This window comes from Cupriavidus necator, assembly GCF_013141915.1.
In the GTDB taxonomy this organism is placed as follows: Bacteria; Pseudomonadota; Gammaproteobacteria; order Burkholderiales; family Burkholderiaceae; genus Cupriavidus; species Cupriavidus necator_B.
The window spans coordinates 77839-135509 of the sequence record NZ_SROX01000016.1; the positions used below are offsets into that span (position 1 = coordinate 77839).

Genomic DNA, 57671 nt, shown 5'->3' on the forward strand with positions numbered 1-57671 from the left:
GTCCATGCCCTGCATCGAGTCCATGCCTTGCATCTGGCTGTGGTCCATGCCCTGCATCGAGTCCATGCCTTGCATCTGGCTGTGGTCCATGCCCTGCATCGAGTCCATGCCTTGCATCTGGCCGTCGGTGGCAGCGGTGCCGCCAACCTTGCCCGAAGACTTTGCTTTCGGAATGGACTTCGCCTTTTCCGCGACGGCGGGCGACGAAGTTTGCGTTGGAACCGCTTCGGTGTGGGCGTGCTGGGCCCAAGCTGCGCTCATGCCAGCGGAAGCAAGCACGGCGGCAAGTACTGTTCTTGTTGGTTTTTCCATGTGCATATCGGTTAGGGTCAGGCCACCACCACTTCGCGGAACATCCCGGCGTCCATGTGCAACATCAGGTGGCAATGCCAGGCCCACCGGCCCAAGGCGTCGGCGGTGACGAGGAAGCTGATGCGTTGCGCCGGTTGCACCGCGATCGTGTGTCGACGCGCGAGGAAGGCGCCATCCGGCGATTCGAGTTCGCTCCACATGCCATGCATGTGCATTGGGTGCGTCATCATGGTGTCGTTGTGCAAAATGACGCGCAGCCGCTCGCCATACTTAAAGTGCACCGGCGTCGAATTTCCGAACTCCACCCCGTCGATGGACCACGAGTAACGCTCCATATTACCGGTCAAGTGCAGTTCCACTTCGCGCCCGGGACCGCGTTTGTCCAACGGACCGCCAATGGTGTGCTGATCGGCCAGTGTCAGGACGCGGCGCCCGGTGTCGCGCAAACCGATGCCCGGGTCGTCCAAGTTGGTGCGCGCCATGTCAACGCGCATATCGGTGGTGGCGCCATACTCGGTCTTGGCGTGGCGCGCCTTGGTGCTGGGCACCTTCAGCGACGCATCGGTCGCCATGCCCCCCGACATGCTACCCATGGCATGCTGGCTGTGATCCATGGCCATAGCGCCATGGTTCATGCCTTGCATGCCCATCGAGCCGTGGTCCATGCCTTGCATGGCCATGCCGCCATGGCTCATTCCGCCCATGGCGCTGTGATCCATGCCGCCCATGCCTCCCATACTGCCCATCATGTCGGCCATGGTGAGCCACTGCGGCTTATCCACGGCGGGCACCGGTGCCGCCAGCCCGGCTCGAGTTGCCAGGGTGCCGCGGGCATAGCCGGTGCGATCCATCGACTGCGAGAAAATGGTATAGGCCTCGTCGCGCGGCTCGACCAGCACGTCACAGGTCTCGCCCGGGCCGAAGCGGAACTCATCGACGGTTACCGGTTCGATGTTCTGTCCATCGACTTGGATGACCTTAAGCTTGAGGCCGGGAATGCGCACATCGTAGAACGTGTTGCCTGCGCCGTTGATAAACCGCAGACGAACCTTCTCGCCCGGCTTAAACACGCCGGTCCAGTTGCCGGCCGGTGTGACGCCGTTCATCAAGTAAGTCAGCGTGGCGCCCGAGAGATCCGCCAGATCGGTCGGGCTCATCCGCATCTCGTTCCACATCTTGCGCTTAGCGAGCGCGCTCTTCATCCCTTCACTGGAGACGTCGCGGAAAAAATCGATAACCGTCGGCTGGTTATAGTTGTAGTAGTCGCTCTGAACCTTCAGTTTCGAGAGCACGCGCATCGGATCTTCGTCGGTCCAATCCGAGAGCAGCACGGTATAATCGCGATCGGCTCGCACGCCATCCACGCCGGTGGCTGGATCGATGACAATGCCGCCATACACGCCGGTCATCTCCTGGAAGCCCGAATGCGAGTGATACCAATAGCTACCAATCTGGTCGACCTTGAAGCGGTAGGTGAAGGTCTCGCCCGGCGCAATGCCCGCAAAGCTGATCCCCGGCACGCCGTCCATCTCGAACGGCAGAATGATCCCGTGCCAATGAATCGACGTGTGCTCGCGCAACCGGTTCGTGACCCGAATCGTCACCGTTTCGCCTTGACGCCAGCGCAGCGTCGGCCCCGGCAACATGCCATTGATGGTGGTCGCGACGCGTGGCGTCCCGGTGAAGTTGACCACCGACTCGCCGATCACGAGGTCGAAGTCGGTCCCGCGCAGCACTGGTGCTGTGCCGGATAAGACATCTGCCGGTCGGCCTGACGGCTGAGCCCAGGCCGCACCGCCCAAGCCAGACAGCCCCGCCATCACGCCACCGGCGGCCAGACCCTGTACAAAACGGCGGCGCGGCAGATTAGGCAGCACAAGGCCAGACGGTCGATCACGTCGCATGAAATAGTCCTTTTTGCTTGAATGGCCGCGTCGGAAGGCGGCAGCAAGAGAGTAACGACAGCCAGGCTACCGTCAACTTACCCAAACATTACATTCCGGTAAGGTCTGGGTTACCCACAGAGCGTCTCGGTAGACTACCCCGTATTAGAGCCGGTCCAACAGGCGGGCACATAATCCGAAAGACGAGGGGGAGGGCACGAAGATGAAGCTGCTGGTGGTAGAAGATGAATCCAAGACCGGCGAGTACCTGCGCCAGGGGCTGACCGAGGCAGGATTCGTGGTCGACTTGGTCGCCAACGGGCTGGACGGACAGCACTTGGCGCTTAACGAAGCGTACGACCTGATTATCCTCGACGTCATGCTACCCGATCTCGATGGCTGGCGTATTTTGCAGACGATCCGCGCCGCGGACAACCCGGTTCCGGTGTTATTTCTGACCGCCCGCGACAGCGTGGCCGATCGGGTCAGGGGGTTGGAGTTGGGCGCTGACGACTATCTGGTCAAGCCATTCGCGTTCTCGGAACTACTGGCGCGCGTACGTACGCTATTGCGGCGCGGTACTGTACAGCTAGCGATGGACCGCATTCAGGTGGGCGATCTGGTGCTGGATTTGGGCAGGCGCCGGGCGTCGCGGGCCGGGCGCCGCATCACGCTGACCAGCAAGGAGTTTGCGCTGCTGGAGTTGCTCGCTCGCCGGCGCGGCGAGGTGCTGCCACGCTCGTTGATTGCCTCCCAGGTCTGGGACATGAACTTTGACAGCGATAGCAACGTGATCGATGTGGCCATTCGCCGCTTGCGGGCGAAGATCGACGATGACTTTGATATTAAGCTGATTCAGACCGTGCGCGGCATGGGCTACGTGCTGGAAGCGCCGGAGGAGCAGGCATGACGCATCGCCTGTCCCTGACGATGCGTCTGACCATCCTGTTTTCGCTCTGCTCTGCCGTGGTGCTGCTGGGCTTGGGCGTTCTCATCTGGCTGGCGATGGACCGCCACTTCGCCACCGAGGATTATGTGGTGCTCGGCGACAATATTCGCCTGATCGAAAAGATCGCGCAGGAAACGCCGGCCGAGCGCTTGCCCCAGCGGCTTCGGGAAATGGTCGATCACCATCCTGGCTTCGTCGCGCAGGTGCAGACCGCACAAGGCCACAAGCTGTATGCGACCAAGGACTTCGATTTTGCGATTGCTTTCGAGGCGATTCCGCGCGAATTGGCGCGTGACAATACCTTCGTCTGGCAGCAAGGCGAGCAGGAGTATCGCGGCATGCGCGCGCAGGTTGGTGCGGCTGACCCGCGCATTGCACCTTTGCGCGTCGTGGTCGGCATGGACACGGAAATCCACGCGCACTTCATGCATGCATTTCGTCGTTCGCTGGCCTTCTATACCACATTGGCGGTGCTCGCCAGCGGTCTCTTTGGTTGGTGGGCGGCGCGACGCGGGCTCGCACCCCTGCGCATGATGGCCTCACGCGCCAAGGGCGTCACCGCGAACAAACTGGATGCGCGCATGCCGGTCGAAGCCGTGCCGGTCGAGATGGCAGATCTGGCGATCACGTTAAACGCGATGCTGGAGCGACTGCAGGATGATTTTCGGCGGCTCTCGGAATTCTCCTCCGATTTGGCGCATGAGCTGCGCACGCCCATCACCAACCTGATGACGCAGACGCATGTCGTGCTATCGCAGCCGCGAGATGCCGCCAAATATCGAGAGGTCCTGGCCTCGAATGCCGAGGAATTGCAGCGGCTTGGGCGCATGGTGTCCGATATGCTGTACTTGGCCAAGATGGAGCACGGCATCACACTGCCGAATGAGGAAGCGATCAACGTGGCTGATGAAGTACAGGCGCTGTTCGAATTCTACGACGCGCTGGCAGAGGACAAGGGCGTCAATCTACGGCTTGATGGGCAGGCGAAAATTACCGGCGACCGTCTGATGTTACGCCGAGCGCTCAGCAATCTGCTCTCGAACGCTCTACGCTATACGCCGTCCGGCAAAGAGATCCGGGTCGAGACGCGCGAGCAGGGCGGCAGCACGTCGATCGTAGTCGAGAATGAGGGCGAGGAAATCAGTCCCGAGTTGCTGCCATCGCTATTCGACCGCTTTTTCCGTGCCGACAAATCAAGGACCCGTGCGGAGTCCGAAAGCGTGGGACTGGGTCTCTCCATCACGCAAGCCATCATGTTTGCGCACGGGGGCCAGATTTCGGCGGAATCGTCGGAAGGCACTACGCGCTTCATTTTGACGTTTCCCCGCCAGCGAAACGCCGCCCGGAGCTAGACGGTTGGCCTCCAGCGCGTCGCCGCATAAAAATAGCCACGGCGTTGCGGCGCCGTGGCTAGTGGTCCTTCGGTAAAAGGACCGTTCAACCTATTGATCCGGCATTGTATCTAGAATCTCATGCGGCATCACGAAGCGGTTTGGGCTCGAAACTCGCTTTTGGTCCGCTCGGGCTGTCGTTGACACCTTCACAGGTACATGGACGTCGCCTTGACCAGTTGCAGCTTGGTGCGCGCCGGCGCCAGCGTTGTGACGGCCGGCTTGAGGTCGGCGAAGGCCCTCTCGTCCGGGGTTGAGTTCGGGTCTGTAGCTTGGCCGGTAGAAGACTTCGATTTCGTGCTTGTGCTCGGCCAACCACGCCTTTACGGGCTTGCTGTGATGCACGCGCAGATTGTCCAGGATCAGGTAGACCTTGCGCTTAATACCCTTGACCAGCCGTTTCACGAACTTGATCAGGATGTCGGAATTGAGCGCGCCGTCGAATATCTTCCAGCGCATCGTTCCCTGGTTGGTAACGCTGGAGATGACCGACAAGCCATGGCACTCGTTGTTCGCCCGTACCACCGCCGCCTGGCCTTGCGCAGCATGGCCGCGCATGCGTACGTCGTTGCTGCGCAAGCCGGTCTCATCGCCCCAATGGATCTCGGCGCCTTCTGCCTTGGCGCTCGCTAAAATGACCGGATACTCCTCATCGAGCCACTTCTTCACTGCCGCTGGCGGCTCGTAGGCCTTCTGAATCGGCCTCTGCGGCGTGAAGCCCCAGCGTTCGTGGTAAAGACCTAGGGTGCGTGCAGCGAGTTCGATGCCGTAGCGATCGCGGATCAGTTTTGCCACCGCCTGGCGCTGCCACAGCGGGTACCCCATCTTCATCTGATCGGGCGTACGGTCGCGAATCAGGCGCAGCACTTCACTCTCCTGCTCGGCCGTCAGCGTGCGTCCAATGCCGCGGGGTCGTCCCGGCCGCGTAGTGTCCACCGCCTTCCAGCCGCCCGCTTCATACGCCTTGAATGCCGCACTCACCGTCGCGCGCGTCAGCTCGCACTGCGCCGCCGCCTCGTTCACGCTCACGCCTTGAAGCCGCATTCTCACCGCTCGCCGTCGCCGCTCGTTCAACGCGTCGACCGACAGCGTCCTCGAGTCGATTTTGTCATGCATCATCTGACTAACCCTCTCGAGAACGTCCCCTATTTGTGTGCCGGATCAACAGGTATTCAGGCGGCTTTGCTTAAAACTTATGGCGTAGACCCAGCACGACACCGGTCTGGTTGTCGCCCGGCACGACATTGACCGGCGCGCCACTGCTGGCGTTAAAGCCGTTCAAGCCCAACTGTGAGCCACCTTTGTTACGGACATAGCCGACATTGAAGTACATGTCGGTGCGTTTGGAAAACGCGTAATCGGTCGAGGCCACGAACATCAGCGGATCGGCGCCGGAACCCCGCACATCGGTATAGTACGCTGCGCCGGTGAGCGACAGCGCCGAGGTCAGCTGATAACGCAGGCCTGCCCAATACAAGTTGGAGCGCATTGCGCTTACCGCGCTCGAGATATTTCCGTTGAGCCAACGATATCCGGCATACAGCTTTGCTGGTCCGATCCCATAGCTGATCCCCACTAACGCGCGCCGGTCCTTTTGCCCCTGCGATGCAACGGTTGACCCCTGGTACTCGTCGTACAGGGCGCCCAGGGAAAGCGGTCCAGTCGAATACACCAGACCCGCACTCATCTCCCGGTCCACCTTCAGCTCGCCGGGGACTTCGCCGCCGCCAGTGCGGCCGAAGCTGTACAGTGCCATGGCGGTCACGCCGCCAAACGTGCCCTTGTACTTGACGGAATTGTCCGCGCGACCGGCAATGGTATCGTCGCTCTTGAAAAGCGAGTATCGCGGCGCGAAACCCATCGGATCAAACTGAATGGCGGTGTCGTATAGCACCGTGGTCTGGCGACCAAGGGTCAGCTGACCATATGGGCTGGACAGCCCGACCAGTGCGCCCCGGTCAAATAACCGGCCGGCGCTACTCGACTGCGCGGTATCAAGGGCGAAGCCGCTCTCCAGTTCGAACACCGCTTTGAGGCCACCGCCGAGATCTTCCGTACCCCGCAAGCCCCAACGCGAGGTCGACATATTGCCGGCCGACATGCGCACCTGGTTGGTGCCGCCGCTCGACGATGGCACATTCGATAAATATTCGATGCCGACATCGGCGACGCCGTATAGCGTGACACTCGTCTGCGCATAAGCCCCCAATGACAGCGACCCCAGCAGCATGCCAGCGGCGGTCATCTTTCTTCTTTTCATAGCGTCTCCAGTTCGCCACGTTATTGGTATTCGATAGGCACTGAAGTCTAGTGAGACCAAGCTTACTGCGACATTGCAAGCCGGTTACATTGTTGGGGCGGATGCAACTTGTGCAGCGCGCAGCGGTCGCCCATTCCCACGGAGTTAGCAGGCATGCGCTCGCGCTGGGCTAATGGGAAGTAGACGACAGGAGAGTGCGCGATGGCGGGATGATGTCTTGTCATGTTCTCGTAATCTCTGTGACAGACCGGCCGCCCTAGAATCAATCGCGTTGCCGCCTTGGGTCAACAGGAGCGCCCCGTTCTTTCCAGGTGCCAGGTGGCATGCCGCGTCATGATGCTGGCCGTCAGATCCCACGAAGACAGCCTGCGTCCAGTTCTTTTTTAGGGAGACTTCGATTGAATCTGATCCGAACCGGCTTATCGGCGTTGCTTGTTAGTCTTAGCGCTTCTGCGTTGGCGCACGCCCCCATTTTGGATCTTGATCGGGGTCCTGCCGCTTTCGTGCCCGGTGGCCTGGCCGAGCCGCGCCCTACGGAGTGGCTGATCGACGTCGGGGCGCGGGTCAACGCGACCTGGCGCCGAACACTTGGTGCGGGGGAGGGGTGTGTGCTGGTTTTGGACAATCCCCGCAACGAGCCAGCCGAGGTCACCGTAGTGATTTCCCAGGATGACGCCGGACACGCGATGCCCGGAACGCGCCCGGTATCGCTGCGCATCCCTGCTCATGGTCGCCATGCCCTGACACTGCAGGCCTCTCGGTCGCTTAGCGTGTCCGTGTACGCTGAGAAATAATGCAGCGCTCGCTCATCGCTCGGGCCGCGTGGGTGACGCTGAGCATGGCAAGCGGCCCGGACGGGCTCCGAGCAAGGGCACTGCACGGCGCCCGCTTGCTCAGAGCCCGTGTCAGGTCGCCCGCTTAGCCGCCTTCGCGGTGACCTTTGATGAGGGCGTCGTCCAGACGGAACACCTCATTGCCCTTCATCAGGATCTTGCTACCGTCTTTGGTCTCCATGACCTTGCCTTCTGGCATGCTGACGGACTTGCCGTACTTGTTCTCCATGCCCATCTTGCCGTCTTTGAAAACGTGGACTTTTGATCCGTCTTTGAGCTCATAGGTTTTCACGACCGTGCTCAAATCGGTCGCGGCGGCAGTAAGCGATACCGCGGCAATCAGGCTTGCAACGACAAGTTTGCTTTTCATCTTCGAGATCTCCTTTGGCTCGGTGGCACAGGTTGAGACTGCGTTGGCACACGCGGAAAGCGCGTACCGAAAAAGGGGGAACGTCTAGACTATTGCGGTGGCGCCGGTCGGGGCTGGCCGCAGTCACGGTTTTGTCGCTTCGCCTCTCGCGACGGCTTAGATTTGGCAGTATTCGATGGCGCCGCGGCGCCGTTGCCGTGCTTGAATAAGCGGTGCCGGGGGTTCACGGCAAGCGCATACTGCGGGGTTTCCTTGTCCCGCTGCGCTGTACAGTCCAGCGACCTGCTTTCCCATTCATGGTCCACGGCAGGCCACATCGCGGGCGCGGCAGGAGCCGGCACGCCACCGCACTGCAGCCACCAGTTACTGCTGAGCTCTTGCCTGGGCTCCCAGCCGATTTGAATGGCGCCAATCGCACCGGGCGCGATGCCCATTGCCGCGCCACCGAGCAGGACCAGCAGCTTTCCGACTTTCATGGGTCCTTTCCTGAGTTGGCCGGCGACGTGTGCCACGCGCGCCAGCATGGCACGCGGAGAGGACGCAGACTAATGCCCCATCAAACGGGGCCCCCCTATGGCTGCTTGCACGTGCGTCATAATGACCATTCTATTTTCCCGCGCGCGGCCTTCGCAGGCGTGATACGAAATGTAATCGCACAGTAAGTTGGCGGTTAACCAGCAGCGGGCTTGAACCTGGCCGGCGTCTCAAATGGGTTCAGAACCAGATTCGCACGCCGGCAACGATTTGCTTGTCGGTGGTCCGCTCTCCGGCAGCACGCGCAAAATCCGCGGTATTGCCCAGCTTCTTGCCCCACACCACGCCTAGGTAGGGGGCGAACTGGCGACGGATCTCGTATCGCAGTCGCAAGCCAAGCTTGAACTCGGACACGCCGCTGCCAATGCCTCGCGCCTCATCTGCCTTGCTATAGGCGTTCGCCTCGAACTCCGGCGTCAACAGCAGACGTTGGGTGAAGCGAATATCGTAGGTAGCCCGCACTCGGGCGGCAGCGCGTCCCGACGACCCCAGATAAGCCGTGGCTTCGATATCAAACCAATAAGGCGCCAGGCCTTGCACGCCAAAGGCGCCCCAGGTCCGCGGCGGCCCATTGCCGAAATCCTGGCGCACGCCCAGTTGCCAATCCCAGAACGGCGCAAAGGCGTGTCCCCACAGTGCCTCAGCTCTGGCATCCTCTGTGTTGCCATACAGACGCGTGCCTTCCGACTTGACCCATAACCGGTTCAGATCCCGTCCTACCCAGGCGAGCATGTCCCAGGCCAGTCCAGAGCCGCCGGGTGCCTTGACGTACTCGAGGCGATCGAATAGCACCTGATAGTAGATATCGTTATCGGCCATCGTATCCCCAGGCATGGGAATGCCTCGGTTCGGATCTGCCATCGGCACCGGGGCCTCATTCACCTGGATGATCGCATTCGCGCCGCCGGGCACTGAGGCAGATTCTGTCGGACTGACTGCGGGATGGCTTGGCGCTGGCTTCCCGGCTGGAGCTGCGGTCTTTGGTGGCATCGGGGCATCGTGCGCCATGCCTGGCATCGGCGTATCGTGTGTCATACTTGGCATCGGCGCCATCGTCTGCGCCGCCACGCTGTGGCACTGCACGCTGGCCAAGAGAGCCAGGCTTGCGAGAAGGATGAGACGGTGGTTGGGCACGTCAATCTCCCTGGCGTTGGCGAGGTTCAACCCGCTCATGCGACCACGACCTTGCGGAACATGCCGGCTTCCATGTGGTAAAGCAAGTGACAATGAAAGGCCCATTGTCCCGGCGCATCGGCCGTCACCAGGAAGCTGACTTGTTTGGACGGCTGGACGTTGATCGTGTGCTTTCTGACCAGCGCCTGGCCTTCGTGATTTTCCAGCTCGCTGAACATCCCGTGCAGGTGCATCGGGTGGTTCATCATGGTGTCGTTGATCAGCGTGATGCGCAGGCGCTCCCCGTAGTAGAGCCGGATCGGTTCGGCTTGGGAAAACTTCTTGCCGTCGAGGCCCCAGATGAAACGGCGCATATTGCCGGTCAAGTGCAGTTCCAACTCCCGGCTGGGCGGGCGCTTGTCGATCACCGGGCCGAGCGTTTTAAGGTCCGCGTAGGTCAACACTCGCCTGCCGTTGTTGCGCAGTCTTGGCCCCGGATCCGACAGCGAGCGGGAAGGGTTCATCGAGCGCATGTCGACCTGTGGCCCCATGCCAGGCATATTGCCCATCTTGCCCATGTCATGCCCCATCTCGCCACCGGTTTTCTGCATCCCCGGCTTCGCGTCGGACTTGCCGTGGTCCATGCCGGCCATTCCGGCATGGGCGTCCTTCGCTGGCCCGGACATGGTCGACATGTCATGCCCCCCCATGCCCCCCATGGCGCCCATGCCCGCCTCCGGCGTCATTGGTTGCATCGTGGGTGCGCCACCCATGGACTCCATCCCCATGCGATCCATGGCCATGGATGGTTTCTGATCCATCTTCATGGCCCCCATTTCCATGCTGCCCATATCCATGTCCGCCATGTCGCCCATGCCCATATCGGCCATGGTGAGCCAGGTCTTCGGATCGAGCTTGGGCACGTCGGCTTCCATCCCGACTTCCGGTGCAAGTGTCGCCCTGGCGTAGCCGCTGCGATCGATCGACTGAGCAAAGATGGTGTGCGCCTTATCGTCCGGCATCTGCACCACTACGTCGTAAGTCTCGGCGACGGCAATGCGGATTTCATCCACCGGTACCGGTTCGACATCCTGCCCATCAGCCGATACCACCGTCATCTTCACGCCGGGAATTCGGACGTCAAAGTTGCTGGTCGCCGAGCCGTTGATAAAGCGCAACCGCACGCGCTCCCCGGCTTTAGCGATCGCTGTCCAATTTTTATCTGCGGGCGTGCCGTTGATCAGGTAGGTAAAAGTGGCTCCCGAAACATCGGCCAAATCGGTCGGATTCATTCGCATCTGGTTCCACATCGCGCGCTTAGCCAAGGCCTCGGACAGCCCCATTTCGGACACATCTCGGGCAAAGTCGCCCACCGTCGGCATCTGAAAGTTATAGACGTCGCTCATCTTCTTGAGCTTCGCGAACACCATTTCCGGGTTTTCATCCGTCCATTCGCTGAGCATCACGACATAGTCGCGATCGACCTTGATCGAGTCTGGATGCATTGGCTCGATGACCAGCGGTCCGTACAAGCCGGTCTGCTCCTGAAAACGGGTATGCGCGTGGTACCAATAGGTGCCGGCTTGCCGCACTTGAAAGCGATACACGAACGTCTCGCCCGGCCCGATGCCGGGAAAGGAGATACCGGGCACGCCGTCCATCTGAAACGGCAGCAAGATGCCGTGCCAGTGAATCGATGTTTGGGTATCGAGCAAGTTGGTCACGCGCAGCGTGACCTCGGTGCCTTGCTTCCAATGCAGAATCGGCGCGGGGATGGAGCCGTTCACACTGGTGGTAGGCCGGATACGGCCGGTAAACGACATGGGCGTCGCGCCAATGGCCAGGTCAAACGTGGTCCCTGTCAGCACGACCGGATAGCCTTGGCTCTTCAAGGCCCAAACGGCGCGTGGATACGCGCCCAGGCTCGCCAAGCCGCCTCCGGCGATCAGACTTCCCAGCAGTCGGCGGCGGCTCAGTGAGACGGGGCGAAGCATGGCATCGCTAGGGCGTTCGAACACGTTGTCTCCTCGCGCAATGGTGAAACGTCCACTTAGCATAGTGCGCGCCACGTCGAAGCAAAAGCTCCTTTAGCGTCATCAGCCTGGCCAAAACATGTGCTGTCACCGGTTTCGTCATCGTCGCGTAATGCTCCTGTAAGGCAGTCGCTCCCATGCTGTCGTCTGCTTCCTGTGGCGCGCGAATTGCTCTCAATTTGGCGGCGTCTCGCAACGCTGGTCGAATTTCTTTAGGAGCTTTGCCATGCCACATGAAAACTATCTATCTTGTATTGAAGCCTGTCACGCCTGCACAGTCGCCTGTCATCACTGTGCTGCGTCTTGTCTGCGTGAGCCAGAGGTTGAGGCCATGAAACGCTGCATCGCACTCGACCTGGACTGTGCCGAAACATGTGCCTATGCCGCGGCGATGATGGCGCGCGACAGCCAGTACGCGCGCGCGATATGCGCGCTGTGCGCGAAGGTCTGTGAAGAGTGTGGGACGGAGTGCGCCAAGCACGAAGCGCAGCATTGCCAAGAGTGCGCACGTGCCTGTCAGGAGTGCGCGCAGGTCTGTCGCGCCATGGCGTAGATCCAGGTAGCCCAACGACTCGATCTTGGACGGCAACGCGCGGCTCGGGTGGTGAAGCCATGGCACGCCGCGAACTTGAGCCGTGTAACGGCAGGCATAGCGCGTTGTAGTTCTTTCCCGCGCTAGCGCCAGATGTAAGCCAGGATCCCGACCTCGGCAACGCGTGTTGCCAGCGTGGCGAGGGTCAAGGAGACGGAGTGTTCACCAACCCCAGGTATCCGCCCATTGCCGACTATGCCGTCATTGGCAACACGCATAGCGTGGCGTTGGTGAGCACGTCGGGATCCATCGACTGGTGCTGTATGCCGCACTTTGACGCCGGCGCCGTATTTTGCAGATTGCTCGATGCTAACCGAGGAGGCTACTTTCAAATCCGGCCGACGGGTCGTGCGATCAGTTCGCGCTATTACCGGGTCCCAGGGGGCGTACTGGAAACCATGTTTGAAGCCAGCGGCGGGATCCTTCGCCTGACCGACTTCATGCATAGCGAGCGTCTCGCACGCAGTCGGCTGGACCATGACTCACCCGAGTGCCATCGGCTGTTGCGGCGCATTGAGGCGACCGTTGGCGAGGTGAGGGTGGAACTTGTGTTCAGTCCGAGCTTTGACTATGCGCGCAAGCCCCACCAATGGGAAGTCGGTTCGCATGGCGTGACCGCTGTATGCGAACACCAACGTCTCAGCCTGGTATGTTCGCCGCCGCTGCCGCTGGCGACCGAAGCGCACCGCGCCAAAGGCGTGGCCATCGTGCGGCCCGGCGCGCCGCTGTGGGCGATTGCGTCCTTCCAACAAGACGGGCCGGACCGGCCTGTGCACGACCCCCAGGCGGTCCTTGATGAGACCCTACGACATTGGGGCGAGTGGCAGCAGCAATGCACCTATCGCGGTCCCTTCGAACGAGAAGTGCGCACCAGCGCCTGTGTTCTCAAGTTGCTGACGTTTGGCCCGACCGGAGCACTGGTGGCGGCGCCAACCACCTCGCTGCCGGAGTGGATCGGTAGCAGCCGCAATTGGGACTATCGGTTTTGTTGGCTGCGCGACTCGGCCATGGTGCTGCGCGCGTTGATGGCGCTGGGCCATCACGAGGCCGCAATGGACTTCTTTCGTTGGATCGAGCGATTTTGCGATCTCAAACGACTGCAGATCATGTACCGGATCGATGGCAGCCCGAACCTGCCTGAGCAGGAGCTTCGCCATCTTGACGGGTACCGTGCGTCCCGTCCGGTGCGTATCGGCAATGCGGCGGCGGAACAGGTGCAACTGGATGTCTATGGGCATGTCCTCGACGCGGCCTGGGTGTGCCAACAGGGCATGCCAATGACACTGTCCGCCCCAATGCGGCGCGTGCTCGCCCGGCTAGCCGACGCCGCCGCGGCGCGCTGGCGTGAGCCGGACCAAGGATTCTGGGAAACGCGCGGGGTGCCCCAGCATTTCGTATCATCCAAGCTGATGTGCTGGGTCGCGTTGGACCGTGCCATTGCGCTGGCACAGGCTGGGCAACTCGACGGAAACGTTGCTGTCTGGAAGCTCGAACGGGACGCGCTGCGTCGCGTCATCGAGGGGCAGGGGTTTCACCACGGGACTGGCGCGTTCACGCAAAGTTTCGGATCGCCAGCTTTGGATGCGAGCGCGCTACTGATCCCGCTGACCGGCTTTCTCCCCCCAACTGACGCGCGCGTGAAAGCAACCGTGGCCCGTATTCAGCGGGATCTCACCAAGGATTCGCTGGTCTATCGGTACCGCATCCACGATGGCGTGCCAGGAGAAGAGGCGACCCTCGCCATCTGCAGCTTCTGGCTGGTACAAGTCCTGGCCCGACAAGGCCGGGCCAAGGAGGCGATCAAACTCTTTCGGCACATCTGCTCGTTTGCCAGCGATCTCGGCTTATTCGCGGAAGAGATCGACCCGGATAGCAAGGCGCTGCTGGGCAACTATCCGCAAGGCTATACCCATCTGGCACTGATCCAGGCTGCGCTGGACATTCAGCAAGCGCAGCAACGCGGGGAGGCCTGAATGCATCCGCCCAACGTTGTTGTCGTCACCGGTGGCACCGCAGGCGTGGGGCTCGCTGCCGTGCGGGCCTTTGCGCAGCGCGGGGACTGGATCGCAATCCTGGCAAGAGAGCCGGATCGCCTGGCCCGGGTCTGTAGCGAATTGCGCGACCTGGGGATCCTGGCGCTGGGCATCCCCGTCGATGTCGCCGATGCCCAGCAGGTGGAGGCAGCAGCGTCGCGCATTGAGCTCGAACTGGGACTGATCACGATTTGGGTGAACAATGTCTCGACGACCGTGTTTGCGCCGGTCGCCGAAACAACGGCGGCCGAGTATCGCCGCGTCACGGAAGTGGTCTATCTGGGCGCGGTGCATGGCACGTTGGCCGCGCTGAAACGCATGTCGGCGCGCAATCATGGCTGTATTGTGCAGACCGGCTCGGCGCTGGCCTATCGGTCCATCCCGCTACAGTCAGCATACTGTGGGGCGAAGGCGGCGATCCGTGGCTTTACCGATTCCCTGCGTTCGGAACTCGTTCACGATCATTCGTCGGTGAGACTGACGATGGTGCATTTATCGGCGTTCAATACGCCGCAATTCGATTGGTGCCGCAGCAAGTTGCCACGCCGTGCCCAACCAGTGCCGCCAATATTCCAGCCGGAAATCGCCGGCGAGGCCATTGTCTGGGCAGCCACGCACGGCCCTCGCGAGGTATGGGTGGGCTGGCCAGCCGCCAAAACCATTCTGTCCAGTCGATTTTTCCCAGGCCTGGGTGATCGTGTGGCGGCCAGACAGGCCTATGAGGCACAGCAGACCCAGGAACCCGCCCACCCCGATCGGCCCGATAACCTGTTTGTACCGGTCGTGGGCTTGTTTGCAGCACATGGCCGCTTTGACAATCAAGCGAAGTCAACCAGTGCGCAGTGGTGGATCTGCGTGCATCGCTGGCAAGTGTCCGCAGCGATCGGTGTGGCCGCCGTGGCTGGCCTGCTCGGTCTCTTCATGATAGTCAGATAACACCCCGGCAAGGAGTCGGCGTTGGCACATAGCACGGACACGATTTTGGTAGTGGGGGCAGGATCGCTGCTCGGCCGCGCCGTAGTGGCGCGCCTGTTGCAGCAATACCGTGTGGTCGCGCTCGATGGCGAAGACCTTGCCGCAGCGTTCCCCAGTGCGCTAGCGCTTCGCATCGACGCGACACGTGAAAAAGATATGGCGCAGGCATTCGATGCGGTGATAGCCGGTCACGGCGAGCTTATAACGTCGGTCGTCTATGTGGTCAGCGAGATGGAAGACGCGCCCAATGCGGACGGCAGCGTGCAGCGGATCGCGGCGGAACTCGACCTTGTCGGCAACCTGCAACGCATCATTGTTGAATTGCAGCGGTGCGCGGTGGGTCAATTCGTGCTGGCCGGCACCTTGCTAGTCCATGCCCCGTCGCAACCCGGCAATCCGATCAATGAAGCCTCGCCCATCGATCCCAAATCGCCATTGCGGGCGATGATGATCAGGGCGGAGCACCTGCTCCAGCACGAACTCGGCGCCGTACCGCGGTTGATGCTGCGGCTCGCGCCGCTCTACGACGATCTCGGTCATAACGCTTTCCTGGTGCAGCAGATCGCGGCAAGCTACGAGTCCAGCCTTGTCGCCCGGGCCGACGCACATCCGGACACCGCCCATGTGTTCCTGCACGTCGATGACGCGGCAGCGGCGGTCGCGCACGCTGTCGCAGCGCGCGGCCAGTTGCCTTGCAAGTTGTCGTTAGTGCTTGCCGAGGAGGAGGCAGTGACACCAAGGCAACTGCGGGCAGCAATTTTGCACGCACTGGATGGCCCGGGCGAAGCGATGCGGCCGCAGGCCGGCGTCGGGGCGCGCCTTTACTCACGCTGCCAGCATGCGCGAAATGTCGGTGACGCCTCTGACCCGGAACTGCGATGCCTGGCAAGCGATCATTATGAAGTGGACAGCGCCAGCGCGCGCGAGAGGCTAAATTGGCGGCCTGAGCGCCGAATTCTAGAAACGATGCCTCGCATCATCGCGGCGCTGAAGCAGGACCCGGTCAGTTGGTATCGCGCTAACCGGCTAAACACGGCCATCATCGCCGACCATCACCCCGTGGTGCGACACGGCAGCGTGACCGTCAAGGGCGCGCCGGAAATCAGCGGCTCCGCCGCTAAGCACGAGCACGAGCACGAGCACGAGCACGCGCAGCATATGCGCGACGCCCATTACAGCCTGTTATGGGCGCATTATCTCAACATCTTGCTTGGTGCCTGGTTACTCACAAGCCCTTTTGTCTTGGGCGCCTTTGATACTCGGGAGTTTGGCACGCTGGTAATGCAAGTGACCGCAGAACGCGGTCTTGCGCCCCCTGCGTTGCGCATGACGTGGCTGGGCTGGAGCGACATGGCCAGCGGCAGCCTGATCATGGGCTTCGCCACATTGTCTCTTTCGCGTCGCTTTTCATGGGCGCAGTGGGGCAACGCCTGTGTCGGGCTCTGGTTGCTGTTCGCGCCACTGGTGTTCTGGGCGCCGTCCCCGGCCGTCTACAACAACGATGTGATCGTCGGCGGCTTCCTCATCGCCTTTGCCATCCTCGTACCCATGATGCCAGGCATGAGCATGGCGTCGATGAAGGACCAGTCCGATCTGCCGGTCGGGTGGACGTACTCGCCGTCCACCTATTTGCAGCGGCTGCCCATTATCGGGCTGGCCCTGTTCGGGTTCCTGATCGCACGCCAGCTCACGGCGTATCAACTCGGCCATGCGGCGGCGGTTTGGGAGCCGTTCTTTTCTCCTGACGCGCAAAAAAACGGGACGGAAACCATTATTACCTCCGCCGTGTCCCGGTCCTGGCCGATTCCGGACGGTGGCCTTGGCGCGGTCAGTTATCTGCTGGAGGTGTTGATGGGCGCGATGGGTGGGCGCCAGCGTTGGCGCACCATGCCTTGGATGGTGGCGGCATTTGGGATCGTCGTCGTGCCCCTTGGCGTGGTGAGCATCTATTTCATCATTATCCAGCCAATCGTGATCGGGACCTGGTGCACGTTGTGCCTGATCGCTGCGGGCGCAATGACGCTGATGATCCCTTATACGTTGGATGAACTGGTTGCAATGGGTCAGTTTCTGGGACAAGCGCATCGGCGCGGCGAGCCGGTACTTCGCCTCTTCTTCGTGGGCGGCGCCTCGCCAGGAAGCCAGCGCGACCGGCGTCCCGGTTTCGATAGCGCATTGTCCGACGCGATGGCGTCGGCGTTGCGTGGTGTGCAATGGCCCTGGACACTGGTTGCGTGTGTCGGAGTTGGCATCGCGCTGATGTTCACGCGCCTGTTGTTTGGCACCATTCCGCCGTTAGCGGACAGCGATCATTTGATCGGTGCGCTCGTAATTGTTGTCGCTGTGGCCGCGCTCGCAGAGGTAGCAAGGTTACTGCGCTGGATCAATGTCGGCTTTGGCGCTTGGTTGGTCATCGCACCGTGGGTGCTCAGCGGCGGAAATTCCGCGGCGGCGGCATTTGGGGCCGTCGCAGGGCTTGCGTTGATCGGATTGAGCCTGCCGCGCGGCTGGCGCAGCCGGGAGCACTATGGTAGCTGGGATCGGCTCATTCGGTAGCGGAATGCGGCGAACTGGCGGCGGAGTCGCCGCCAGTTTGACCGTCGGCCAGCGTGCCTTTGTTATCGGACCTCGCCTTCATGCATCATGCCTAACAATCATCTAGCCATCATTAACCTCTCCCGCCTTGACATCCTGATTGCGTCGCTTCAGGCAAACGCCGCCTTGCAACGTCGCCGACTTGTGCGCAGTCGGCCAGCAGCAGCGAAGGACGGCCGGGCGCAAAACTTGCTGGAAGTACAACTCGCAGCGCTCACCGCCCTACGGGCGATACGCTTTAATCTAGTCGAGTCGGCACCAGCGCCACGCAATGTTGATGGCGCCGCAATATTTGATCAGGCCGCACGGCGGCAGTCTTTGCCCTTCGGAGCACTATGCCCAGTGGTCGCCGCTGTGGCGAATTGCGCCTGACGGGGCGTTCTTATCCCTTTATCAGTAACGAATCCAGCCAGCTTTGAATGCAAGGGCTGCGCCGACGCTTTGTCAGCGTACCGTGGCGGCCGGCAGCGGATGACAAGCCTTGTTCCGCAGGGCCCGCCCCGCGGGACAGCTTACGCTTGCACGATGGCCAGTCGACGGCAGCGGTTGGCATCGTGCAACAACGAACAAAATGGGCACCCCCGCCTGCTTCAGATAGGCGTTTTTGCCATCCCGTCGAAGCAAATGCAGTCGTCGGAGGGGACGGCCCCACGAGAAACTGCCCGGTTACAGCGGAGCCCCATCGGAAGACGACATATATCTTCCAGCGTTCGCGCCATCGGTGTATGGGTCGAACTTGCCCGCTCTGGCGTCATCGGTATATGAATCGAATTTGCCTGTCTTCGCGCCATCGGTGTACGGCCCAAACTTGCCGGCCGAGGCCATGGCCGGCACTGTGGAAAGCACACCTGCAACGGCAACAATGGTGGCAATGACAGCGCAACGTTGGATCATCGTCATGATCGTCTCCCCCAACTCTACACGCGGCTTCTTCAGCCTTGTAAACCACTCTAGCCGGTCATGACTCACGCAAGCATGATGCTCGCGTTACGAATCTGTCACGTTACGCGCTGCGCGAAGCGGAATTCAACAATCCGCCTTCGCGCAGCCCGCCTTCACGTTCAGGGTCAACTAGTCCGCTGAACCAGAAGATTCGCACCGGATGCGGCGCGTCGGATCGGAGTACTTCCATTTCAGCGGGGCGGCCAGCTTGTTGTATTGACGGATCCAGCGCTTGAGCTTTTTATCGAGGTCCTTCGTACTGGTGAACACGCCACACGTGATGACGTCGCGCTGGATACGGGCAAACCAGTTCTCGGCCTGATTCAGCCACGATGAGTACGTGGGGGTGTGCTCATCGCCAGCACGAGGTGGGCGAGAATCAGAATCACAAGACCCCATACCAGCAGCGTGGTATGACGCAGGCGATCGGAGAGCTTGCCAAACGGATAGGCCAACAACGAATATACGACGTTCATCTCGACCAACACCAGCGGCGCCAAGTACGGAGGCAGGCCGACCTGCTGGGCACGCAGGACCAGAACGCCTCGCTGAAGCGAGCAAGCGTAAACAGCGCCCCAATCGCGATGACTTGCCACTATGAGCCGAGACGGACAAGGTTTGTCCACTTGATCGGATTGGTTCGCTTGGCGCCGACATGAGGCTCGGGTTCTCGCACCCCCACCATCAGCAGCAGCACGGAGAGAATGCCCGGGATGACCGCCACCCAGAAGACGGCGCGGAAATCGTTCGCCCACTGAATCATCAGCACCAGATCGCCGAAGGGATCTGGCTTAACGTGATGCGAGGGGATGCGGTCACGGCGATTCCTTTGAGGCCAGGTTGGCGCCGGGACGATGTGCGCGCCCATGCGAGGCGCACGGGAGCGGCACGGCTGAATCGTGGCGCCCGGATTCACACAGTTGGGGCGCCAGGCGAGGCGCCCGACGTTCTATGGCAGGGAAATCAGCCGTGGAGACGTGCTCCCTAGCGTGGCACCGCCTTGGCGGCGTTAGGCCTGGGTAGATGGCCGCTGCGACCGGAAATTGTAGGCGATGCTTGCCGCGATAATGAGCAAAATCAGAATTTGCGCGGTGACGGTCTGGACAGACGGGTAGACGCCGAGGACGTCGATACGGGGCAGCGAGATCGGCGTAACCTGCAGGAAGCCGACTTTCTGTAGCGCTGCCACGCCTTTGCCGATCAGGACGACCGCCAACACGCCGACCAATGCCGAGCTGAAACCGAAGAACTGACGGATTGGAAGGCGCGCCGAGGAGCGGAGGAGGACAATGGCGATCACAGCCAGGATGGCGATACCCGACGCAAGCCCTGCGAGCAAGAAAACGCTGTTGTCCTCTGTCCACAGAGCAGCGTAAAAGAGGACCGTTTCAAACACTTCTCGGTAGACTGTAACGAACGACAGCAGGAAAAGCATCAGCGCCGATTTCTTGTTCAAGGCCGACGACAGCTTCTCTTTCACATAGGCTTGCCATCGACCCGCAAGACTCTTCTGGTGCATCCACATGCCCACGCCGAGCAATACGATCGCAGCAAACACAGCGGAGAAGCCTTCCGTCATCTCGCGGCTGGCGCCGCTCAGGTCGACGACGTAGGTGGCGACCGCCCAGGTCAACCCGCCAGCCGCCAGCGCGGCAATCCAGCCCCCATGCACGTAGGGCAGGACATCGGTGCGATCCGCTTTCTTGAGGAACGCCATCATCGCGACGACCACCAACAGGGCTTCAAGCCCTTCTCGCAGCAGGATTGTCAGGGCGCCGAGGAAGGTCGAGACGGCGTCATTGGTGCCGCCCAGTGCCTCCTGTGCCTCGTCAAGCTGTGATTGCAACTGCTGTGCAATCTCGTGGGCACGTTCCACTTGGCCCGCGGTCACGGCATTGCGATAGAGCCCCATCGTCTTCTCGATATGCTGGAAGAGCGTCTGGTTCTTGGCAGCGAGCGCCGGCTCGACGGGCTCGAAGCCGTCGAGGTAGGCGGCCAACGCCAAGCGCGAAGCCGCCTGCCTGTCGCCCTTGTCCAAGGCGGACACGCTTTCCTTCAGCTTATCTTTGGCAATCACCAGGCTGTCGGTGTTTGATGTCGCGAGTGAACCTGGCGTACTCCTCAGGTAGGCCGTCAACTGGCGCGAGACGTCCGCCCCGATCGTCTTGGCGAGCGCAGCTTCGGAGGCCTGGCTTAACATGGCCAGCGTGGGCACGGCTGCATGGAGAGCCGGTTGCGATGCCCACAACTTGGCACCAGCCTGGCGGTCGGCATCCGAATACGAGAGGGTCGAGGCAAAATAGGCGAGCGCCCAGCGATCGTCGTCCGAGAGCTGGGCGAAACCCGGCATCGACGTTCCCTCCACCCCGCGCGTGATGATCTGCTGGAGCGCAAAGACGCTGCGCTCCTGGGCCCGCTCATGATCAGCCAGGGCGATCGGCGGCGGGCTCAGCTTTGCAGCCAGTGGGCCGTCCGCGTGCCCGGAGACGCCGTGGCACGAAGCACATTGGCTTTGGTAGAGCCTTGCCCCTTGTTGTAGATCGGGCAGCTTGCCAGGGGCCATCGGAACCGGATAGGCCGCGAGGAGTCCACCGGCCAGTCTGCGGGCTTGCTCCCCGACCGTTTCGGGCGGTGCTTTCTCCGAAATGGCTGCACGCAACGCCGCCGCTTCCTTGGCCAGCTCTGGCGCGGCTGGCGTTGGCGGCAACTCGGCTAGCTGCCGTTCGGCTGCCTGCGCGAACTCCTGCATCTCAGCATATTCGGCCTCGTTGGGGTCGCTTCAGAAAACGGACAATATTGCACGCTAAGCTTTCAGGAACCCGGCCAGAAGCTGGCTACCGGGCGGCAAAGGCCTGATCCATCTGGCGTGCCCGCTTGACCTCATCGCTTTGCAGGTAGATCGAAGTGGTGGCCACCGACGCGTGACGAAGGTTATCGCGCACGGTGGTCAGCTCCACGCCGCGGGCCAGGGCATGGGTCGCGTGCGTATGCCGCATCCAGTGGGGACTGGCCCGCCGCAGCTTTTCCGCAACTGTCGGGTGATCGACGGCCATGATGTCCGCAGCCTGGCCAAAGAAGCGCCGCATTACCGTCCACAGGCGGGTGCCAGTGATGCTGGTTGCGCTGTCCTGCTCCAGGCTGGCGATCAAGGGCATCTTGGGATCCCAACGGGCTGGCGTCACCGTAAGCGCTCAATTGACGACGTCTGGTATTGAACGCTGAACGTTGGCAGGCTTGCGTCCGCAAAGACTTTGCGGACGCAAACATGATCCAAGACGAGATTGACCTATTTCCGCTGCAGGCGGTGCGAGTCCGCTCCAATGGGAAGCGCGACTACGAGCCAGCGGCCAAGCGGCGTCTGATTGAGTTCTGCCTTCAATCGGGAGCATCGGTTTCGGGCACGGCTCTCAAGGCTGGCATCAACGCTAATCAGTTGCGCAAATGGATTCGGGAGTACCGAGATTCAGCGCAGGCGCGAGGTGCATTGCCGGCATTCGTGCCGGTTGTCCAGGAGGTTCTGGATTCGCGGCCGATCGAGACACCTGCAAAGGTCGTGGTGCCTCGCCGCGAAGCGGCCTCAGCGACTGCCGATTCGCCACCGCAGCGAGCGCTACCGCTGGCACTCTTGAGCGCGAAGCTACCCAACGGCGTATCACTCGAGCGATGCCGAATCCTCGCGAGGCGCCGTCGAGGCAGCCGTGCAAATGGCGGTTTCCGCCGGCCAATTGCCGGACCCGGTGCTCAAACTTGGACTCAACAACGTCCCCGTGACCGGGCCGGACCAGTTCTCGCTCACGCGGGATTTCATGACCATGCGGTCCATCAGCGTGATGCAGGAATTCACGCGCTCGGACAAGCGCCGCGCCAAGGCGGCGCGCTTTGAAGCCGAGGCGACTGCCGCCGAGGCGCAGCGCGCGGTCGGACTGGCCAACGTGCAACGGAATGCCGTCGGTGCCTGGCTCGATCGGTGGTATGCCGAGCAGACCGGTGTCCTGCTAGGCCATCACGGCCATCCCCTGGACCTGGCGCTCCAGGCGGCGACCGCCGCCTATCGCAGCGGGCGTGGCACGCGTGCGGATGTCTTGGCGATGGAGCTGGAAGTCCAGAAGCTGCATGACCGCCTCGACGAAAACCGGGCCGCCGTAGCCACCGCCATGCTTAATCTGCAGCGCTGGGTCGGGCCTGCGGCTAACCGCACACTGTCGCAGCGCCCGCCGCTCGACGTACCCCAGAGCATTCAGCAACTGGCGAAAGACGAATTCGACGCGGTTCCCGAGATCGCGGCGGCACGGCGCGACGTGGCCCTGGCCGAGTCGGAGATCCAGGTGGCAACGGAGGCCAGGACACCAGATGTGACGGTCGAGCTGATGTACAGCCAGCGCGGCCCAGCCTTCTCCAACATGGGGTCGATCAACGTCAGCTTCCCGGTGCCCTGGGACCGGGGCAATCGCCAAGACCGCGACGTCGCTGCCCGGCTGGCACAGGCCAATGAAGCGCGTGCCAAGTCCGAAATCATCCGGCGCAATACCCAGGCCATGGTAGGCGCCAAACTTGCCGAGCTGCAGCGCAACCTTGAGCGGCTCCAACGCTACGACGAGAAGACCTTACCGCTCGCCAATCAGCAGGCGGAGGCAGCGCTCACGGCATACCGGGCCAATACCGGATCGCTGCTTGCCGTCGCCGAGGCCAACCATCGCGCCATCGACACAGCGGTGGAGCGGCTGACGCTGGAGGCCAGGACGGCAAAGCTGTGGGCCGACTTGACCTTCCTGATCCCGCTGCCTACCGCGCAGACCGAGCCAGCCACCAAGGAACGCAAATGAAGAAACCAGTCATTGCCGCGGTCGCCGGCGTCGTTGTCATCGGTGCCGCCCTCTATGGCGCCTACCACCTCGGCGTCATGCGCGGCACACAATCTGCGCAGACGGCCGCGCCAGGCGCGGCGTCTGCGCTCAAAGCAGGCGACACCGATCCGAACACTGGCAAGAAGATCCTGTACTGGCACGATCCGATGGTACCCGGCCAGCGTTTCGACAAGCCAGGCAAGTCCCCTTTCATGGACATGCAGCTCGTGCCCGTTTATGCGGATGGGGATGCCGGAGGCAGCGGAGGCAGCGGCGTCACGGTCGACAGCCGTGTCGCGCAGAATTTGGGCATCCGCACGACTGAGGTCAAGGCGAGCCGGATGAGCGCCGTGCTCGAGGCACCTGGCAATGTCGCCATTGACGAGCGCAGTGTCCAGGTGATCCAGGCGCGGACGAATGCCTTCGTCCAGCACGTAGCGGTCAAAGCGACCCTCGACCCGGTCCGGCGCGGCCAAGCACTGGTGACGCTGTACTCGCCCGATTGGGTGGCCGCGCAAGAGGAATATCTTGCCGTGTCCCGCATGGCCGCGGGTGGCCAATCCGACCTGCGCAGCGCGGCCAAGGCCCGCATGCTGCAGGCTGGCATGACCCCCGGCCAGGTCAGCACCGTCGAATCATCCGGCAAGCTCCAGCCTACTCTTGGCATTGTGAGCCCCGTCGACGGCCTTGTGACAGAGGTTGCGGTCCGGGAGGGCATGACTGTGTCTCCTGGCATGACCCTGTTTCGCCTGGCCGACCTGAGCCAGGTCTGGGTGATTGCCGAGGTACCGGAGGGACAAGCCCACGCCATCGCTCCGGGCCGGGCGGTCAAGGTGTCGCCGACCGGCGCAACCGAGTCAATCGTTGGCAAGGTCGATACCGTCCTGCCCGATGTCAATCCGGCCACGCGAACCATCAAGGTGCGCATTGTCCTGCCCAACAAGGGCAGGCACCTGTTGCCGGGGATGTTCGTGACGGTCCGGTTTGACAGCGGTGATCAGAAGGAATTGCTGATGATTCCGCTGGAGTCCGTCATCCGCACCGGCCAGCGCAGCATCGTCATGGTCGATGCGGGCAAGGCCGGCTTTGTGGCAACCGAAGTCAAGACCGGGCGCGAGGCCGCCGGCATGGTCGAGGTGCTGGACGGGCTGAAAGCGGGGCAGAAAGTGGTCACCTCCGGGCAGTTCCTCATCGATTCGGAAGCCAGCTTGCGTGGCACGGCCGAACGCATGAGCGCCACGACAGCGGCTTCCGCGCCGGCTGCGGCTGCGCCCGAGCACGAGGGCGTCGGGCGCATCGAGGCCGTGACGCGCGAAGGCCTGACCATCTCGCACGGGCCGATTCCCTCGGCACAGTGGGGCGCGATGACCATGGATTTCGCCGCGCCGCCTGCCGGCCTGCCGAAGGGGCTCAAGACCGGCGACCGCATCCGGTTCCGCTTCCACCTGGACAAGGATGGCCTGGCGATCCTGTCCGCAGTCGAGCCGGCCGGCACCACCCAGGGGGCCAAGCCATGATCGCCCGGCTCATTCTTGCTTCCATCCGCAACCGTTTCCTGGTCCTGCTGGTCACGGTCATGCTGACCGCCTGGGGACTGTGGGCCGTGCGCAGCACGCCGCTCGACGCGTTGCCGGACTTGTCCGATGTGCAAGTGATCATCCGCACGCCGTTTCCCGGCCAGGCGCCACAGATTGTCGAGAACCAGGTCACCTATCCACTGACCACGACCATGCTGTCGGTCCCGGGCGCCAAGACCGTACGCGGCTACTCGTTCTTCGGTGACTCGTTTGTCTATGTGCTATTCGAGGACGGCACCGACCTGTATTGGGCGCGCTCCCGCGTGCTGGAATATCTGAACCAGGTGCAATCCCGCCTGCCCGGCGCCGCCAAGCCGGCGCTGGGGCCGGACGCCACCGGCGTCGGCTGGATCTACGAGTACACGCTGGTGGACAAGACCGGCCAGCACGACCTCAGTCAACTGCGTGCGCTCCAGGACTGGTTCTTGCGCTTCGAGCTGAAATCGCTGCCCAATGTTGCCGAGGTCGCGTCCCTCGGCGGCATGGTGAAGCAGTTCCAGGTCGTCCTGATGCCGGACCGGCTACGCGCCTACAACCTGTCGCAGGGCAAGGTGCTTACGGCGCTCAAGGGCGCCAACCAGGAAACCGGCGGCTCGGTGCTGGAATTGGGCGAGGCGGAGTACATGGTCCGGGCCAGCGGCTACCTGAAGACGCTCGATGATTTCCGGCAGATCCCGCTGGTGACCAGCGACGCCGGCATCCCGGTGCGGCTGGGCGATGTCGCCACCGTCCAGCTTGGTCCCGAGATGCGGCGCGGCATCGCCGAGCTCGACGGCCAGGGAGAGGTCGCCGGCGGTGTCATCGTGATGCGCTCGGGCAAGAACGCGCTGGAAACCATCGAAGCGGTCAAAGCCAAACTCGCCACGCTGCAGAAGAGCCTGCCGGCAGGCGTCCAGATCGTCACCACGTACGATCGCTCCGCCCTGATCAACCGGGCGGTGGAAAACCTGACCCACAAGCTGATCGAAGAGTTTATCGTCGTCGCGGTGGTCTGCCTGGTTTTCCTGTTCCACCTGCGCTCCGCGCTGGTTGCCATCGTTTCATTGCCGCTGGGTGTGCTGGCCGCGTTTCTGGTCATGCGATACCAGGGTGTCAATGCCAACATCATGTCGCTGGGCGGCATCGCCATTGCCATCGGCGCCATGGTCGATGCCGCGGTCGTCATGATCGAGAACGCGCACAAGCATCTCGAGCATTGGCATGCGGATAAGCCCGGCCTGGATCTCACCGGCCATGAACGCTGGAGCGTGATCGGCGAGTCGGCGGCTGAGGTTGGACCGGCGCTGTTCTTCTCGCTGCTGATCATCACGCTGTCATTCATTCCGGTGTTCACGCTGGAGGCGCAGGAGGGCCGACTGTTTTCGCCGCTGGCCTTTACCAAGACCTACTCCATGGCCGCGGCGGCGGGCCTCTCCGTCACCCTGGTGCCGGTCCTGATGGGCTACATGATCCGTGGCAGGATCCCCACGGAGCAGTCCAATCCCCTCAGTCGGTGGCTGATTCGCGCCTATCAGCCAGTGTTGGCCAAGGTGCTCACCTACCCGAAGACCACTGTAGCGATCGCGGCAATTCTGCTCGTCGCGACCGCCTGGCCGATCATGCGAATTGGCGGCGAGTTCATGCCGCCTCTCGATGAGGGTGACCTACTCTACATGCCGTCGGCGCTCCCGGGGCTGTCCACCGGCAAGGCAGCGCAGTTGCTGCAGCAGACCGACCGCCTAATCAAGACCGTTCCCGAGGTAGCCACCGTGTTTGGCAAGGCCGGCCGCGCCGACACGGCGACCGACCCGGCGCCCATCGAGATGTTCGAAACCACCATCCAGTTCAAGCCGCGCGACCAGTGGCGTTCCGGCATGACGACGGACAAGCTGGTGGAGGAGCTCGACCGCGTGGTGAAGGTGCCCGGCCTGTCCAATATCTGGGTGCCGCCGATCCGCAACCGCATCGACATGCTCGCCACCGGCATCAAGAGCCCGGTCGGCATTAAGGTGGCGGGCACCGACCTGAAGGAAATTGACCGACTGGCCACGAGGATCGAGGATGCTGTCAAGGCGGTGCCGGGCGTCACCTCTGCACTCGCCGAACGCCTGTCCGGCGGGCGCTACGTCGATGTCGACATAGACCGGATGGCCGCCGGGCGATATGGGCTCAACATCGAGGATGTCCAGAGCATCGTGTCCTCGGCCATCGGTGGCGACAACGTCGGGGAAGTGGTCGACGGGCTGGCGCGCTTTCCGATCAATGTGCGTTATCCACGGGACTACCGCGACTCGGTGGAACAACTGCGCAGCCTGCCCATTGTCACCGACCGTGGCCAGCATATCACGCTGTCCGACGTGGCGCGCCTCCAGGTGGTGCAAGGACCGCCGATGCTGCGCAGCGAAAACGCCCGCCTGTCGGGCTGGGTGTACGTCGATATTCGCGGACGTGACCTGCGTTCGGCCGTCCAGGACATGCAGGCCGCCGTGGCCAAGGCGGTCCCGATGCCAGCGGGCTATTCCCTCAGTTGGTCGGGTCAGTTCGAGTATCTGGAGCGGGCCACCGCGAAGCTGAAGGTGGTGGTGCCGTTCACGCTGCTGATCATCTTCGTGTTGCTGTACCTGGTGTTCGGCCGTCTCGATGAAGCGCTACTGATCATGGGCACGCTGCCGCTGGCGCTCATCGGCGGATTCTGGCTGCTTTACTTGCTGGGCTACAACCTTTCGGTAGCGGGGGTTGTCGGCTTTATCGCCCTTGCCGGCGTGGCAGCCGAGTTCGGCGTCATCATGCTGCTCTACCTGAAGCAAGCCTGGAGCGAACGCGAGGGCCGAGGCGAAACCAGCGTGTCCGCATTGCTGGACGCCATTCAGGAAGGGGCAGTGCTGCGGGTCCGCCCCAAGGCCATGACCGTCGCTGTCATTCTTGCCGGCCTGATTCCCATCATGTGGTCGCATGGCACCGGCTCGGAGGTCATGCAGCGCATTGCGGCTCCGATGGTTGGCGGCATGGTCACCGCGCCATTGCTTTCCCTGTTTGTTGTGCCGGCGGTGTACTTGCTGATACGCAGACGGCAGGCCGAATCTGTCTCACTTTCCACCCACCCCTCACTCCCGGAGGAATCACAATGAAATACGTCAAAACTCTTGCCATCATGGCTGCTCTCGCTGCCACACCGGCTGCGTTCGCGGCAGGGTCGATGGACGGCATGGATATGAAGGGCATGGACATGAAGCCGTCAGCCGAAACGAAGCAGGCCCCCCACCCGGTTGCGGCAGAGGTAAAGAAGATCGATGCGAAGGCAGGGAAAGTTACCCTCAAGCACGGCCCGATCGAAAATCTCGGCATGTCCGCCATGACCATGGCGTTCCCGGTCAAGGATCGCGCTTCGTTGAAGGACTTCAAGGAAGGTGATGCGGTTACCGCCGTATTCGACACGGTCGACGGCAAGCCGACAGTCGTGGACATGCAGCGCAAGTAAAACTCAGGCGGCACCACCGCTCGCATCGGGGCAGTGTGCCGCCTGCCATGGCCAAAATCCTCCGTCACGCCGCTTCGGTAGACCTCCGAATGGCGTCGTCGGGATCGAAACCGCTTTCCATGAACGTTCGGCCACAGTGAGCCGCCCACCCTTCGACCTGCCACGTGAAGTCATCGTTGTCATCGTGTTTGCCGTGGCGTTCACGGTGTGTGCTACAGGTTCGCTTGCCTGGCATTTTCGTCGCCAGATGCGCATCAAGCGCGGCCTCGAGAATGACAGATCAGGTTCGTCCACGCGACGTCGCATAACTTCAAGACGGCGCAAATAGTCCTGTCAGATCCCACCTGAGCATTCATGCTGGATGCAGCTTGCGAGCCGGTTTCACCAACGAGAGCGGCTTTAGACATCAGCATCGCGGCCCTGCGAGACGTCTTCGGTGGCCAGACGAACTTGCGGATCCGGTCGTTCAAACGGATAAATCAGTTGCTCGCCGTAGCGGTGCGGCACCGGGTCGCCTTCGATGCCGATTGCGCCCAGTGGCGCCTGCGGTTGATAGAAGGTACCGAAGAGGTGGTCCCATACCAGCCAGAACTCCCCGAAATTGACCTGCGCGTCCGCGAAGCGCTCCCGATGGTGCCAGCGATGGAGTTCTGCCACGCCTAACATATACCGCACCGGCCCCAGGCTATAGTCCAGGTTGGCATGCTGGAATGCCAGATGGACCGCCAGGATTGCGAACCAGCCGGCCACTACCTCGGCCGGCGCGCCTAGTATGCCCAGGACCAGTAAGCCCGGACCCGCCATCAGGGCTGCATGCAGCGGGTGGCGGCGTTCCCCGTTTAGCCAGTAGAGCCGCCGCGACGAATGATGAATGCTGTGCAGCCGCCACAGAAAGCCGTAGTGGTGGCTGAGCCGATGGACGGCATACAGCGACAGGTCCAGTGGCGCCCCTGCGAGTAATACCTGCAACAAGTATGGCCATTCCGCAGGCCACCATAGCTTGGGCCAACCCGTTCCTTCCCGCAGCACCACGAACCCCAGCACGGCACCGTGCATCACGGCCAAATTCACAACGGCATGGGCGACATCCGCCGGAAAGTCGAGATCCCGCTTTTGCCACCGTGCATCGAACGGGACAATGCGCTCCAGCCAAGCAACAAGAAATAGCCCGGCGGCGGCCCACAACGCCAGCCAAGCCAGCGGCGTGCCGTGGGATGGGGCGACCGAAACCCCTGTGATTACCAGGGCCATGATGGTCGGATAGGCGCCGTACCGCACCACAGAACGCGCTGTCATTGCGACTCCAGAGTTCAATTTCCTCCAGTTTCTCCAAGCGACAGACAGCTAGCTTGAATAAACATGCTGTGTGCGGGCGACGTCTTGACTCTATAGCAGGTACGGGGTGTGAAATTACTCAGATCTTCTGTGGAAACAGGCGGGTTAACAAAGGAGTTGCATGAACGACCACTTCCCCGACAAAGAACGCCTTGACCTCGACGCGAGTCAGGCGGCCGACCGCCGGATTCTGTGGCTGGTACTACTGATTAATGTCAGCCAATGTCTGGCAGGTATGGGCGTGGGCCTTTGGGCGGCGTCCACGGCGGTGCTTGGTGCGGCTCTGGACAACCTTGCCGACGCGTTGGTGTATGGCGTCAGCCTGTACGCCGTCGGCCGATCGCGAGCCATCAAGGTGCGGGCAGCGCGGCTATCGGGGTGGCTTTTGATTGGGCTGGCCCTGATGCTATGCGTGGAAGTCCTGCGCCGGTTCTTTGGCGGCGAGGCGCCATTGGGGCCGGCGATGATGGTCATGGCAGCGATCAATGCGGCGCTGAACATTATTTGCTTGCGCTTACTGAAACGCCACCGCGGGGAAGACGTCAACTTCAAGGCTTCCGCCATATTCACCAGCAACGACTCGATTGTGAATCTGGCCATTGTGTTGTCCGGAGCGCTCGTGATGTGGTCGGGCTCCAACCTGCCAGACCTGGTTCTGGGTCTGGTGGTATCTGCGATCGCCGCTAACGGAGGTCGTGAAATCCTGGTTGACGCGACAGAACATGAGGAAAAGGCCCGTTCCGAGGCAACTTAACCTCCGACCAGGAGGCAGAGCCCTTGACTCTGTATCTACTTTAGGGTGTGAAATTCTGACATATACAGAAAGAGGCGAATGATGAAACTCGACCAAGCCCATGCCGAAAGTGATGCGAGATCAACTCAAGAAAGGAAGAAGGCGGAGGACCTGAACGGCGCGACATCCGTCTTCCGCATTCCCAACATGGATTGCCGCAACGAAGAAGCGGCAATCCGTGCACGGCTTGCCAAATTGCCAGCGGTAGAGTCCCTTTCGTTCGACCTTCCCCAGCGCCGCCTCACCGTCCGGCATGGGCTACCGAACCCGGGGCCGTTGCTGGAGGCCCTCCATGAGATCGGCATGCAAGCATCGATGGAGGACGACGGCGAAGCCGCGGGCAACGCCGCTTGCGGATCCGCGTGCGCTGGATCCTGCGCCGGCAGCCAGAGCGCTGCGTTAGAAGAGTCAAAAGACACATTCACGATTCCAAACATGGATTGCCGCTCCGAAGAGGCGGCGATCCGCGCGCGGCTGGAGCCGTTGGCCGGCGTCCGGTCGCTCGAGTTCGACCTACCCGCACGCCAGCTGTCTGTCGTCCACACCTTGTCCTCGGTGGAACCCCTGCTGACGGCGTTGCAATCGATCGGCATGCAGGCAAGGCTGGGCGAAGACACAACTCCTCCGGGCGCGAATTGCGCAGCGACAACGGAGACTGCCTGCGGTCCCTGCGGCACGCCCCCCGTCTCCTTCGTCCCTGCAGCCACGGGCAATACCACGCAGTTCCTGATCACAAACATGGACTGCCCCACCGAGGAAGCTTTGATCCGCAAGCGCCTAGGCAAGGTGGAGGGCATCGAACGCCTCGACTTCGACCTGATGAATCGCCGACTGGAGGTGCAACACCGCCTGCCCGATCCGGCACCGGTCCTCGGCGCACTGCGCGAGATCGGCATGCATGCCACGGTCGAGCGCGAGGCAGGGGCAAGTTCCAAGGGACAAGCCACCTACTTGATCGAAAAGATGGACTGCCCGACCGAAGAGGCGCTGCTGCGCAAGGCGTTGGAAGGCATGCCGGGTGTCAGCAGCCTGCAGTTCAACCTGATGAGCCGGACCCTGACCGTCAGCCATTCGCTGAAGGACGAGGTGCCAATCACAGCGGCCATTGAGCGACTTGGCATGCAGCCGGTGCTGCGCGACCATAGTCGGCCTGCCCCCGCAGTCACGAGGGACTTTGGCACCGGCATTTCGAAGGCGGAGTGGCTGCGCATGGGGGCCGCCGGCGTGCTGGCGGTTGGCGCGGAAGTCCTCACATTCGCCGGGATGGGTGAATCGGCATGGCCGGTGGTGGCCGCGTCGCTGGCGGCCATTGCGTTGGGCGGTATCGAGACCCTGAAGAAAGGCTGGATCGCGCTGCGCACGCTGTCACTGAACATGAACCTCCTGATGACGATTGCCGTCATCGGTGCCGCTTTGATCGGCCAGTGGCCGGAAGCCGCCGTGGTGATCTGGCTGTTCGCCATCGCGGAGATGATCGAAGCGCTAAGCCTGGACCGGGCGCGCAACGCGATTCGCAAGCTGATGGACCTGGCGCCGGAAACCGCACTCGTCCGCCAGGACGACGGTCGCTGGCAAGAGGTCAAGGCCGAGACAGTGCCGCTTGGAGCCGTCGTGCGCGTTCGTCCCGGCGAACGTATCGCCTTGGATGGGGTCGTGGTGTCGGGCGCATCAGCCATCAACCAGGCGCCCATCACCGGCGAAAGCATGCCCGTGGAAAAGAACCCCGGCGACACGGTGTTCGCGGGCACGATCAATGAGCGCGGCACATTGGAATTCGAAGTGCACTCGCGCAAGGGAGAGACCACGCTCGACCGTATCGCGCGCTCGGTCCAGGAAGCCCAAGGCCAGCGCGCGCCGACGCAGCGTTTCGTTGATCGTTTCGCGAGCGTCTATACCCCCTCTGTCTTTGCGCTGGCGATCGCCATTGCCGTGATCCCGCCGCTGTTCTTTGGGGCGCCTTGGTTCGAATGGGTCTACAAGGCGCTGGTGATGCTGGTGATTGCTTGTCCCTGCGCCCTGGTGATCTCGACACCGGTGACGGTCGTCAGCGGCCTGGCTGCGGCCGCGCGGCGTGGCATCCTCGTCAAGGGTGGCCTGTACCTGGAGCAAGGGCGTCTGCTGCGCGCGGTGGCACTGGACAAGACTGGCACCCTTACGCACGGCCGCCCGGCGCTGACCGATACGGTACCGACGGGCGCGCTCTCGGAGACGGAAGTGCTGCGCATTGCCGCCAGCCTGGATGCGTTGTCCGAACATCCAGTGGCCACAGCTATCGTCAACGCCTACGGCGACAAGCCGCACGCCTCAGTGCAACGCTTCGAGGCTCTGGCTGGCCGTGGCGTCAAGGGCGACATCGACGGCCAGACCTACTACGTCGGCAACCACCGCCTGGCAAATGAGCTTGGCGTGGCCAGCGAGCAGGTCCGCAAGCTGCTGGAGAGCCTGGAAGCGCAGGCCAAGACAGCAGTGGTGCTTGCCACCGATAAGCAGGCACTGGGTGTCCTGGCAGTTGCCGACACGGTCCGGGACAGCAGCAAGCGTGCGGTAGCGGCGCTCAAGCAGTTGGGCGTAGAGCCGGTGATGCTTACCGGCGACAACCGCAAGACCGCGGAAGCGGTGGCCGCCCAGGTGGGCATCACCGACGCGCGCGGCGACCTGCTGCCGCACGACAAGTTGGCTGCGATCGCAGAGCTTGGCGCGAAGGCGCCGGTAGGCATGGTCGGGGATGGCGTCAACGATGCGCCCGCGCTGGCCAAATCGAACATCGGCTTTGCGATGGGCGCTGCTGGCACCGACACCGCGATCGAGACCGCCGACGTGGCGCTGATGCAGGACGACCTGCGCAAGCTGCCTGAGTTCATCAAGCTGTCGCGCCGGGTGGGTGGCGTGCTGAAGGCAAACATCGCCTTCGCGATCGGTACCAAGGCGGTCTTCATGGTGCTGGCCTTCACCGGCCATGCCAGCCTGTGGCTCGCGATTCTTGCCGACATGGGCGCAAGCCTGGCCGTGGTGTTCAACGGACTGCGCCTGCTGGGGACCAGCCCCTCCACTGAGAGTGACCACCATGCGGGCTGATCGCAGCATTGGCCTGGGTTTCGTATTGGCGGCCCTTATCGTGGCGATGGATATCGGGACGAAAGTAGCCATCGTGGCCTGGGTCGACTACGGTGCAAGCCTCGACTGGCTGCCCGTCCTCAACGTCGTGCATGTGCTGAACCGAGGTGCCGCCTTCAGTTTTCTGCACGGCGCGGGGGGCTGGCAGCGATATTTTTTCATTGGAATTGCCTTGGCGGCCTCCGCGTTCCTTGTGTACATGATTCGGCGTACTGGTACCACCGATACCGAGCGGATCAGCTACGGACTGATCTTGGGCGGCGCGTTGGCCAATATGATCGACCGGGTCGCACGCGGAGCGGTGGTCGACTGGATCGATCTTCATTGGGGTTCGTACCATTGGCCGGCCTTCAATGTGGCTGACATCGGCATCACACTCGGTGCTGCCTTGATCGTGTTCCATGAGCTCTTCGGCAGAATGCAGGCACGCCCAGCCCGCGGATGAACACGAAGCATCCGACAGGCAGCCGCTGCTGACCATCGGCCGCGGCTGGGCCATTTACATCGGACCGATAGAGGCCGGTCGGTTGCACCGACATCAAGCAGCTCAGTTGGCATGGAGCAAACAGGGGATGTTGCTCCTCGAAGGGGCCTGGGGCGGATTGCAGGCCCCGGGACATTTTCTTGCGGCCGGGGTGCCGCATCGTCTCGTAGCGGCCGGCCCGGTGCGCATGGTGTTTCTCGACCCGACCATGCACAGCGTTTGCCCTACTGGCCGTCGGCCCGCAGCCACGATGGCGCCGAGCCCCGTGCAGGCGGATATGCTGGAACATGAGCTGGACCGCTGGCTGCGAGGCGCAATGCCGTCTGAAACAGCGAATGTGTCACAACCTGCCACGGAGGCTTCGCGTTGGGCTGCGGTCCTCCAGTGGCTGGAAACGTCGCTGGAGGGACCCGTGCATGTCGCACATGCCGCCGACGCCGTAGGCCTGTCGTCCTCCCGTTTCATGCATTGGTTCGCGGAGGCGAGCGGACTGTCGTTCCGGGCGTACGTGCGTTGGTTGCGCCTGCAGCGTGCGGTGCGCACCCTCTCCGATGGTTGTACGCTCACCGAGGCTGCTCATCTCGCCGGCTTCGCCGACAGCGCGCACCTGACGCGCACCTTCGTGTCCACATTCGGAGTCCGGCCAGCGCCGCTGCGTGGCGCTCGGATTGTCTGTACGGCACAGTCCAAACCTCCATTCACACTGCACGGACTTGAATTTGTCGACACCATCCGGCATGGAGGGCGTCAGACAGGAGCCCAACAAAGGGGAAAAGCATGAAGATCGGCAAACTTGCTCAAACCGCCGGCACCACGGTGGAGACTATTCGCTTCTACGAGCATGAAGGCTTACTGCCGGCGCCGGCTCGTTCCTCTGGAAACTACCGACTCTACGCTTCCCAGCACCTTGAGCGGTTGGCGTTCATCCGCCATTGCCGCTCGTTGGACATGACCCTGAACGAGATTCGGTCCTTGCTGCGTCTCAAGGATGCGCCCCACGAGGACTGTGGAGAGGTCAACGTCCTGCTAGAAGGCCACATTCGACACGTGGCGCGCCGCATACAAGAGTTGATGGCATTGGAACGTGACCTGAAGCAATTGCGCAGTCAATGCGGTCTGTCGCGAGAGGCCAAGGACTGCGGCATTCTGGAGGGCCTTACGAAAACAGCCCATCAGACACCACAGCTGTTGGGAGAAGAGTAGGGACGCGGATCCCACGAAGGACTACAGGCAGATCCGCCTTCAGCGAACGCTTTCCTGTCGCCGGCGCTAAGCGGCATGTGCGCCACCCCAAACAGCGCAGGCGGAAGCGTTCCCGACGCGCAAGGCAGCCTCTGCCATAGCCCCGCAGAAAGGCACAGACTCCCAAGTGCGCCTCCCAAGCCGCCAAAACGTCTGCCGGGAAATGCATGCCTGCGACCAGACGCGACCAGCCAACAAGGTCCACGCCAGTTTGGGCTAGCCCCTTCTAGTGCTTCATCTAGCACTGTGTAGCTGCCATAGGGTCAAGGAAAACGCTACGCGTTTGCCGAACTTTTCTCCTGAAGTGCGGCGCGGGTGCTTTGTTCGTAGCAGGCGGCATATATGCGTGCAGCCTTGTCTTGACCCTGTAGCCACTACATGGTGTCAAATCGCACCGACATATCAGCTGACAGGCTGCCAATGAGAGGCGCTGGGCTAAAGGCGACCGGCCATATCATTGGGGCATGCCTCGGCACTGCTCTATAACCTGCCGAGCGCGGGATCCAAGCCGACCGATCCAATGTGCTGCAACATCTTCGATTTCACTACACTCGAGCCCATGAATTTCTGCATGCCAAACGCCACTCCGAGAAGTAACCGGTAACCGCCATACACTCACAAAAGGTACGGCTCCGTCGCTCATGCAAACGCCAACCCCACATCCGAAAACTCTGATAGCGGCGGCGCTGTCCGCCGCCATGCTGTGCGCGGTAGGACCGGTGCTAGCGCAGCCAGCGCGCATTGCCGTAGTCAATTCCGAACTTATTCTGCCGGACTCGTTGCCAGCCAGGCAGGCCCACAACAGGCTTGCACAGGAGTTTTCCACGCGCGACCGTGAACTGCAGGACATGGACCGGAAGACCAGGGCCTTGGCTGACAAGCTCGAGAAGGAAGCGGCCGTGCTCACAGATCTTGACCATCAGCGCCGCCAGCACGAAGTGGCCGAGCTGACCCACGAATTCCAGCGCAAGCAGCGTGGATTCCGAGAGGACTTGCAACAGCGCCGAAACGAGGAACTGGCACGGGTGCAAGAGCGCGCCCAGCAGGCGATTCGCCAGCTTGCCGAGCAGCGCGGGTACGACCTTGTCATACAGGCAGTCTATGTGAATCCGCGCATTGACATCACTGAAGACGTCATGAAAGCGCTGGACGCCAGCAGCAAGTAGGAAACCTTCATGGGAGGTCGCAGCAGGCTGCGCGGAGATGCTTGGCCCCGCTCTGTAGGTAATTCATGTTCACTCACGCGATGTGACCCTTCAAGGCATAGAAGCATCATCCACTTTGTCTGACATGGTGCAATGCTGGGTTCATTCCATCGAGGCCGGCTGAGGTCCCTGCGGCACTGCCATCTCGCTCGTCCCTGCAGCCACGGGCAACACCACGCAGTTCCTGATCACCAACATGGACTGCCCCACCGAGGAAGCCCTGATTCGCAAGCGCCTGGGCAAGGTGGAGGGGATAGAACGACTCGACTTTGACCTGATGAACCGCCGGCTGGAGGTGCAATACCGTCTACCAAATCCGTTACGGCATGCATGCCACGGTCGAACGCGAGGCAGGGGCCTGATCTGTCCGATGAAACGGCCCCCCTCCTTCAGCGCCCCGAGAGAATGAGAGCCACCGCAAGCGTGTAGGCACCACAACGGTCGAAATCCCAGTCATCGCCATCCCAAAAGCCGACCGGTAGGATGCCGCGCATAGCCAACCGCGAACGTGATACGACCGAGCAGATACAAGCTCACCAGAATCGGCATCAGCCTAAGTTCGGCGCCATACAGCACTGTCGCAAGAATCAAATGCGCGCCTACCGCCAGTACGGTCTGTTCGAGCGAGTTCTGTAGCACCGCCACGCGCAGCTCAATAGCGGGACTAGGACGCGAAAACGCCGAGCCCTGGATATCGGCTTGCGATAAAAAGCGTCCCTTGCTTACGGCTCTCACGCAATCTGCTAACCATAGGAAAACAGGGAGATCGGCCTTGAGCGCAAACGCGACACGGTCGCCAATACCAAGCTGTCCATCGAGGCCGAACAGAGCGGGGGGAAGCCAGATATAACCCGCGCCAAGAACTACCGCGCAAACTAAGCAGGCAAGCATCGAATCGCGTACGATGCGACGTTGTTGCAGACTCCATGGCATGGTTGCACTCCTCGCCTGTTACCCCGGCACGACGATCCTTGGTACGTTAAGCAGCCCCCTTCAATAACCGGCTCGAAAGAGCCAAACTGCCGAGCGCTACTAACCAGCCCGCCAAGACGTCCGCCGGGAAGTGCATCCCTGTGGCCAAACGTGACCAGCCGACTAGCGCGACATAGGTAAGTAGAGCCGGTCGCCAGTGGGCGCGGACCATTGGCCATAACCCACCAGCAACCAGAGCGGCGTACGTGGAATGTCCACTCGGAAGACTGTAGTGCGTCTCAATTGAACCGATTGAATGCCACAGGTGACCGAACACGGCAGCCGGCCGCGGGAAATCGAAGAGAAACTTTGATGCTCCAACTACAGCAAATGCCATACCGAATGCGACTACAAATCGTGCCAAGTGAGCCTGTAGCTCCAACGAACGATCTACATCCGAGGTTGTTCTTGACCAGACCCAAAAGCCTCCCATGACAACAGGCGCGGTCCAATAGTTGCCCAATAGGTAGCTAAACAGCTTGGCCAAAGGCAAGAACATTGCCGGCGTGCCTTCATTGACCAGTAGGAAGATCTCTCGATTCCAGCCGCTCCAGTCGTAGAGAACAAGTGCCCAACTCATCGGATCACCATCCTCCGCCCCTCGCATCCCACCATACGGTAAGGACTCGCGATATGGGGGCGTTGGGTTCTATTGTTCGCAATCGTGCGAACGCCTGAAAGCCGAGGCGGAGGGTCGCCCGAAGTTGTGCGCACCTCACGTAAGCGCATTGCACCCTCCCGCATCTTGCACGCGGCTGCACTTGGCTCGACCCCATACGAGCAATCCGCCGGAAGTCCCCATCGGTTTGTGTTGCGCTGACTCAAAGTAGGTCGCCAGTATTGACTAACGTTGTTATTTCTACGCCCTCTAGCGGCTATAGAGTCAAGCGCGATTCCCCATACTTCCATCACCAAGATGGGTCGCTCGCGCAAACGATATGAATTACAATCATTCGCATTTGTCCGCGAAAACTGCCGCCCGCCCGGCGTGTTCCTCATGCAAGCCCTGCGCATCCTCTCCCTCGTTCTAGTCTCCTTGGCGCTATCCGTCTCGACGGCTTTGGCCGAGCCTCTATCCACGCAAGACAAGGCCAAGCAAGTCTGGCAATTGCTGGACTACCTTGCCGTTGACTATGGCGGTTCAGTCAACGATGGCCGCATCACCAATGAGGCTGAATATGCCGAGATGCAAGAGTTCGCGCAGACGGTCGCGCGACAGCTAGGCGAATTGCCGCCAGGACCCGCCTCCGAACAACTAGGCAAGGAAGCTGGCGCATTGCGTTTGTCCATCGCAGCGAAGGCCTCGCCAGAAACTGTCGCCGAACTGGCTCGGAAGTTGGCCAGCGGCGTCCTCACAGCCTATCCGGTTCCTATGGCACCAAGCAAGGCGCCTGATTTGCAGAACGGGGCGAAGCTCTATCAAAGCCATTGTGCGTCCTGCCACGGCGTATCCGGTAACGCGGACGGCCCCCTCGCAGCGAAACTCAACCCGCCCCCGATTGCGCTGGCCGACCACGCGCGCGCGCAGGAACGCAGCGTCTTTGCCTTGCAACAGATCATCACGCGCGGCGTGGAGGGAACATCGATGCCGGGCTTTGCCCATCTCTCCGAAGACGACCGATGGGCTCTGGCCTATTTTGCTTCGACGCTGTCTTATTCAGATACTGACCGCCAGGCGGGCGCCAAGCTTTGGACTGCTGAACCGGGGCTGCGCGCGGCGGTTCCCACGCTCGACAAGCTTAGCCAGACCTCGGAGGCGGCACTTGCTAAATTCGTGGGTGCACAGACCTCTCGTGATGGTCTTGCATACCTGCGAAGCTCACCGGACGTACTGGCCGCATCGACCACCGATAGTCTCTCAATCGCCAAGGAAAAGCTGAAGGAAAGTGTCACTGCGCTTGACAAGGGAGACACGCGGGCCGCATCGCAACTGGCTTTGTCCGCATATCTTGATGGGTTCGAACCAGTTGAGCCTGCGTTGGCTGCCAAGAACCAGGCTCTCTTCCTGGACATCGAGAAGACGATGGGACTCTATCGAAATGCCGTCGCGAATGGCCAGGCAGAGCGCGCGCATGACATCGCAGCGCAACTGCAGTCAAGGCTGGACGAGGCGCAGGAAGCGCTCGCAGGCGCCAATGACGCATTCTCGACCTTCCTTGGCGCCTTTACGATCCTGCTTCGTGAAGGGCTTGAAGCGCTGTTGGTAGTCGTAGCCATGCTGGCGTTCCTCAAGAAGGCCAATCGCACTGACGTCCTTCCCTACGTTCACGCGGGTTGGGTCACTGCGCTGGGAGCCGGTGGATTGACGTGGGCGGTAGCTACCTACGTCGTTGATCTGAGCGGCGCTAGTCGCGAAATGACCGAAGGCTTCTCCGCGGTCTTCGCGGCGGTCGTCCTACTCGGCGTCGGCATGTGGATGCACCAGAAGAGTCTGGCGGGACGCTGGCAATCGTACGTGAAGGAAAAGCTGTCGTCGGCATTGAACAGGAAATCGGCGTTTATGCTCTTCCTGCTATCGTTCGTCACGGTCTACCGGGAAGTATTTGAGACCGTGCTCTTCTACGCGGCCCTGTGGTCCGATGGCAACGGTGCCTACATGCTCGCGGGACTCGGTTGCGGTATTGCTGTGCTGGCAGTGATTGCGTTTCTGCTCCTGCGATCGACGGCGCGTTTGCCGATTCGACAATTTTTCGCGTTCAGCTCCGCCTTGGTTGGCGTGCTTGCCGTGGTCCTGATTGGCAAGGGCGTGGCGGCACTGCAGAAAGTTGGCCTGTTGCAAGTGACGCCGCTCTCTATGCCGCGTATCGATGTCTTGGGCGTTTACCCCTCTGTGCAAACCATTGCCGCGCAAGTGGCTATTCTCCTCATCATCGTTGCCAGCGTGACCTATAACTTGCGATCGCAACGTACCGCGAGGGTGTGAGCCCCTGTCAGGCGCGAAGCTTTGTTCGTCGACCATTTCAAAGTCAGCGATTTGGCCCAAATGTGGCGGACTTTTTGCGACTACCTTCCATTCGCGGCAGGATCGATGGACGGCATGGACATGTAGGGCTGCCAAGGATGTCACGCAACTGTCGTGCTGTGCGGGCTGAGAAAAAGCCAACCTTCTGGAACTCGGCGATCGCCAAGCTGGCCAATTGGAATGCCGCCCTCGACCTGTTCCGCGAGGACTACCGGGTGCCGCTGGTGCCCTCGGAGTCTGCGGCCTGCCTGGCGGTGTCAATCGAGCTGACCGCCCCAGCTTTGCTGTTGCTGGGACTGGCGACCCGCGCCGTGGCGATGCGACAAGGCAACGCGCGCTGTCGCTACGGCCCATCATCCGCAAACGTGGCATCGACAAAGGCCCGCAACTGCGTCAGGTCGGTCCTGGCATAGGCCGCCGTGGTCTGCACCGAGGCGTGGCCGAGCAGCGCCTGGGCGGCCGGCAGCGGCACCTGGTGGTCGACCACCAGTGTGCGCGCATAGGCATGGCGCAGCCAGTGCGGGGAGGCCGCGCGCAGTAAGAGCGCCTGCGCCGGCTCGCGCGCCTGCAGACCATCGGCCACGGCCGCAAAGATCGCCTTGACCTCCCGGTACAGGCCTGCCGACTGTAGCGCTTCGCCCTTGTTGCCGTGGATTACAGGCAGCGCCTCGTGCGCCGGCGGCTCGGACGGCAGGCCGCGTGCTTGTCGGTAGGCGCGCAATACCGTCACGCACGGCACCGGCAGCGGAATGGCCCGTGCCTTGCGCCCCTTGCCGCAGACATAGAGCGTCCACCGCCCGGGCGCCTCGGCCTCCAGGCGGGGCAGTGCGATCTCTGTCGACCAGGCCAGTTCCGCCAGGCGCACGCCGGCGTAACGATACAGCGCCCAAATCGCGCGCCGCCGCTGCGCCGCCAGCGTGTTGGTCGTGTTGGCGGCGGCAAACTCCGGCGCCTCAAGCCAGGCATCGCACGCGGCCAGCAGCGCTGGCGGGATCAGCCGCGTCGGCGCGAAGCCGGCCCGGGTGCGGCTGCCGGCGGACAGGCCCGCGGCCGGATTGGCATGCAAGTAGCCGGTGTCGTACCAGTAGCCGTAGAGGCTTGCCACCACCGCCAGCGCGCGCGTGCGGGTCGCTTCTGACAAGGGCGGCGCGGCGTCCTCCCTGCCGGTCTCCCCGTGCTGCAGCGCGTGCCGGTAGCCGAGCAACCGCTGGCGCGTGAGGTCCGAGAGCGGCCCAAGCTCGTGCGCGCCGCACCAGCGCATCAGGCGGCGCAGTTCGGCGCCATAGGCGCGCAACGTGTGGGGCGAGCGCCCGGTTCGGTCGCGCAGGAAGAGCGCCAGCGCCTGTGCATCGTCGGCGGCGCCGAGCGTGTTGGCCGCCGCGTGCGGCTGGGCGAAGCGGCCGGCGCGCGTGAGCCACGCGTGGTCAGCAGGGCCGTAAGCGGCCAGCCACGGGTTCGCCGCGACAGCTCCCCTCGCTTCCGCGGCGGTCGGCACCGTTGCTTCGCTCGCTAAGGCGGCGGTGGACCGGATGCGGCGCCGGTGCGTGTGCAGCAGCCGCGCGAGGACCGTCTCCGGGCGGGGCGCCAGATCCGCCGTCACCGTGCGCAGGCGCCCGCGCTCCCAGTATTCGACTGCCCCATCGTGCGCCAGCAGCAGCTTGAGCACGGTCGGCTGCGCGGCCTTGGCGTCGGCCAGCGAGCCATAGCGGCGCTTGACGCGCGCCAGCGTCCAGTGCGCGTAGACCGGGTGCCCGAGTGCCTCCGCCAGGTAGGCGAGGGCCGCCGCGACGGTGGCCGGCAGTGGGCGCGGCGGCACCGCGCCCGTATCGATCCAGTCGGCCGGCTTCATGACTGGGCGGTCCGCTTGGCGGCCGCCTTGCCCGTCGATCTGGGCACGCGCGTCTTGGCCGCTGGTGGCGCCGCGGCCAGGGTCGCACGCAGCAGCTCGTCGAGCTGGGCGCGCTGGCTGGCGGTGACGGCCTTGAGTGCGCTCGCCTCGCCCGCGGCGGTCTGGCGCGCGGCCCGCTCGCTGGCCAGGTCGGCGTCGAGTCGTGCGCGCTCGTCTTCCAGCGCGGCGATGCGCCGCTCGGCGAATTTGAGTTGGGAGGCCAGTTGCGCGCGCTCGGCCCGCACCGCGTCGCGCTGGTGCGCGGTTTCCTGCAGGAGCTGCTTCGACAGCGCCTCGTAGCGCGCCTGGGTGGTGGCGATCGCCTCGGTGTGGGTGCGCTCGCCCGCCGTGGCGCGCTCCTGGGCGGTCGCCAGCGCCGCCTCGAGCTCGCCCCGGCGTGCGGCTTGCTCATCGGCGCGCGCGCACGCCGCCGCCTGGGCGGCGCACGCTACGGCCAGCGCGGTGTCGCGCGCGGCGAGCTGGCCGCGCACCTCGCTCAGTTCGGCCCGCAGCAGCTCGACCCGCAGTTCGGCCTCGGCGCGGGCGGCCTCGGCGGTGTCGGCTGTGGCTTGCGCCTCGCGCTTCAGGCGCACCACGTCGTCGAGCTGCACCGCGACCGCGGCCTGCCACAGCGCGCGCATCGCTTCGGCGATCTCGACCGGAATCTCGGGCAGGGCGAGGTCGGCCAGGCCCGAGCGCACCACCTCGGCCTCGATCGCGTTGAGCGTACGCGACAGCGTTGCAGGGTCACCGCCGCCCAGGCGGTCACGCAGCTTGCGCACCGACACCACGCGGCGAAAGCGTGCGGCCGTGGGCGGCGCCGCGTCGCCGGCCTCGGTGAGCATGGCCAGCACGGTGGCGCGGATCTGGTCGGGGGTGGCGGCGAGGCGGGGCATGGCAGTTTCCGGAGGCGCATTTCAGCCTATCTTACGCACATACCTAACGTTAGAAAAGCCATTTATGTGTTGCTTGGGAAAACCAAAGACGGATAAATCTAGTTATCTTGCGGAAACAATGGCTTCCAGCCACAGGGCGCGCTTGGCCGCGCGGCGGGGGCGGTCAACGTTCCAAAACCAAGGGGAAAAGGACCAGTCAGCAAGTGACTGATTTGACTAGGGTTTTAGGGTGGGCATCACCCTGGAACCCGCATGGCTGCTACGGGTGGCTACCCCGGTAAATTGCGGCGAAATCAAGGGGACCCCTGATCCAGACATTCGTCTATTCGCTGGCCTGGCCGCATATCCAGTGGGCGGCGATGCTGGTGGTGCGGCTGCGCCCGGGTGCGGGTAACTAGTCGCTGGACGAACTGTAGGGGGCGAGCACTAACCGTCTCGCGCGGCGGCTTGCGAACCATAGGTCGGCCCGCGGCCGGAAAAATGCTTGACCTTCCCTGCCGTGGGAACGTCCATATTAACCATGGGGGACAGAAGCCCCTGCGGCGTGGCAGGACCAAGTCGGCAGAGAGCATCGGATTTTCCGCCGGAGGTTAGTCAAATGGGCGTTCCGGGGCGCACGTTGTATGAAGAGGTCTTTGCGGTGTTCGAAAGGGCATGCCAGGAAAGCGATTTCGAGCTGGCCGAGGACCTCCTGCTCGCCCTAGAAGCGATGGATCGCCGGCAGGAAGCTCATCGGCAACTCGACCGCGCCTACCTGCTGCTAGCCGATCTCTGAGAACGGGAGTCCCCCGACTTTGGTTTCTACCTGCTTGCCATCGGCTGGCCAATGCCCCTGGGGACAGCAGTGGTCCTCTTCCATGCCTTAGCGTGCAATATTTTCCGTTTTCTGAAGTGACCCCTTCTTTACGGAGTCCCGCGTATACCAGTCGTTCTTCTCGACAACCGGCTCTTTGCGATAGTGCCGCATGACCCGAAGAAAGCACTCGAGAGGCTGTTCTTCTTTCGTAACCATCGGGCCTAACGTCGTCGGAGACAATTGCACGTTCCGGCTAATTCGAGAAACATCGTCTATTTTGCAGAAAGCGGCCGCTAACCGATCGAGCGGGGGAGTATCCGAAGGTCTTGCGAGCGCCGAGGCAATTTCTTCCATGTGCGCCGGGCTGCAAGGAAACTCATGTCGATCGGACAGTGCGCTCACTTTGGCTTGCAGAGCCGGGTTCGTGCCCTCGTGAAGGTACGCAAACAGGTTGTAATCCAGGTAAATTCTCATGCGATGGAGTTTGCGTATTGTTAAGCGCGCTCATACGTTTGGGAAATGCTGGCCGAACCTGAAGTTGGCGCATTCGCGCTGCACGTGGCTTGGGAGCAGTGGGAGTCTTACTTCTTCGACATTTGAAGGATTCTGAGCACGATGAGTGCGAAGGCAGTCGCGACGATGGCCGTCACCGCATGGCCCATGCCGGCGGCCACGCCGATCGCGGCAGCAATCCAGATGCTCGCGGCAGTTGTGAGCCCCCTGACGTGTGTCTCATTGTCCGGCTTCAGGATCGCCCCTGCACAAAGGAATCCGATGCCTGACGTGAGACCCTGAAGCACGCGGCTCATGTCGGCAAGCTGCACGCCCGCCTGGAGGGGAACCACGACAAAAACGCATGCCCCCAGCGCGACGAGCATGTGAGTGCGCACGCCTGCGGATTTTCCCGAGCTCTCCCGCTCGTACCCCAGCAAGCCCCCCAAAACGATAGAGACGGTCATTCGAACGACGGCACGTACTGCCTCGGCAGCATTAGCGAGATCGGAGAATTCCGAGCTCAATGTGCGGATGATGTCGTTCATTGCGGAGCGTCTCTGGGTGTGTCCTGAAAATGGCCAAGACAGTCTATGTCGCAGAAGATGACTGTCAGATTGCCGAGCTATGACACAACCGGATTCGCTGGCCCGGGGGCAAGATTAACAACGTATTACATTTCGGCAATAAAGCCTGACAACGGAAGGGCAACCTTAGAATGCCGGCCATTAGTGCTCGTTTTCGCGCCAGTGTGTCCACTCGAAGTGCGCGACATTCTCCTCCAGCCCCCGAACCGCATGACCGATTCTTCAATCTCCCCGTCCCAACCCGCTGGTCTCTCGAGGGCGCTGGACAATTTCCTGACACGCCACCGCATCGGCGTTTGGCGTGTTGTCGTAACGTTTGTCCTGGCAAGTCTGGTCTTTGGCCATTCTCGCTGGGACGGTACCTGGGTGTCGCCGCTGCTGCTGACGCTGGGGATGTTGGGGGTGAGCCTGGCCACGGTCGGGCGGCTCTGGTGCGCGTTGTACATTTCCGGGCGCAAGAACAATACCTTGGTGACCTCGGGTCCATATTCACTGTGTCGCCATCCGCTCTATGTCTGCAACTTGCTAGGCATTATCGGACTAGGGGCGATGACCGAGTCGCTGGCGGTTACCGCAGTCCTGGCGCTCGCATTTGCGCTGATGTACCCGGCTGTCATCCGGACGGAAGACCGCTTTCTGGCTTCCGCCTTCCCGGAATTCGCCGAATACGCACGCCGTACACCAGCGTTCTTTCCCCGTCTGTCGCTGTATAGGGGGGAGTCGACATGGACGGTCCATGTGTCTTCCTTTCAACGCAATATTGCGGACTCGGTCTGGTTTCTCGGCCTGTCGGTGGTCGTGGAGTCGTTTGATTTGTTCCATGACGCCGGCGTCCTCCGGGCGGTCGTGACGCTTGCCTGATGCGGGCAACTCCGCATACACGTACAGCCATGCACTACGCTCACGTCTCCGATTCTGTTGTCGAGAGCATGCTCGTGATGCTGGTCGGCCTGATCGTCCTGTATGTGGGGTTCGCTGTCTATTTGCGGTGGAAGCATGGGCCCGCCCCCAAGCGTAAGACTGATGAGGGGCGAAAGCGGCACCCCAAAACGAGCAGGCGAAAGCGATAATCGTAATCTGCTCTTAATGCTGGTGATCGAGGATTCATGTAAACTTCGGCGACGGCCCAGCCGTTAGTACTTCAACCCCAAGCCCCCCGCACAGTCTCCCAAGGAATGCGACGTTTCGTTCTGATCTTCGTGCTGCTCATTTTGCCGTTCCAGTTTTCCTGGGCGGCAGCGGCACGCTATTGTCAGCACGAGAAAGCCACGGCCACTTGGCACCTTGGGCACCACGAGCATCGTCATCAGCAGCCGGAAGGTAAAACGGATGCCGAGAAAAAGCCATTCGTGGATACAGACTGCGGGGTATGCCATCTGGTCTCCCTCCCGTTCGTCTATGGACAGACGCAGGACGTGTTGATAGCGAATCGGGTAGAAGTGACCGATACTCAACATGCGTCCGAGTTCTCGTCTCTGAATGCCAGGGCTCCCGACCGTCCTCAGTGGCAGCGTCTCGCTTGATCGGCGAGACGACGACTCTTTTTCTCCTTTCGTCTCTCGCCGAATTCTCCTGGTCACATACCTTGGTGCAATTCGATGCGAAGACTATTTCTGCCGCTCGGGCTGGCGGTAGCATTTCTCAGCCCAAACTTTGCCGTAGCGCAATCTGACACCGGCACGTCCATGGTGCCCGTCTTCCCAAGGGAAGCGGCGGGACCGTTGACCCTCGAGGCCGCGTTGTCGCTGGCGGCAGGAAGCAATTTCAACCTGTCCGCCGCCGCCAAGGAACTCGATTCCACAGAAGGTGGGATCATGCAGGCCCGGGTTATTCCGAACCCGGAACTCCAGACGCTGGTCGAGGACACGCGGAAATCCACCCGTACATCCACCGCCCAGATGAATATCCCCATCGAACTGGGCGGCAAGCGCTCGGCTCGTATCAATGCCGCGGAAAGGACGCGCGAACTGGCGCAGGCAACGCTGGCTGGCGTTCGCGGTGACATTCGGGCGCAGGTAATCGAGAGCTTTTTTTCCGTCTTGATCGCACAGGAACGCGTCAAGCTGGCAACTGGCTCCGCGGATATCGCTGCGAGGGGCGCGCAAGCCGCTTCACGCCGCGTCGCGGCCGGCAAGATCTCCCCGGTTGACGAAACTAAGGCACGTGTCGAACAGGCCAACGCCGAACTTGAATTGGCCGAAGCAACGGCGAGCCTGCAGTCCGCCCGTCAGGCGTTGACGGCGTTGTGGGGCAATGCATCGCCGCAGTTTACCGAAGCACAGGGCAATCTGGACGCGCTGCCATCCAGGCCGGCGCCTGAACTCCTTCTGAAGGAGCTGGAAAACTCACCGCTGGTGGCCGCAAGCCGCGCTGAACTTGACCGCCGCCAGGCATTGGTGGGCGTTGAGCGCAGCCGCCAGTATCCGGATCTGACAGTCAGTCTGGGTGCCAAGCGAGATACAGAAGCCAACCGCAACATGGCGGTGATCGGTGTGGCGATCCCGTTGCCGATTTTTGACCGGAATCAGGGCAACTTGTATTCGGCCATTCGCCAGGCGGACAAGGCCCAGGATGAATATCTGGCCAATCGCATCAGCCTGACCCGAAATCTCCTGATGGCATCGAACCAGCTGTCGGTATCGCGCGCCTCGGCACAAACGCTGAAGCAGACCGTCTTGCCAGGCGCCGAGCAAGCCTTCAACGCGGCGACCATTGGCTTCGAGGCCGGCAAGTTCAATTATCTGGACGTCCTGGATGCCCAGCGCACGCTGTTCCAGGCACGCATCCGCTATCTCGGCGTGCTTGGACAAACCTATCAGGCGGCGACCACGATCGATCGCATTCTGGGACGTTAAGACGGGATTCATAAAACATGGCTATTTCGAACAAACAAAAGGCTGCCATTGCGGCCATCGTACTGGTGGGCGGCGTCGCGACTGGTGGCGTTCTGCTGAGCGGGCGCTCTGCGCCGGAAGAGCAGGGTGGGCACTCGGAATCCAAGGGGCATGGCGACACCGAGCACCATGGCAAGCAGGCGGCGGAAGCCGACCACAAGGATGACAAGTCACACGGCGACGGCGAGCATCACGAGGTCAAGAAGGGCCCCAATGGTGGCGCGCTCTTTTCGCGTGATGGCTATGACGTCGAAATTGGCACGGCCGAATCCAAGGGCGAGGCCCGTATTCGGCTCTGGGTTAGCAAGTCTGGGAAGGCGGTGGCAAATGGCGTGGCAGCGACAGGCCAGCTCGTGCGGGCTACGGGCGAGTCTCAAGCGCTCAAGTTCGTGGTGTCTGGCGACGCGCTGGAAAGCCAACAGCCAGTTGCCGAGCCCCATGTCTTTGACGTGACCGCAAATGTGACCTTGCCCGGTTCGTCTTCGCCACTCGCCGTGCGGCTCTCGAAAGAGGAAGGCAAGATTGAGTTGACAGCGGACCAGCTGGCCAAGACAGGGGTAGTGGTTCAAACCGCGGGCTCGGCAAAGGTCCAGGCTGGCGTCCAGTTCCCCGGCGAAATCCGTTTCAACGAAGACAAGACAGCCCACGTGGTGCCGCGACTGGCTGGCGTCGTAGAGAGCGTTCCGGCCAATATTGGGCAACAGGTTAAGAAGGGACAGGTTCTCGCGGTCATCGCGAGCACCGGACTTTCTGACCAGCGCAGCGAACTGCTCGCAGCACAGAAACGTCTGGATCTGGCGCGTGTCACTTATGACCGCGAGAAGAAGCTCTGGGAACAGAAGATCTCTGCGGAGCAAGATTATCTGAGCGCCCGCAACGCGCTGCAGGAAGCGCAGATCAGTGTCCAGAACGCGCAGCAGAAGCTGACCGCCATTGGCGCCAGCAACAGCTCGACGGCACTCAATCGCTACGAGCTGCGCGCACCGTTCGACGGCATGATCGTTGAAAAGCATATCTCGCTTGGGGAAGCGGTGGCGGACAACGCCAACGTGTTCACGCTGTCGGATCTGTCGTCCGTCTGGGCCGAGTTCGTGGTGTCTGCCAAGGATGTCGAGCGGGTGCGCATCGGCGAAAAGGCGTCGATCAATTCGGCATCGTCCGATGTGAAGGCAGATGGCACCGTTTCATACGTGGGTTCGCTGCTGGGCGAGCAGACGCGGACGGCGAAGGCCCGCGTAACATTGACCAATCCACAGATGGCTTGGCGACCGGGTCTCTTCGTCACGGTCGACGTATTCGGTGCTGATGTCGAGGTGCCCGTTGCGGTGAAGACCGAGGCCGTCCAGGACGTCAATGGCGAGAGCGTAGTCTTTGTCGCGGTTCAAGGTGGATTCGTGCCGCAGCCGGTGAAGGTCGGCCGGACAAACGGCAAGGTCATCGAGATTGTCGAGGGCCTGAAGCCGGGCGCACGTTACGCCGCCGCCAACAGTTTTGTTCTGAAGGCCGAACTTGGCAAATCCAGCGCCGAACACGGCCATTGATACGGGGGAAACAGCAATGTTTGAACGTATCATTAGTTTCGCCATCCAGCAGCGATGGCTGGTCCTGCTCGCCGTGTTTGGAATGGCCGGGTTAGGGATTTTCAGCTACAACCGACTACCGATCGACGCGGTCCCTGACATTACCAACGTTCAGGTTCAGGTCAATACCTCGGCACCAGGCTATTCACCGCTCGAAACCGAACAGCGTGTTACGTATCCGATCGAGGTCGTGATGGCCGGCCTGCCGGGACTCGAACAGACGCGTTCCCTGTCCCGCTATGGCTTGTCGCAGGTGACGGTCATCTTCAAGGATGGCACGGACGTCTATTTCGCGCGCCAACTCGTCAACCAGCGCATCCAGGAAGCCAAGGACAATCTGCCTGAAGGCGTTGTGCCGGCGATGGGGCCTATTTCGACCGGCCTCGGGGAGATCTATCTATGGACCGTTGAAGCCGAAGAGGGTGCTCGCAAAGCTGACGGGACTGCCTATACGCCGACAGATTTGCGCGAAATCCAGGATTGGGTGGTACGGCCGCAACTGCGTAACGTGCCCGGTGTCACCGAGATCAATACTATCGGTGGTTTCAACAAGCAGTACCTGGTCGCGCCGAGTCTTGAACGGCTAGCGTCGTACGGGCTGACGCTGACCGACGTCGTCAATGCGCTGAACAAGAACAACGACAACGTGGGTGCGGGCTACATCGAGCGTAGGGGCGAGCAGTATCTGGTTCGTGCGCCGGGTCAGGTTGCGTCCGAAGACGACATCCGCAACATTATTGTCGGTACAGCGCAGGGGCAGCCGATCCGCATTCGCGACATCGGGGATGTGGAGATTGGCAAGGAACTGCGTACCGGTGCGGCAACCGAGAATGGCAAGGAAGTTGTGCTGGGCACGGTATTCATGCTCATCGGCGAAAACAGCCGGGCTGTGTCAAAAGCGGTCGATGAAAAGGTCGCTTCCATTAACCGTACGATGCCGGAAGGTGTGAAGATCGTAACGGTATACGACCGGACACGTCTGGTCGACAAGGCCATTGCGACCGTCAAGAAGAACCTTCTTGAAGGCGCGGTGCTCGTCATCGTAATTCTGTTCCTTTTCCTGGGTAACATCCGCGCGGCGCTGATTACCGCGACGATCATTCCGCTGGCGATGTTGTTCACCTTCACGGGGATGGTGAACTACAAGATCAGTGCGAACCTGATGAGCTTGGGCGCGCTCGACTTCGGCATCATCATCGATGGCGCGGTGGTGATTGTCGAAAACTGTGTGAGGCGACTGGCGCATGCGCAGGAACACCATGGCCGGCCATTGACGCGCTCCGAGCGGTTCCATGAGGTGTTTGCCGCAGCGAAGGAGGCGCGTCGCCCACTGATCTTCGGTCAGCTCATCATTATGATCGTCTACCTGCCGATCTTTGCGCTGACGGGGGTGGAAGGCAAGATGTTCCACCCGATGGCGTTCACGGTCGTCCTGGCGCTGCTGGGCGCGATGATTCTGTCCGTGACGTTCGTTCCGGCTGCGGTCGCCTTGTTCATCGGCGAACGGGTGGCCGAGAAAGAAAATCGTCTCATGCTCTGGGCGAAGCGTCGCTACGAGCCGCTGCTGGAAAAGTCGCTCGCGAACACGGCCGTTGTATTGACGTTTGCCGCGGTGTCAATTGTTCTGTGCGTGGCCATTGCGGCCCGCCTGGGCAGCGAGTTCATCCCCAATCTGAACGAAGGCGACATTGCCATCCAGGCGCTGCGCATTCCTGGCACGAGCCTGTCGCAGTCCGTGGAGATGCAGAAGACGATCGAGACGACCCTCAAGGCAAAATTCCCCGAAATCGAGCGCGTGTTTGCGCGGACAGGTACGGCGGAGATTGCATCCGATCCGATGCCGCCGAATATTTCGGATGGCTACATCATGCTCAAGCCTGAGAAGGATTGGCCAGAGCCGAAGAAAACACATGCCGAACTGCTGTCCGCCATCCAGGAGGAAGCCGGCAAGATCCCCGGGAACAACTACGAGTTCTCCCAACCGATCCAGCTGCGGTTCAACGAGCTGATCTCCGGGGTCCGCTCGGACGTCGCAGTCAAGATCTTCGGCGATGACAACAACGTGCTCAGCGAGACGGCGAAGAAGGTATCGGCCGTGCTGCAGGGCATCCCCGGCGCGCAGGAGGTGAAGGTAGAACAGACCACCGGCTTGCCGATGCTGACGGTCAAGATCGATCGGGAGAAGGCGGCGCGATACGGGCTTAACATGAGCGACGTGCAAGACGCGGTGGCAACGGGCGTCGGAGGCCGTGATTCCGGAACCTTCTTCCAGGGCGATCGTCGTTTCGATATCGTGGTCCGCCTGCCCGAAGCTGTGCGCGGCGAGGTCGAGGCTCTGCGCCGATTGCCGATTCCGTTGCCAAAAGGAGTGGACGCGAGAACGACGTTTATCCCATTGAGCGAGGTGGCGACGCTGGAAATGGCGCCCGGCCCGAACCAGATCTCGCGCGAGAACGGCAAGCGCCGCATCGTGATCAGTGCCAACGTTCGTGGACGTGATATTGGTTCATTCGTGCCCGAGGCGGAAGCGGCTATCCAAAGCCAGGTCAAGATCCCGGCTGGCTACTGGATGACATGGGGTGGCACCTTTGAGCAACTGCAGTCCGCCACCACCCGCCTGCAGGTGGTAGTGCCGGTGGCGCTGTTGCTGGTCTTCGTACTGTTGTTTGCGATGTTCAACAACATCAAGGATGGCTTGCTAGTCTTCACGGGCATTCCCTTTGCGCTGACTGGCGGGATTCTTGCCCTGTGGATACGCGGCATTCCGATGTCCATTACTGCAGCGGTGGGCTTCATCGCGCTGTGCGGGGTGGCGGTGCTCAATGGTCTGGTGATGCTGTCGTTTATCCGATCGCTGCGCGAAGAAGGGCATTCCCTCGACAGCGCGGTCCGAGTTGGCGCCCTGACGCGACTGCGTCCGGTGCTGATGACGGCCCTGGTGGCATCCCTGGGTTTCGTGCCGATGGCCATCGCCACCGGTACGGGCGCTGAGGTGCAACGTCCCCTCGCAACGGTGGTAATCGGTGGCATCTTGTCGTCCACGGCGCTGACCCTACTGGTGTTGCCGGTGCTCTATCGACTTGCTCACCGCAAGGATGAGGACGCGGAAGATACTCGCGAGCCAGTCACTCAGACGCATCAACCGGATCAAGGCCGCCAGCCTGCATGACGTAAATCCTTGGGCGGTCATCGTACCGCCCAATTTTTATAGGAGTTTCTATGGGCGCAGGTCACTCACACGACCATCCCGGTGGCAACGAGCGATCGCTCAAGATCGCCCTTGCGCTGACCGGTACGTTCCTGATTGCCGAAGTGGTCGGTGGTGTCATGACGAAGAGCCTGGCGTTGATCTCCGACGCCGCGCACATGCTCACGGACACCGTCGCACTGGCCATCGCACTGGCTGCTATTGCGATCGCCAAGCGACCCGCGGACAAGAAGCGGACATTTGGCTACTACCGTTTTGAGATTCTTGCCGCGGCCTTTAACGCATTGCTGCTGTTCGGTGTGGCTATCTACATCCTGTACGAAGCCTACCTGCGGCTGAAATCGCCACCTCAGATTGAGTCAACCGGCATGTTCGTCGTGGCTGTGCTGGGCCTGATCATCAATCTCATCAGCATGCGCATGCTGTCCTCCGGGCAAAGCAGCAGCCTGAACGTGAAGGGTGCTTATCTGGAAGTCTGGAGCGATCTGCTCGGGTCGGTTGGCGTCATCGCCGGTGCGATCATCATCCGCTTCACGGGCTGGGCGTGGGTCGACTCCGCCATTGCGGTGCTGATCGGCCTCTGGGTACTGCCTCGCACTTGGATCCTGCTGAAGTCGAGCCTGAATGTGCTGCTCGAAGGCGTACCCGATGACGTGGATCTGGCAGAGGTTGAGAAGCAAATTCTGGCGACGCCCGGGGTAAAAAGCTTCCATGACCTCCACATCTGGGCACTTACCAGCGGCAAGGCGAGCTTGACGGTTCATGTCGTGAATGACACGGCCGTCAACCCGGAAATGGAAGTGCTACCGGAATTGAAGCAGATGCTGGCTGACAAATTCGATATCACGCACGTGACCATTCAGTTCGAACTGGCACCATGCGAACAAGCGGATGCAGCTCAGCATTTCAATGCATCGCCAGCACTGGTCGGATCGAAGTCGCTTGCTGCAGGAGGAAACTAAGGTGCGGGTACTTGTTGTAGAAGACGAACCGCGTACTGCGGAGTATTTGCAGAAGGGATTGTCGGAGTCGGGTTTCGTGGTCGACATCGCGAACAATGGTGGCGATGGGCTCCACATGGCGGAAGAGACCGACTACGACGTCATCATCCTGGACGTCATGCTGCCAGGTATGGACGGGTGGACGGTCATCAAGTCCATTCGATCCAAGTCCGAGACACCCGTACTGTTTCTGACGGCGCTGGATGATGTGGCGGATCGTGTCAGAGGCTTCGAGTTGGGGGCAGACGATTACCTGGTCAAGCCCTTCGCCTTTGCCGAGCTCCTTGCCCGTATCCGGCGTTGCTTGCGCCAAAGCACCTCGAAGGAGTCCGAGCGATTGCGCATTGCCGATCTGGACATCGACGTGCTTGGAAGGCGGGTATTCCGGGGAACTACCCGCATTGAATTGACGAATCAGGAGTTCTCGCTGTTGCACCTGCTCATGCGCCGGAGAGGGGAGGTGCTGTCGCGAACCACGATCGCGTCCCAGGTCTGGGACGTCAACTTCGACACGGATACCAATGTCGTTGACGTCGCGATCCGGCGCCTGAGATCCAAGGTGGATGATCCCTTCGATCAAAAGCTGATCCATACCGTACGGGGAATGGGCTATGTCCTCGACCCAGAGCGCGGCCGGTGACGGAATGAGGCCCGGGACTTCGATAACCCCGCTGTCACTGACGAGGCGGCTTGGGCTCTTCTTTGCATTGGTACTGTCTATCGCGCTGGCCAGCATGGGCGCCTTTGCTTACTACTCGCTCGCCGCGCAACTCGAGGCCAGAGACGATGAGGTTGTAAAGGGAAAACTCGAACAGGTCGAGCATTTCTTGCGCGAGGTGGACGGGGTGCAGGGCGTCCCGGCGGCGCAGCATCGCTTCGATGATCTGGTGCGAGGTTACTCGGACCTCATCGTTCGCGTCACGGCGCTGGATGGCCGGCTTTTGTTTCGCACGGGCAACGATGCATTGCTGGAAGGCACTGACCAAGCGGCGGTCACGGGAAAGTCATCGCTCATGTTCCAGTCCGCCGATGCGGTGTTGGGGCGAGACGGTACGCGGGCGACGGTGTTCGTGGCGAAGTCTGGCGAGGACAGGAAGCAGGTGACTGCGCGATTCCGGACGACGCTCGTGCTTGGTACCACCGTCGGTGTGATATTGACGGCCCTGGTGGGGGCGGCCATTACGCGCCGTGAGCTGGAGCCGGCGCACGTACTTATCAAGCAGATCAACCGGATCAGTGTGGAACGGCTGAGCTACCGGGTGGACATGCCACCCAAGCCCACCGAAGTGCGTGATATCGCCTCTGCGTTCAATGCGATGCTGCAACGCCTCGAGGATGGTTATCAGAAGCTGTCGCGGTTCTCCGCCGATCTTGCCCATGATTTGCGCACGCCGCTTAACAACCTCATTGGACATGCCGAGGTCGCCTTGTCACGAGACCGCACCGGGCCCGAGTATGTCGCCTTGGTGGAGGAAAGCCTGGTCGAATACCAGCGACTTGCGAGGATGATCGATGCGATGTTGTTCCTCGCGCGAGCTGACAGTGCCAATGTGGCGCTCGAGTTGACGGAACTCCAGTTGAATGCAGAACTTCGCAAGTTGTCCGCCTACTTTTCGGTGCTTGCAGAGGAGCGAAGCGTCGTAATCAGGGTAAGCGGGGATGCCACCCTGGTCGCTGATGCCATTCTGTTCCAGCGTGCGATCAACAATGTTCTGTCAAATGCGGTCCGTCATGCGTGGCCGAATTCGATGATAGATCTGGTGGTGCGCCGCGAAGCGGCACATTGTTGCATCGACATCACGAACGTTGGAGACCCAATCCCGGAGCGGGAACTTTCCCTCATCTTTGATCGGTTCTTCCGTGGGGATAGGGCGAGATCCAACTCGTCACAGTCCACGGGGCTGGGCCTGGCCATCGTCCTGTCGATCATGGAGCTCCATGGCGGCGACGCGTCAGCCGTGAGCGGCTTGGATGGGAAGACACGCTTTACATTGCGCTTCCCGCTCAACGGTGCTGAAGCCTCAGCGCGGGTTTCGGTGGGTAGGCCGAGTCAGGACCGACCAGTCGTTGGGTAGAGTGGTGCAATGAGCCCGATTGCCTATTTGTAATCGCCGGGCAAGGCTGCAGCATGCGTACAATTTATACACTCGTTTTCATAGATCAACGAAGTCTCTAGAAAGGAGATGACTATGAAAACGAAGAAACACGCCTTGCTGTTTGCGGCGTTGCTGTTGGGTGGGATGTCGGCTTCGTATGCTTTGGAAATGACCGGGTTGAAACCGGGCGTGCCTGCGTCGACGGCGACGGCGCAGGCGATGGCGAAGCGTCACGCGACCTTGTATGGCGATCCAGCCGGCCAATCTCAGGCCAGTCGCATTATCGACGTGAAGCCAGGGATGCGGTATGTCAACGTGGACTCTGGCGAGACGGTGGCGTTTCGGGCCGGCGAGAAGATCGTCGCATGGACCTTCGCCCAGATGGTCAGGGATACGAGTGTGGACCTTGGCTTGTTGATGCCGGATCTGCCGGGTAGCGCTGGCGTGCGCGTCTATATTGATAGAAGCGACCTCTTCACAGGTGGCTGAACGTTGCTGAACCGGTGAACTACAGGCCCCGCACAATGCGGGGCCTTTTTCATCGTCATTGGCGTCGGTTCTGCCGCTTAGCAATACACGAGGCGATGGGAAGTTGTAGCACGCGCCACCGCATCATGAACGGCACCGGATTGACGCCGATGGAGGGAAAAAAAGCTTGCCCTCCGGGGAGGGCAAGCTTCGGAAGCTTTCGCCATCGGGATAAAGCGAAAGAGCACCAAGAGCCAAGCAACTGACGGGTGCCTGGCTCCCCCACAGAGGTCGGTCTGAGTTTCAGGGACGGCTTGCGTCAAATTCCGCGTGCGCCATCGGTGAACACATCACGCGGCCCAATACGCGAGCCGTCGGTAAATACGTCACGCTGGCCGAGGCGTGCGCCGTCGGTGAACACGTCGCGCTTGTCGATGCGTGCACCGCCGGCGTAAATGTCGTTGACTGCGGCGCGTCCGCCGTCGGTGTAGGGGTCGCGGGGACGGTGGATCTGGCCATCAGGGGTAGCAGCGATGGCGGAGCCGGCGGCAGCAATCGTGAGGGCAGCAGCAATCAGGGCAGTGTGAATCGTCTTCATGGAATCTCTCCGGAGTCAATGTTTGTGAGTCTCTAATCGCTCACCGTGTTCACAGTCTAGCTACCGGACCTGCTCCACTGAATTACCCGCGTATTACGATCCTGTCATAAAAAAATGCCTCCCGGTTGGGAGGCACAAACTCTCTTGAATTAACAAGAAAGTGTCGATTCTTTTGAGCTCGCTCAGAACTTGTGGCGTACGCCTACGACGACGCCGGTCTGATCCTTGCCAGGGACAACGTTGGTCGGGCTGCCGGTCGTCGAGTTGTAGCCGTTCATGCCCAGCTGCGAGTTGCCGCGGTTCAGTGCATAACCGACGTTCATATACACATCGGTACGCTTCGAGAAAGCGTAATCTGCCGAGGCAA

At 61.6% G+C, this 57671-nt stretch carries 44 protein-coding genes and 8 pseudogenes (1 of these 52 running past the window's edge); 30 read left to right on the forward strand and 22 right to left on the reverse strand.

Going from position 1 to position 57671, the window contains the following annotated elements:
- Positions 1-318 (reverse strand): annotated as a pseudogene (locus E5S69_RS32185) (copper resistance protein B); the annotation flags it as partial.
- Positions 319-329: 11 nt separating this feature from the next.
- Positions 330-2216, reverse strand: coding sequence for a copper resistance system multicopper oxidase (locus E5S69_RS24380; RefSeq protein WP_053821776.1), 1887 nt, complete (start codon positions 2214-2216; stop codon positions 330-332).
- A 202-nt stretch (positions 2217-2418) separates the two neighbouring features.
- Here E5S69_RS24380 and E5S69_RS24385 point away from each other — a divergent pair, with 202 nt between their 5' ends.
- Both E5S69_RS24385 and E5S69_RS24390 read left to right on the forward strand, forming a co-directional pair.
- A complete protein-coding gene (locus E5S69_RS24385; RefSeq protein WP_053821777.1) occupies positions 2419-3105 on the forward strand; it encodes a heavy metal response regulator transcription factor in 687 nt (228 codons plus the stop codon).
- Entirely contained in the window at positions 3102-4496 is a 1395-nt protein-coding gene (locus E5S69_RS24390; protein ID WP_053821778.1) for a heavy metal sensor histidine kinase, read from the forward strand. Before E5S69_RS24385 ends, E5S69_RS24390 begins: the two co-directional genes overlap by 4 nt.
- 118 nt (positions 4497-4614) lie before the next feature.
- Here the strand turns inward: E5S69_RS24390 and E5S69_RS24395 are convergent.
- The 6 genes and pseudogenes from E5S69_RS24395 to E5S69_RS24420 all read right to left on the reverse strand — a co-directional run bounded on the left by E5S69_RS24395 (position 4615) and on the right by E5S69_RS24420 (position 11639).
- Positions 4615-5651 (reverse strand): annotated as a pseudogene (locus E5S69_RS24395) (IS630 family transposase).
- A 70-nt stretch (positions 5652-5721) separates the two neighbouring features.
- Entirely contained in the window at positions 5722-6795 is a 1074-nt protein-coding gene (locus E5S69_RS24400; RefSeq protein ID WP_053821779.1) for a porin, read from the reverse strand.
- Between the two features lie 918 nt (positions 6796-7713).
- The gene (gene copK / locus E5S69_RS24405) at positions 7714-7998 is read right to left on the reverse strand and encodes a periplasmic Cu(I)/Cu(II)-binding protein CopK (RefSeq protein ID WP_053821780.1); all 285 of its coding nucleotides are present in this window, start codon (positions 7996-7998) and stop codon (positions 7714-7716) included.
- A gap of 89 nt (positions 7999-8087) precedes the next feature.
- On the reverse strand, positions 8088-8474 hold the full coding sequence (locus E5S69_RS24410; RefSeq protein WP_116322066.1) for a hypothetical protein: 387 nt from the start codon (positions 8472-8474) through the stop codon (positions 8088-8090).
- Positions 8475-8712: 238 nt separating this feature from the next.
- Positions 8713-9705 (reverse strand): copper resistance protein B, encoded by a 993-nt coding sequence (locus E5S69_RS24415; protein ID WP_223819835.1) that lies wholly within the window; start codon positions 9703-9705, stop codon positions 8713-8715.
- Positions 9702-11639: a copper resistance system multicopper oxidase gene (locus tag E5S69_RS24420; RefSeq protein WP_115737198.1), complete on the reverse strand. Its 1938-nt coding sequence runs from the start codon at positions 11637-11639 to the stop codon at positions 9702-9704. Before E5S69_RS24420 ends, E5S69_RS24415 begins: the two co-directional genes overlap by 4 nt.
- A gap of 265 nt (positions 11640-11904) precedes the next feature.
- On the opposite strand from E5S69_RS24420, the gene E5S69_RS24425 reads away from it, so the two are divergent.
- The 4 genes from E5S69_RS24425 to E5S69_RS24440 all read left to right on the forward strand — a co-directional run bounded on the left by E5S69_RS24425 (position 11905) and on the right by E5S69_RS24440 (position 17834).
- On the forward strand, positions 11905-12231 hold the full coding sequence (locus E5S69_RS24425; protein WP_062799392.1) for a four-helix bundle copper-binding protein: 327 nt from the start codon (positions 11905-11907) through the stop codon (positions 12229-12231).
- 197 nt (positions 12232-12428) lie between these two features.
- Entirely contained in the window at positions 12429-14243 is a 1815-nt protein-coding gene (locus E5S69_RS32825) for a glycoside hydrolase family 15 protein (RefSeq protein WP_053821782.1), read from the forward strand.
- Positions 14244-15239: an SDR family oxidoreductase gene (locus E5S69_RS24435; protein ID WP_062799390.1), complete on the forward strand. Its 996-nt coding sequence runs from the start codon at positions 14244-14246 to the stop codon at positions 15237-15239.
- Between the two features lie 21 nt (positions 15240-15260).
- Entirely contained in the window at positions 15261-17834 is a 2574-nt protein-coding gene (locus tag E5S69_RS24440; protein ID WP_115737197.1) for a vitamin K epoxide reductase family protein, read from the forward strand.
- A 705-nt stretch (positions 17835-18539) separates the two neighbouring features.
- On the opposite strand, the gene E5S69_RS24445 is transcribed toward E5S69_RS24440, so the two are convergent.
- From E5S69_RS24445 to E5S69_RS24460, 5 genes and pseudogenes are all read right to left on the reverse strand, one after another.
- Positions 18540-18773: a hypothetical protein gene (locus tag E5S69_RS24445; protein WP_306437367.1), complete on the reverse strand. Its 234-nt coding sequence runs from the start codon at positions 18771-18773 to the stop codon at positions 18540-18542.
- Positions 18774-18944: 171 nt separating this feature from the next.
- Positions 18945-19166 (reverse strand): annotated as a pseudogene (locus E5S69_RS32470) (IS630 family transposase); the annotation flags it as partial.
- A pseudogene (locus tag E5S69_RS24450) lies at positions 19166-19581 on the reverse strand (MFS transporter); the annotation flags it as partial. The pseudogenes E5S69_RS24450 and E5S69_RS32470, both read right to left, overlap by 1 nt.
- Positions 19582-19824: 243 nt before the next feature.
- Positions 19825-21564: an FTR1 family protein gene (locus E5S69_RS24455; RefSeq protein WP_232348071.1), complete on the reverse strand. Its 1740-nt coding sequence runs from the start codon at positions 21562-21564 to the stop codon at positions 19825-19827.
- Between the two features lie 85 nt (positions 21565-21649).
- Positions 21650-22003, reverse strand: a pseudogene (locus E5S69_RS24460) (tyrosine-type recombinase/integrase); the annotation flags it as partial.
- Between the two features lie 77 nt (positions 22004-22080).
- Between E5S69_RS24460 and tnpA the strand changes: the two are divergent.
- The 5 genes and pseudogenes from tnpA to E5S69_RS24485 form a co-directional block, all read left to right on the forward strand.
- Positions 22081-22413 (forward strand): annotated as a pseudogene (gene tnpA, locus E5S69_RS33010) (IS66-like element accessory protein TnpA); the annotation flags it as partial.
- A gap of 55 nt (positions 22414-22468) precedes the next feature.
- Positions 22469-23638: pseudogene (locus E5S69_RS24470) on the forward strand (TolC family protein); the annotation flags it as partial.
- Positions 23635-25176, forward strand: a complete 1542-nt coding sequence (locus E5S69_RS24475) for an efflux RND transporter periplasmic adaptor subunit (protein ID WP_062799361.1) — start codon at positions 23635-23637, stop codon at positions 25174-25176. The pseudogene E5S69_RS24470 and the gene E5S69_RS24475, both read left to right, overlap by 4 nt.
- Complete coding sequence (locus tag E5S69_RS24480) at positions 25173-28343, forward strand: efflux RND transporter permease subunit (RefSeq protein ID WP_062799358.1); 3171 nt, start codon at positions 25173-25175, stop codon at positions 28341-28343. The genes E5S69_RS24475 and E5S69_RS24480 overlap by 4 nt, the downstream gene beginning before the upstream one ends.
- The gene (locus E5S69_RS24485; RefSeq protein ID WP_053821791.1) at positions 28340-28693 is read left to right on the forward strand and encodes a copper-binding protein; all 354 of its coding nucleotides are present in this window, start codon (positions 28340-28342) and stop codon (positions 28691-28693) included. Before E5S69_RS24480 ends, E5S69_RS24485 begins: the two co-directional genes overlap by 4 nt.
- 399 nt (positions 28694-29092) lie before the next feature.
- Here the strand turns inward: E5S69_RS24485 and E5S69_RS24490 are convergent, their stop codons facing one another.
- Positions 29093-29989, reverse strand: coding sequence for a sterol desaturase family protein (locus E5S69_RS24490; RefSeq protein WP_082371464.1), 897 nt, complete (start codon positions 29987-29989; stop codon positions 29093-29095).
- A 160-nt stretch (positions 29990-30149) separates the two neighbouring features.
- Between E5S69_RS24490 and E5S69_RS24495 the strand changes: the two genes are divergently transcribed.
- From E5S69_RS24495 to E5S69_RS32830, 7 genes are all read left to right on the forward strand, one after another.
- A complete protein-coding gene (locus E5S69_RS24495; RefSeq protein ID WP_053821792.1) occupies positions 30150-30782 on the forward strand; it encodes a cation transporter in 633 nt (210 codons plus the stop codon).
- Between the two features lie 78 nt (positions 30783-30860).
- Positions 30861-33896: a heavy metal translocating P-type ATPase gene (locus E5S69_RS24500; protein ID WP_171020347.1), complete on the forward strand. Its 3036-nt coding sequence runs from the start codon at positions 30861-30863 to the stop codon at positions 33894-33896.
- Complete coding sequence (gene lspA / locus E5S69_RS24505; protein WP_053821794.1) at positions 33886-34380, forward strand: signal peptidase II; 495 nt, start codon at positions 33886-33888, stop codon at positions 34378-34380. Before E5S69_RS24500 ends, lspA begins: the two co-directional genes overlap by 11 nt.
- Positions 34337-35200 carry a helix-turn-helix transcriptional regulator gene (locus tag E5S69_RS24510; protein ID WP_082371465.1) on the forward strand — a complete coding sequence of 288 codons (864 nt, stop codon included), beginning with the start codon at positions 34337-34339 and terminating at the stop codon, positions 35198-35200. The genes lspA and E5S69_RS24510 overlap by 44 nt, the downstream gene beginning before the upstream one ends.
- On the forward strand, positions 35197-35622 hold the full coding sequence (gene cadR, locus E5S69_RS24515) for a Cd(II)/Pb(II)-responsive transcriptional regulator (RefSeq protein ID WP_053821795.1): 426 nt from the start codon (positions 35197-35199) through the stop codon (positions 35620-35622). Before E5S69_RS24510 ends, cadR begins: the two co-directional genes overlap by 4 nt.
- A gap of 680 nt (positions 35623-36302) precedes the next feature.
- Complete coding sequence (locus E5S69_RS24520; RefSeq protein ID WP_115737194.1) at positions 36303-36827, forward strand: OmpH family outer membrane protein; 525 nt, start codon at positions 36303-36305, stop codon at positions 36825-36827.
- A gap of 226 nt (positions 36828-37053) precedes the next feature.
- Positions 37054-37275, forward strand: a complete 222-nt coding sequence (locus E5S69_RS32830; RefSeq protein WP_336510614.1) for a heavy-metal-associated domain-containing protein — start codon at positions 37054-37056, stop codon at positions 37273-37275.
- A 44-nt stretch (positions 37276-37319) separates the two neighbouring features.
- Here the strand turns inward: E5S69_RS32830 and E5S69_RS24530 are convergent, their stop codons facing one another.
- A complete protein-coding gene (locus tag E5S69_RS24530; RefSeq protein ID WP_115737192.1) occupies positions 37320-37799 on the reverse strand; it encodes an MAPEG family protein in 480 nt (159 codons plus the stop codon).
- A gap of 46 nt (positions 37800-37845) precedes the next feature.
- Entirely contained in the window at positions 37846-38418 is a 573-nt protein-coding gene (locus E5S69_RS24535) for a phosphatase PAP2 family protein (RefSeq protein ID WP_115737191.1), read from the reverse strand.
- Between the two features lie 417 nt (positions 38419-38835).
- Here E5S69_RS24535 and E5S69_RS24540 point away from each other — a divergent pair, with 417 nt between their 5' ends.
- Positions 38836-40761 carry a cytochrome c/FTR1 family iron permease gene (locus tag E5S69_RS24540; RefSeq protein WP_053823089.1) on the forward strand — a complete coding sequence of 642 codons (1926 nt, stop codon included), beginning with the start codon at positions 38836-38838 and terminating at the stop codon, positions 40759-40761.
- Between the two features lie 182 nt (positions 40762-40943).
- Positions 40944-41120, forward strand: a pseudogene (locus tag E5S69_RS32480) (DoxX family membrane protein); the annotation flags it as partial.
- A gap of 23 nt (positions 41121-41143) precedes the next feature.
- On the opposite strand, the gene E5S69_RS24550 reads toward E5S69_RS32480, so the two are convergent.
- Both E5S69_RS24550 and E5S69_RS24555 read right to left on the reverse strand, forming a co-directional pair.
- Positions 41144-42649, reverse strand: a complete 1506-nt coding sequence (locus E5S69_RS24550; RefSeq protein ID WP_004635319.1) for a tyrosine-type recombinase/integrase — start codon at positions 42647-42649, stop codon at positions 41144-41146.
- A complete protein-coding gene (locus E5S69_RS24555; protein ID WP_004635320.1) occupies positions 42646-43584 on the reverse strand; it encodes a DNA-binding protein in 939 nt (312 codons plus the stop codon). Before E5S69_RS24555 ends, E5S69_RS24550 begins: the two co-directional genes overlap by 4 nt.
- A gap of 598 nt (positions 43585-44182) precedes the next feature.
- Here E5S69_RS24555 and E5S69_RS24560 point away from each other — a divergent pair.
- Positions 44183-44359 (forward strand): hypothetical protein, encoded by a 177-nt coding sequence (locus E5S69_RS24560; RefSeq protein WP_004635326.1) that lies wholly within the window; start codon positions 44183-44185, stop codon positions 44357-44359.
- 87 nt (positions 44360-44446) lie between these two features.
- Here the strand turns inward: E5S69_RS24560 and E5S69_RS24565 are convergent, their stop codons facing one another.
- On the reverse strand, positions 44447-44854 hold the full coding sequence (locus E5S69_RS24565) for a hypothetical protein (protein ID WP_004635327.1): 408 nt from the start codon (positions 44852-44854) through the stop codon (positions 44447-44449).
- A gap of 107 nt (positions 44855-44961) precedes the next feature.
- Complete coding sequence (locus E5S69_RS24570) at positions 44962-45420, reverse strand: MgtC/SapB family protein (protein ID WP_004635330.1); 459 nt, start codon at positions 45418-45420, stop codon at positions 44962-44964.
- A 249-nt stretch (positions 45421-45669) separates the two neighbouring features.
- On the opposite strand from E5S69_RS24570, the gene czcN reads away from it, so the two are divergent.
- The 9 genes from czcN to czcE all read left to right on the forward strand — a co-directional run bounded on the left by czcN (position 45670) and on the right by czcE (position 56727).
- A complete protein-coding gene (gene czcN, locus E5S69_RS24575; RefSeq protein ID WP_020206397.1) occupies positions 45670-46320 on the forward strand; it encodes a heavy metal efflux RND transporter CzcN in 651 nt (216 codons plus the stop codon).
- A gap of 314 nt (positions 46321-46634) precedes the next feature.
- The gene (czcI, locus tag E5S69_RS24580; protein WP_137924345.1) at positions 46635-46982 is read left to right on the forward strand and encodes a CDF family cobalt-zinc-cadmium transporter CzcI; all 348 of its coding nucleotides are present in this window, start codon (positions 46635-46637) and stop codon (positions 46980-46982) included.
- Between the two features lie 75 nt (positions 46983-47057).
- A complete protein-coding gene (gene czcC / locus E5S69_RS24585; RefSeq protein ID WP_004635338.1) occupies positions 47058-48314 on the forward strand; it encodes a heavy metal efflux RND transporter CzcC in 1257 nt (418 codons plus the stop codon).
- Between the two features lie 17 nt (positions 48315-48331).
- A complete protein-coding gene (gene czcB / locus E5S69_RS24590; protein ID WP_004635340.1) occupies positions 48332-49894 on the forward strand; it encodes a heavy metal efflux RND transporter CzcB in 1563 nt (520 codons plus the stop codon).
- 16 nt (positions 49895-49910) lie between these two features.
- A complete protein-coding gene (gene czcA / locus E5S69_RS24595) occupies positions 49911-53102 on the forward strand; it encodes a heavy metal efflux RND transporter CzcA (RefSeq protein WP_004635342.1) in 3192 nt (1063 codons plus the stop codon).
- A gap of 50 nt (positions 53103-53152) precedes the next feature.
- The gene (locus E5S69_RS24600) at positions 53153-54103 is read left to right on the forward strand and encodes a cation diffusion facilitator family transporter (RefSeq protein WP_004635344.1); all 951 of its coding nucleotides are present in this window, start codon (positions 53153-53155) and stop codon (positions 54101-54103) included.
- A 1-nt stretch (position 54104) separates the two neighbouring features.
- Positions 54105-54782: a heavy metal homeostasis two-component system response regulator CzcR gene (czcR, locus tag E5S69_RS24605; protein ID WP_008646724.1), complete on the forward strand. Its 678-nt coding sequence runs from the start codon at positions 54105-54107 to the stop codon at positions 54780-54782.
- 4 nt (positions 54783-54786) lie between these two features.
- Positions 54787-56217, forward strand: a complete 1431-nt coding sequence (czcS, locus tag E5S69_RS24610; protein WP_011229349.1) for a sensor histidine kinase CzcS — start codon at positions 54787-54789, stop codon at positions 56215-56217.
- Positions 56218-56325: 108 nt separating this feature from the next.
- Positions 56326-56727 carry a copper-binding periplasmic protein CzcE gene (gene czcE, locus E5S69_RS24615; protein ID WP_011514820.1) on the forward strand — a complete coding sequence of 134 codons (402 nt, stop codon included), beginning with the start codon at positions 56326-56328 and terminating at the stop codon, positions 56725-56727.
- Positions 56728-57025: 298 nt separating this feature from the next.
- Here czcE and E5S69_RS24620 read toward each other — a convergent pair whose 3' ends face one another.
- The gene (locus tag E5S69_RS24620; RefSeq protein ID WP_008646716.1) at positions 57026-57304 is read right to left on the reverse strand and encodes a hypothetical protein; all 279 of its coding nucleotides are present in this window, start codon (positions 57302-57304) and stop codon (positions 57026-57028) included.
- Between the two features lie 182 nt (positions 57305-57486).
- Positions 57487-57671 carry the 3' end of a porin gene (locus E5S69_RS24625; RefSeq protein WP_011229350.1) on the reverse strand. 883 nt of this gene lie beyond the right edge of the window, so 185 of the gene's 1068 nt are visible here — the last part of the coding sequence; its start codon lies off the right edge, out of view — the gene reads right to left on this strand; its stop codon occupies positions 57487-57489.

Bases quoted from the DNA above. Each gene is read 5' to 3' on its own strand.
- E5S69_RS24490 (WP_082371464.1), bottom strand. From the start codon at position 29,989: ATGACAGCGCGTTCTGTGGTGCGGTACGGCGCCTATCCGACCATCATG.
- E5S69_RS24485 (WP_053821791.1), top strand. From the start codon at position 28,340: ATGAAATACGTCAAAACTCTTGCCATCATGGCTGCTCTCGCTGCCACA.
- E5S69_RS24500 (WP_171020347.1), top strand. From the start codon at position 30,861: ATGATGAAACTCGACCAAGCCCATGCCGAAAGTGATGCGAGATCAACT.
- E5S69_RS24415 (WP_223819835.1), bottom strand. From the start codon at position 9,705: ATGAGCGGGTTGAACCTCGCCAACGCCAGGGAGATTGACGTGCCCAAC.
- E5S69_RS24410 (WP_116322066.1), bottom strand. From the start codon at position 8,474: ATGAAAGTCGGAAAGCTGCTGGTCCTGCTCGGTGGCGCGGCAATGGGC.
- czcN (WP_020206397.1), top strand. From the start codon at position 45,670: ATGACCGATTCTTCAATCTCCCCGTCCCAACCCGCTGGTCTCTCGAGG.
- E5S69_RS24565 (WP_004635327.1), bottom strand. From the start codon at position 44,854: ATGAGAATTTACCTGGATTACAACCTGTTTGCGTACCTTCACGAGGGC.
- E5S69_RS24390 (WP_053821778.1), top strand. From the start codon at position 3,102: ATGACGCATCGCCTGTCCCTGACGATGCGTCTGACCATCCTGTTTTCG.
- czcI (WP_137924345.1), top strand. From the start codon at position 46,635: ATGCGACGTTTCGTTCTGATCTTCGTGCTGCTCATTTTGCCGTTCCAG.
- E5S69_RS24560 (WP_004635326.1), top strand. From the start codon at position 44,183: ATGGGCGTTCCGGGGCGCACGTTGTATGAAGAGGTCTTTGCGGTGTTC.
- lspA (WP_053821794.1), top strand. From the start codon at position 33,886: ATGCGGGCTGATCGCAGCATTGGCCTGGGTTTCGTATTGGCGGCCCTT.
- E5S69_RS24425 (WP_062799392.1), top strand. From the start codon at position 11,905: ATGCCACATGAAAACTATCTATCTTGTATTGAAGCCTGTCACGCCTGC.
- E5S69_RS24480 (WP_062799358.1), top strand. From the start codon at position 25,173: ATGATCGCCCGGCTCATTCTTGCTTCCATCCGCAACCGTTTCCTGGTC.
- czcB (WP_004635340.1), top strand. From the start codon at position 48,332: ATGGCTATTTCGAACAAACAAAAGGCTGCCATTGCGGCCATCGTACTG.
- E5S69_RS24400 (WP_053821779.1), bottom strand. From the start codon at position 6,795: ATGAAAAGAAGAAAGATGACCGCCGCTGGCATGCTGCTGGGGTCGCTG.
- E5S69_RS24510 (WP_082371465.1), top strand. From the start codon at position 34,337: ATGAGCTCTTCGGCAGAATGCAGGCACGCCCAGCCCGCGGATGAACAC.
- E5S69_RS24530 (WP_115737192.1), bottom strand. From the start codon at position 37,799: ATGCCATGGAGTCTGCAACAACGTCGCATCGTACGCGATTCGATGCTT.
- E5S69_RS24555 (WP_004635320.1), bottom strand. From the start codon at position 43,584: ATGCCCCGCCTCGCCGCCACCCCCGACCAGATCCGCGCCACCGTGCTG.
- czcC (WP_004635338.1), top strand. From the start codon at position 47,058: ATGCGAAGACTATTTCTGCCGCTCGGGCTGGCGGTAGCATTTCTCAGC.
- E5S69_RS24570 (WP_004635330.1), bottom strand. From the start codon at position 45,420: ATGAACGACATCATCCGCACATTGAGCTCGGAATTCTCCGATCTCGCT.
- copK (WP_053821780.1), bottom strand. From the start codon at position 7,998: ATGAAAAGCAAACTTGTCGTTGCAAGCCTGATTGCCGCGGTATCGCTT.
- E5S69_RS24495 (WP_053821792.1), top strand. From the start codon at position 30,150: ATGAACGACCACTTCCCCGACAAAGAACGCCTTGACCTCGACGCGAGT.
- E5S69_RS24455 (WP_232348071.1), bottom strand. From the start codon at position 21,564: ATGCAGGAGTTCGCGCAGGCAGCCGAACGGCAGCTAGCCGAGTTGCCG.
- E5S69_RS24475 (WP_062799361.1), top strand. From the start codon at position 23,635: ATGAAGAAACCAGTCATTGCCGCGGTCGCCGGCGTCGTTGTCATCGGT.
- E5S69_RS24520 (WP_115737194.1), top strand. From the start codon at position 36,303: ATGCAAACGCCAACCCCACATCCGAAAACTCTGATAGCGGCGGCGCTG.
- E5S69_RS24380 (WP_053821776.1), bottom strand. From the start codon at position 2,216: ATGCGACGTGATCGACCGTCTGGCCTTGTGCTGCCTAATCTGCCGCGC.
- czcA (WP_004635342.1), top strand. From the start codon at position 49,911: ATGTTTGAACGTATCATTAGTTTCGCCATCCAGCAGCGATGGCTGGTC.
- czcS (WP_011229349.1), top strand. From the start codon at position 54,787: ATGAGGCCCGGGACTTCGATAACCCCGCTGTCACTGACGAGGCGGCTT.
- E5S69_RS24620 (WP_008646716.1), bottom strand. From the start codon at position 57,304: ATGAAGACGATTCACACTGCCCTGATTGCTGCTGCCCTCACGATTGCT.
- E5S69_RS24550 (WP_004635319.1), bottom strand. From the start codon at position 42,649: ATGAAGCCGGCCGACTGGATCGATACGGGCGCGGTGCCGCCGCGCCCA.
- czcE (WP_011514820.1), top strand. From the start codon at position 56,326: ATGACTATGAAAACGAAGAAACACGCCTTGCTGTTTGCGGCGTTGCTG.
- E5S69_RS24420 (WP_115737198.1), bottom strand. From the start codon at position 11,639: ATGCTTCGCCCCGTCTCACTGAGCCGCCGCCGACTGCTGGGAAGTCTG.
- E5S69_RS24385 (WP_053821777.1), top strand. From the start codon at position 2,419: ATGAAGCTGCTGGTGGTAGAAGATGAATCCAAGACCGGCGAGTACCTG.
- E5S69_RS24435 (WP_062799390.1), top strand. From the start codon at position 14,244: ATGCATCCGCCCAACGTTGTTGTCGTCACCGGTGGCACCGCAGGCGTG.
- E5S69_RS24535 (WP_115737191.1), bottom strand. From the start codon at position 38,418: ATGAGTTGGGCACTTGTTCTCTACGACTGGAGCGGCTGGAATCGAGAG.
- E5S69_RS24540 (WP_053823089.1), top strand. From the start codon at position 38,836: ATGCAAGCCCTGCGCATCCTCTCCCTCGTTCTAGTCTCCTTGGCGCTA.
- E5S69_RS24445 (WP_306437367.1), bottom strand. From the start codon at position 18,773: ATGACGATGATCCAACGTTGCGCTGTCATTGCCACCATTGTTGCCGTT.
- E5S69_RS24600 (WP_004635344.1), top strand. From the start codon at position 53,153: ATGGGCGCAGGTCACTCACACGACCATCCCGGTGGCAACGAGCGATCG.
- cadR (WP_053821795.1), top strand. From the start codon at position 35,197: ATGAAGATCGGCAAACTTGCTCAAACCGCCGGCACCACGGTGGAGACT.